General features: G+C 72.9%; 43 protein-coding genes (2 of these 43 cut by a window edge). 19 read left to right on the top strand and 24 right to left on the bottom strand.

The features are described from left to right. The 10 genes from ACZ7DY_RS12830 to ACZ7DY_RS12785 form a co-directional block, all read right to left on the bottom strand. A protein-coding gene (locus ACZ7DY_RS12830; RefSeq protein ID WP_471133718.1) for a hypothetical protein crosses the window boundary here: on the bottom strand, positions 1-647 show its 5' portion. It extends 673 nt beyond the left edge of the window; the window shows 647 of its 1,320 coding nt (coding positions 1-647); its start codon is at positions 645-647; the stop codon falls past the left edge of the window. A gap of 94 nt (positions 648-741) precedes the next feature. Then, positions 742-1,740, bottom strand: a complete 999-nt coding sequence (locus tag ACZ7DY_RS12825; protein ID WP_471133715.1) for a glutamate ABC transporter substrate-binding protein — start codon at positions 1,738-1,740, stop codon at positions 742-744. 32 nt (positions 1,741-1,772) lie between these two features. Further along, positions 1,773-3,182, bottom strand: a complete 1,410-nt coding sequence (locus tag ACZ7DY_RS12820) for a hypothetical protein (protein WP_471133713.1) — start codon at positions 3,180-3,182, stop codon at positions 1,773-1,775. A 303-nt stretch (positions 3,183-3,485) separates the two neighbouring features. Beyond that, entirely contained in the window at positions 3,486-4,481 is a 996-nt protein-coding gene (locus tag ACZ7DY_RS12815) for an N-acetylglucosamine kinase (RefSeq protein WP_471133710.1), read from the bottom strand. Next, entirely contained in the window at positions 4,472-5,737 is a 1,266-nt protein-coding gene (locus ACZ7DY_RS12810; protein ID WP_471133707.1) for a 6-phospho-beta-glucosidase, read from the bottom strand. The genes ACZ7DY_RS12815 and ACZ7DY_RS12810 overlap by 10 nt, the downstream gene beginning before the upstream one ends. Before the next feature lie 8 nt (positions 5,738-5,745). Continuing rightward, the gene (locus ACZ7DY_RS12805) at positions 5,746-6,660 is read right to left on the bottom strand and encodes a carbohydrate ABC transporter permease (RefSeq protein WP_471133704.1); all 915 of its coding nucleotides are present in this window, start codon (positions 6,658-6,660) and stop codon (positions 5,746-5,748) included. 9 nt (positions 6,661-6,669) lie between these two features. Then, positions 6,670-7,611, bottom strand: a complete 942-nt coding sequence (locus tag ACZ7DY_RS12800; protein WP_471133702.1) for a carbohydrate ABC transporter permease — start codon at positions 7,609-7,611, stop codon at positions 6,670-6,672. A gap of 13 nt (positions 7,612-7,624) precedes the next feature. Further along, positions 7,625-8,965: an ABC transporter substrate-binding protein gene (locus tag ACZ7DY_RS12795; RefSeq protein ID WP_471133700.1), complete on the bottom strand. Its 1,341-nt coding sequence runs from the start codon at positions 8,963-8,965 to the stop codon at positions 7,625-7,627. 76 nt (positions 8,966-9,041) lie between these two features. Then, a complete protein-coding gene (locus ACZ7DY_RS12790; protein WP_471133697.1) occupies positions 9,042-10,211 on the bottom strand; it encodes an ROK family transcriptional regulator in 1,170 nt (389 codons plus the stop codon). 3,258 nt (positions 10,212-13,469) lie between these two features. Next, positions 13,470-14,555: a mechanosensitive ion channel family protein gene (locus tag ACZ7DY_RS12785; protein ID WP_471133694.1), complete on the bottom strand. Its 1,086-nt coding sequence runs from the start codon at positions 14,553-14,555 to the stop codon at positions 13,470-13,472. Positions 14,556-14,865: 310 nt separating this feature from the next. On the opposite strand from ACZ7DY_RS12785, the gene ACZ7DY_RS12780 reads away from it, so the two are divergent. Continuing rightward, positions 14,866-15,402, top strand: coding sequence for an HNH endonuclease (locus tag ACZ7DY_RS12780; protein WP_150184145.1), 537 nt, complete (start codon positions 14,866-14,868; stop codon positions 15,400-15,402). 152 nt (positions 15,403-15,554) lie between these two features. Here the strand turns inward: ACZ7DY_RS12780 and ACZ7DY_RS12775 are convergent, their stop codons facing one another. Then, entirely contained in the window at positions 15,555-18,773 is a 3,219-nt protein-coding gene (locus tag ACZ7DY_RS12775; RefSeq protein WP_471133691.1) for a beta-N-acetylglucosaminidase domain-containing protein, read from the bottom strand. A 464-nt stretch (positions 18,774-19,237) separates the two neighbouring features. On the opposite strand from ACZ7DY_RS12775, the gene ACZ7DY_RS12770 reads away from it, so the two are divergent. From ACZ7DY_RS12770 to ACZ7DY_RS12760, 3 genes are read left to right on the top strand one after another with little or no spacing between them, the layout of a single operon-like run. Continuing rightward, positions 19,238-19,483: a hypothetical protein gene (locus tag ACZ7DY_RS12770; protein WP_471134540.1), complete on the top strand. Its 246-nt coding sequence runs from the start codon at positions 19,238-19,240 to the stop codon at positions 19,481-19,483. Beyond that, positions 19,483-21,696 carry a 4-alpha-glucanotransferase gene (gene malQ / locus ACZ7DY_RS12765; protein WP_471133688.1) on the top strand — a complete coding sequence of 738 codons (2,214 nt, stop codon included), beginning with the start codon at positions 19,483-19,485 and terminating at the stop codon, positions 21,694-21,696. Before ACZ7DY_RS12770 ends, malQ begins: the two co-directional genes overlap by 1 nt. 20 nt (positions 21,697-21,716) lie before the next feature. After that, positions 21,717-21,953, top strand: a complete 237-nt coding sequence (locus tag ACZ7DY_RS12760) for a hypothetical protein (RefSeq protein WP_471133685.1) — start codon at positions 21,717-21,719, stop codon at positions 21,951-21,953. 139 nt (positions 21,954-22,092) lie between these two features. Here ACZ7DY_RS12760 and ACZ7DY_RS12755 read toward each other — a convergent pair whose 3' ends face one another. Continuing rightward, a complete protein-coding gene (locus tag ACZ7DY_RS12755; protein WP_471133682.1) occupies positions 22,093-22,701 on the bottom strand; it encodes a TetR/AcrR family transcriptional regulator in 609 nt (202 codons plus the stop codon). A gap of 126 nt (positions 22,702-22,827) precedes the next feature. Between ACZ7DY_RS12755 and ACZ7DY_RS12750 the strand changes: the two genes are divergently transcribed. From ACZ7DY_RS12750 to ACZ7DY_RS12740, 3 genes are all read left to right on the top strand, one after another. Beyond that, positions 22,828-24,300: an FAD-dependent monooxygenase gene (locus ACZ7DY_RS12750; RefSeq protein ID WP_471133679.1), complete on the top strand. Its 1,473-nt coding sequence runs from the start codon at positions 22,828-22,830 to the stop codon at positions 24,298-24,300. A 178-nt stretch (positions 24,301-24,478) separates the two neighbouring features. Next, on the top strand, positions 24,479-25,405 hold the full coding sequence (locus ACZ7DY_RS12745) for a DMT family transporter (RefSeq protein WP_471133676.1): 927 nt from the start codon (positions 24,479-24,481) through the stop codon (positions 25,403-25,405). A 52-nt stretch (positions 25,406-25,457) separates the two neighbouring features. Further along, complete coding sequence (locus tag ACZ7DY_RS12740; protein ID WP_471133673.1) at positions 25,458-26,369, top strand: LysR family transcriptional regulator; 912 nt, start codon at positions 25,458-25,460, stop codon at positions 26,367-26,369. Between the two features lie 46 nt (positions 26,370-26,415). Here ACZ7DY_RS12740 and ACZ7DY_RS12735 read toward each other — a convergent pair whose 3' ends face one another. Then, positions 26,416-27,453, bottom strand: coding sequence for an NAD(P)/FAD-dependent oxidoreductase (locus ACZ7DY_RS12735; RefSeq protein WP_471133670.1), 1,038 nt, complete (start codon positions 27,451-27,453; stop codon positions 26,416-26,418). A 71-nt stretch (positions 27,454-27,524) separates the two neighbouring features. Between ACZ7DY_RS12735 and ACZ7DY_RS12730 the strand changes: the two genes are divergently transcribed. Together ACZ7DY_RS12730 and ACZ7DY_RS12725 are read left to right on the top strand one after the other, a co-directional pair. After that, a complete protein-coding gene (locus ACZ7DY_RS12730) occupies positions 27,525-28,112 on the top strand; it encodes a helix-turn-helix domain-containing protein (RefSeq protein WP_471133667.1) in 588 nt (195 codons plus the stop codon). Positions 28,113-28,217: 105 nt separating this feature from the next. After that, the gene (locus ACZ7DY_RS12725; RefSeq protein ID WP_471133664.1) at positions 28,218-29,111 is read left to right on the top strand and encodes a class I SAM-dependent methyltransferase; all 894 of its coding nucleotides are present in this window, start codon (positions 28,218-28,220) and stop codon (positions 29,109-29,111) included. Positions 29,112-29,193: 82 nt separating this feature from the next. Here the strand turns inward: ACZ7DY_RS12725 and pepN (ACZ7DY_RS12720) are convergent, their stop codons facing one another. Next, positions 29,194-31,761 carry an aminopeptidase N gene (gene pepN / locus ACZ7DY_RS12720; protein WP_471133661.1) on the bottom strand — a complete coding sequence of 856 codons (2,568 nt, stop codon included), beginning with the start codon at positions 31,759-31,761 and terminating at the stop codon, positions 29,194-29,196. A gap of 306 nt (positions 31,762-32,067) precedes the next feature. Between pepN (ACZ7DY_RS12720) and ACZ7DY_RS12715 the strand changes: the two genes are divergently transcribed. Further along, positions 32,068-33,345, top strand: coding sequence for a flavin-dependent oxidoreductase (locus tag ACZ7DY_RS12715; RefSeq protein ID WP_471133658.1), 1,278 nt, complete (start codon positions 32,068-32,070; stop codon positions 33,343-33,345). 61 nt (positions 33,346-33,406) lie between these two features. Next, positions 33,407-33,946: a DUF1203 domain-containing protein gene (locus ACZ7DY_RS12710; RefSeq protein ID WP_471133655.1), complete on the top strand. Its 540-nt coding sequence runs from the start codon at positions 33,407-33,409 to the stop codon at positions 33,944-33,946. Here ACZ7DY_RS12710 and ACZ7DY_RS12705 read toward each other — a convergent pair. Further along, complete coding sequence (locus ACZ7DY_RS12705; RefSeq protein ID WP_471133652.1) at positions 33,943-34,809, bottom strand: LysR family transcriptional regulator; 867 nt, start codon at positions 34,807-34,809, stop codon at positions 33,943-33,945. The genes ACZ7DY_RS12710 and ACZ7DY_RS12705 overlap by 4 nt on opposite strands. A 220-nt stretch (positions 34,810-35,029) precedes the next feature. Here ACZ7DY_RS12705 and ACZ7DY_RS12700 point away from each other — a divergent pair, with 220 nt between their 5' ends. Beyond that, complete coding sequence (locus ACZ7DY_RS12700) at positions 35,030-36,322, top strand: MFS transporter (protein WP_471133649.1); 1,293 nt, start codon at positions 35,030-35,032, stop codon at positions 36,320-36,322. 11 nt (positions 36,323-36,333) lie between these two features. Here the strand turns inward: ACZ7DY_RS12700 and ACZ7DY_RS12695 are convergent, their stop codons facing one another. Continuing rightward, entirely contained in the window at positions 36,334-37,350 is a 1,017-nt protein-coding gene (locus ACZ7DY_RS12695; protein ID WP_471133646.1) for an aspartate-semialdehyde dehydrogenase, read from the bottom strand. A 198-nt stretch (positions 37,351-37,548) separates the two neighbouring features. Here ACZ7DY_RS12695 and ACZ7DY_RS12690 point away from each other — a divergent pair, with 198 nt between their 5' ends. Further along, positions 37,549-38,079: a sigma-70 family RNA polymerase sigma factor gene (locus ACZ7DY_RS12690; RefSeq protein WP_471133643.1), complete on the top strand. Its 531-nt coding sequence runs from the start codon at positions 37,549-37,551 to the stop codon at positions 38,077-38,079. Then, positions 38,076-38,840 (top strand): hypothetical protein, encoded by a 765-nt coding sequence (locus ACZ7DY_RS12685; RefSeq protein ID WP_471133640.1) that lies wholly within the window; start codon positions 38,076-38,078, stop codon positions 38,838-38,840. Before ACZ7DY_RS12690 ends, ACZ7DY_RS12685 begins: the two co-directional genes overlap by 4 nt. 121 nt (positions 38,841-38,961) lie before the next feature. Here the strand turns inward: ACZ7DY_RS12685 and ACZ7DY_RS12680 are convergent, their stop codons facing one another. Continuing rightward, complete coding sequence (locus ACZ7DY_RS12680; RefSeq protein ID WP_471133638.1) at positions 38,962-42,252, bottom strand: S8 family serine peptidase; 3,291 nt, start codon at positions 42,250-42,252, stop codon at positions 38,962-38,964. A 338-nt stretch (positions 42,253-42,590) separates the two neighbouring features. Between ACZ7DY_RS12680 and ACZ7DY_RS12675 the strand changes: the two genes are divergently transcribed. From ACZ7DY_RS12675 to ACZ7DY_RS12665, 3 genes are all read left to right on the top strand, one after another. Then, a complete protein-coding gene (locus tag ACZ7DY_RS12675; RefSeq protein ID WP_471133635.1) occupies positions 42,591-43,055 on the top strand; it encodes an NUDIX hydrolase in 465 nt (154 codons plus the stop codon). Between the two features lie 256 nt (positions 43,056-43,311). Beyond that, positions 43,312-45,123 carry a TIGR03767 family metallophosphoesterase gene (locus ACZ7DY_RS12670; RefSeq protein WP_471133632.1) on the top strand — a complete coding sequence of 604 codons (1,812 nt, stop codon included), beginning with the start codon at positions 43,312-43,314 and terminating at the stop codon, positions 45,121-45,123. Positions 45,124-45,225: 102 nt separating this feature from the next. Then, the gene (locus ACZ7DY_RS12665) at positions 45,226-46,389 is read left to right on the top strand and encodes a serine hydrolase domain-containing protein (protein ID WP_471133630.1); all 1,164 of its coding nucleotides are present in this window, start codon (positions 45,226-45,228) and stop codon (positions 46,387-46,389) included. Positions 46,390-46,463: 74 nt separating this feature from the next. Here the strand turns inward: ACZ7DY_RS12665 and ACZ7DY_RS12660 are convergent, their stop codons facing one another. Together ACZ7DY_RS12660 and pepN (ACZ7DY_RS12655) are read right to left on the bottom strand one after the other, a co-directional pair. After that, positions 46,464-47,507 carry a hypothetical protein gene (locus tag ACZ7DY_RS12660; RefSeq protein ID WP_471133627.1) on the bottom strand — a complete coding sequence of 348 codons (1,044 nt, stop codon included), beginning with the start codon at positions 47,505-47,507 and terminating at the stop codon, positions 46,464-46,466. Between the two features lie 628 nt (positions 47,508-48,135). Then, positions 48,136-50,709 (bottom strand): aminopeptidase N, encoded by a 2,574-nt coding sequence (pepN, locus tag ACZ7DY_RS12655; protein ID WP_471133625.1) that lies wholly within the window; start codon positions 50,707-50,709, stop codon positions 48,136-48,138. Between the two features lie 159 nt (positions 50,710-50,868). Here pepN (ACZ7DY_RS12655) and ACZ7DY_RS12650 point away from each other — a divergent pair, with 159 nt between their 5' ends. Further along, positions 50,869-51,513 (top strand): mycothiol-dependent nitroreductase Rv2466c family protein, encoded by a 645-nt coding sequence (locus ACZ7DY_RS12650; RefSeq protein ID WP_471133622.1) that lies wholly within the window; start codon positions 50,869-50,871, stop codon positions 51,511-51,513. An 11-nt stretch (positions 51,514-51,524) separates the two neighbouring features. Here ACZ7DY_RS12650 and ACZ7DY_RS12645 read toward each other — a convergent pair whose 3' ends face one another. From ACZ7DY_RS12645 to ACZ7DY_RS12630, 4 genes are all read right to left on the bottom strand, one after another. Next, the gene (locus ACZ7DY_RS12645) at positions 51,525-51,731 is read right to left on the bottom strand and encodes a hypothetical protein (protein WP_471133619.1); all 207 of its coding nucleotides are present in this window, start codon (positions 51,729-51,731) and stop codon (positions 51,525-51,527) included. Between the two features lie 163 nt (positions 51,732-51,894). Beyond that, positions 51,895-52,545, bottom strand: a complete 651-nt coding sequence (locus tag ACZ7DY_RS12640; RefSeq protein WP_362339562.1) for a superoxide dismutase — start codon at positions 52,543-52,545, stop codon at positions 51,895-51,897. Between the two features lie 158 nt (positions 52,546-52,703). Then, positions 52,704-54,149 (bottom strand): amino acid permease, encoded by a 1,446-nt coding sequence (locus tag ACZ7DY_RS12635; protein ID WP_471133616.1) that lies wholly within the window; start codon positions 54,147-54,149, stop codon positions 52,704-52,706. A 176-nt stretch (positions 54,150-54,325) separates the two neighbouring features. After that, entirely contained in the window at positions 54,326-55,789 is a 1,464-nt protein-coding gene (locus ACZ7DY_RS12630; protein ID WP_471133614.1) for an amino acid permease, read from the bottom strand. A gap of 263 nt (positions 55,790-56,052) precedes the next feature. Here ACZ7DY_RS12630 and ACZ7DY_RS12625 point away from each other — a divergent pair, with 263 nt between their 5' ends. Then, on the top strand, positions 56,053-56,628 hold the full coding sequence (locus ACZ7DY_RS12625) for a biotin transporter BioY (protein ID WP_471133611.1): 576 nt from the start codon (positions 56,053-56,055) through the stop codon (positions 56,626-56,628). A gap of 18 nt (positions 56,629-56,646) precedes the next feature. Here ACZ7DY_RS12625 and ACZ7DY_RS12620 read toward each other — a convergent pair whose 3' ends face one another. Further along, on the bottom strand, positions 56,647-57,671 hold the 3' portion of the coding sequence (locus ACZ7DY_RS12620; RefSeq protein ID WP_471133608.1) for an FAD-binding oxidoreductase. 325 nt of this gene lie beyond the right edge of the window; only the last 1,025 of its 1,350 coding nucleotides appear in the window; its start codon lies beyond the right edge, outside the window; it ends in the stop codon at positions 56,647-56,649.

Genomic DNA, 57,671 nt, shown 5'->3' with positions numbered 1-57,671 from the left:
GGATCGGAGACGACCTGTTCGCGCAGCGCGGTCAGGGTGCGGGTGATGCGCTCCAGGTCGTCGCCGGCCGGATGCTCCCCGGGGCGCACCCCCACGGAGTGGGCGAGCTGGCGGGTGCGGGCCAGCTCGGCGGAGAGCAGGTCGATGCGGGCGGGCAGCGCGGACCAGACGGCGTCGGCGGCGACGACCATGTCCAGGGAGTGCGCGTACAGCTCGTTCATCCGGGTCACGAGCTCTTCGAGCGTGAACCGTTCGGTCAGCCTGGCGGGGCCGGTGATCGACGGGGAGGTGCCGGACGTGGTGGCGCCCGCGACGGTCACGGACTCGCCGCGCAGCAGCTCCGTCAGCTCCACGAGGTCGTCGCGGCTGGGCCAGCGTCTGCGCTCGCGCACCTCGCGGGCGGCGCGCAGGGCACCCGCATAGGCGTCGAAGTAGGCCCAGAGCAGCGTGATCCGGTCCTCGGTGGCCGTCCAGCGCTCCTCGGTGACGCCGGTGAGCCGGGCGCCTTCGAGGAGGCGCCGGCCCGCGTGGTCCTGGAGGGCGAGGAGCGAGGTCTCGATCGCCTCGTGCTCGGCGTCGAGGCGCGCCAGCGCACGGTCCACCTCGTCCCGGTCCATCACCGGACCGGGGGGTCCCGCGACGCTCATCGATCACCTCTCCGCTCTCTGTCGCCGCGAGTCCTCGGTGGTGAGTCCCCGGCCGTAACTCTCCAGTGGTACCAGGTCGGTTGTCGGATCCGGGTCAGTCGCGGTACTCGGGGGCCGGCGGGCGGGCCTCGCCGAGGCCCTCCTTCAGCCACTTGTCGTACGACTTCTGCCAGCCGTCGTTCTTCCGGTAGTCGTCGAGGACCTTGTTGACCCGGCGGACCAGGTCGTCCGAACCCTTCTTCATCGCCACGCCGTAGTGCTCCGTGGTGAACGGCTTCTCGCCCTTGAGCTCGACCGTCGGGTCCTGGGCGGCCTGGCCCGCCGCGAGCGCGCTGTCGGTCACCACGGCGTCCACCTCGCCGAGCTGGAGCCGTACCAGGCAGTCGAGTTGGTTGGGGACCGTGGTGGATATGTCGGCGCCGTAGTTCTTCTTCTTGAGCTCCTCCTCGGCGATGGAGCCGGAGGCGGAGCAGACCTTCTTGCCCGCCAGCGAGGAGTTGTAGCCGGTGATGTCCTTGTCCTTCTTCGGGGCGAGCACCTGCTGGCCCGTCTCGAAGTAGTCGGTGGAGAAGTCCACGTCGTCCAGGCGGGTGCAGTTGACCGTCATGGTGCGCACGACCATGTCGACCTGGCCGCTCTGGATCGCCGGGATGCGCTGGTTGGTGGGGATCGCGCGGAACACGATGGCGTCGCGGTCGCCGAAGATCTCCTCGGCCATCTCGCGGGCGAGGTCGATGTCGAAGCCCTCCAGCTTGCCGCCGGGCTTGTTCGGGTCGCGGTAGCCCCAGCGGTAGCTGTTCTGGTCGACGCCGACGATGAGCTTCTTGACCGCGCGGTTCTTGATCCTGTCGATCGCCGGGCCGTCCTTGGACGAGGGGCGCAGGCTGCGGTCGTTGCACTCGCCGCCGCCGGCCCGCGCGGGCACGGCCACCGTGGTGCCGGGACCCGCCCGGTCCGCGCCGGTGCCGCCGCCCCCGCTCCAGTGCGGCAGGGCCAGGACGAGTGTGCCCGTCAGGACACCGGCAAGGCCCAGCGCGCCGGCCGCGCCGCCCCAGCCGCGCAGCCCGCCGGCCGTGCCGCGTCGTGTCCGCATCGTCCGCGCGCCCCCTCTCACCTCTGACCCCATCACCGGTACTCCGAAAGCCTGCGGCCGATGCCGAGCACGGCGCCCGCCGCGGCGAGGACCGCGAGGACGGCCGCGCCGACCGCGAGGCCGCTCATGGCGCCCCTGCCGTCCTGTGCCGCCTGCCGGAACTCGTTCTGCTCGAACGCCAGGGCCCGGTCCAGGGCCGCGTCCACATTGTCGAAGCACTCGCCGGTCGGCTCGTCGTCCTTGGAGCCGATGACCTTGTCCAGCGCGTCCTTGTAGTCGCCGGAGTCGTCGCTGGCGCGCGCCACCTTGTGCCGGTCCTTCCACACGCCCACGTTCTTCGCGGCCTCGGCGACCGGGCCCGCGCCGCCGGTGTCGCGGGCGAGCCGCGCCGCCTCGCCGAGCAGGCCGCTGTCGTCGTCGCCGAGCTGCTTCATCTGCGTGCGGTAGGCGACGTCGAACTTGTCCTCGGGCTCGCCGCCCACCTCGGTGGTCTCGGCGCCCCGGCTGACCAGGGTGAGGTTCTCGTTGCCGCGGGCCTTCAGGGAGCTGATGCGGGCGTCGTTCAGGACGTTCAGCGAGCGCACCCCGTGGTCGTACGAATCGTTGAGGCCCGCGCGCGCGAAGGTGTGGCCGACCACCAGCCAGAGCAGCACGACGGTGGCGGCCGCGGTGGCGGCGAGCAGCCCGTGGTTGAACACGCGGTTCGTACGGCGGTAGTTGCGGCGCTGCGCCCAGGCGAGGGCGGCCAGCGCGAGGACGCCGAGCGCGATGGCGAACCAGGGGTACGGCTTGGCGTCGGCGTAGTCCGAACCGAGCCGTTCGTTCTCCGACGTGTAGAGCTTCTCGGCGGCCGGGAGCATCCGCGTCTGCATCGTGTCGTTCGCGTACCGCAGATAGGCGCCGCCCAGGGGCAGGCCCTGCCGGTTGTTGGCGCGGGCGCGCTCGATCAGGCCGGTGTACTGCGGCAGGAGCTTGTTCAGCTCGCCGACGGACGCCGCCGACGTGGAGTCCGAGCCCGCGTTCGACGCGGCCTTGGCCAGCTTCTCGGAGGCGCGGTCGATGTCGCGCTCGTACCGGGCGCGGACGGCGGCCGGCTCCTGGCCGCCCGCCAGGAAGCCGCTGGACGCCGCCGTGTTGGCGTCGGCCAGCGAGCGGTAGATGGCCGCGGCGTCGGCGCTCAGCGGCTGGCTGCGGTGCAGCACGTCGTCCGCGGCGGCCGAACGCTCCGTCATCTGCCAGGTGGTGACCGCCCCGAACGCGACGACGAGCAGGGCGAGGACGGCACCGATGATGCGGAGCCTGCCCGGCTCCGTGGTCGCGGCGGCGCGCAGCCGGTCCACGCCCTCGGACCAGGCGGTGCGGCGCCCGGCCGGGGCGGACGGCGGCGCCTGCCCCGGCGGGCCGGGCGGTGCGCCGGCCGCCTGCGGCGGGACGGCGGGCATCGCCGGCGCGGTCCCTCCCGGGCCCTGCCCGGGCACGGCCGGAGCCCGGCCGGGCGGACCGGGCGGCAACGCGCTGCCGTGCGGCGGATGTGTCACCTTGACCTCGACCTCCCCCTCGGGTCTCCGGACGGCGGCTTCCACCCGGCGCGCGGCGCCGGAAGAAGTCCCCGGCCGCAAGTATTGCCGCAGGGACTGACATCCGGACAGGCCTTGACTCGATCTTGTTCGGATCCCTGCCCTTGTACACGAGATCGAGGGGGGTTCGGTTCCCGCCCGCGCCCCCCCGGCGCGGGCGGGTGCCCGTCAGCGGACGTCCGCGCCGCTCTCGTACTGCTCCCGCACGCGCGCGTGCACCCGCGTCGGCGCACCCACCCGGTCGAGGCCCAGCAGGGCCGCGCCGAGCACCGGACGCGCGACGACCACCTGCGGCACCGCCTTCGGCGCCCGCTCGGCGAGCAAGAACCGCACGCGGTCGTCGAGTTGAGGGTGCCGGGCGGCGAGTACGCTGCCGCCGAGCAGCACCGGCGCCTCCTCGTCCAGCAGGGAGAGGCGCTCCAGGGCCACCGTCGCCATCGCCACCACCTCGTCGGCCATCCGGTCCACCAGCGACCGCGCCACCGCGTCGCCGGCCGCCGCCGTGGCGAACAGGACCGGCGTCAGCTCGTGCCGCCGCACCGGCGCGACATGCCCCAGGTGCAGCGCCTCGATCAGCGCGTACATGGACGCGAGACCGAAGTGCGCGGGCAGCGCCTCGCGCAGCGCCGTCGCGGGCCCGCGACCGTCCTCGGCGCGCGCCGCGTGCCACAGCGCCTCCTCGGCGAGGCCGCCGCCCCCGCCCCAGTCCCCCGAGATGCGGCCGATGGCGGGGAAGCGGGCGGTGCGCCCGTCCGGCAGCATGCCGACGCAGTTGATGCCCGCCCCGCACACCACGGCGACGCCGCGCGGCTCGGCGTCCTCCAGGAGCCCGGCGCGCAGGATGGCGAAGGTGTCGTTGCGCACCTCCACCGAAGGACCCCAGGCGCGCCGCCGCAGCGCCAGCGCCAACTCCCGCTCCTCCACCGGCAGATCGGCGTTGGCCAGACACGCGGAGACATGGCCCACGGAGGCGACACCGGCCTCGGCGAACGCCCGCGCCACCGGCTCCGCGAGCCCGTCCATCGCCGCCTCGACCCCCACCAGCGGCGGCTGGAACCCGCCGCCGCGGGCCGCGCCGACCACCTGGCCGTCGGCCGCGACCACCGCGACGTCGGTCTTGCTGTTGCCCGCGTCGATCGCGAGCACGCTCGTGCCTACGCCCACGCCAGGTGCTCCCGGTTGTGCGCGATGAGGCGGTCGGTGAGGGCTTCCGCCTGCGCGTACTGGCCCACCAGCGGGTGGGCGAGCAGCGCCTTGAACACGCGCTCGCGGCCACCGTGCAGCGCCGCCCGCAGCGCCAGCTCCTCGTAGGCGGTGACGTGGGCGATGAGCCCCGCGTAGAGCGGGTCGAGCTCCGGCACGGCGAGCGGCCTCGCGCCCTTGCCGTCGACCGTGGCCTGCACCTCGATGACCGCGTCGTCCGGCAGGAACGGCAGCGTGCCGTTGTTGACGGTGTTCACCACCTGGTACGGGCTGCCCCCGTTGCCGAGCAGCGACGCCGCGAGGTCGACGGCCGCCTCCGAGTAGAAGGCGCCGCCGCGCCGGGCGAGCAGCTCCGGCTTCTCGTCGAGCGCCGGGTCGCCGTACATCTTCAGCAACTCGGCCTCCATCTGCGCGACTTCGGCGGCGCGCGACGGCTTGGTGCCGAGCTCCTCGACCACGGCGTCGTGCTGGTAGTAGTAGCGCAGGTAGTACGAGGGGACGACGCCGAGCCGGTCGACGATCTCGCGCGGCATGCGCAGGTCCGCGGCGACCGCGTCCCCGTGCTCGGCGATGAGCCGCGGCAGGACGTCCTCGCCGCCGGGCCCGCCGAGTCGTACACCCGTCTCCCAGGTGAGGTGGTTCAGGCCCACGTGATCGAGGTGGACCTCGCCCGGCGTGACGTCGAGCAGCGCGGCGAACTTGCGCTGGAAGCCGATCGCCACGTTGCACAGGCCGACGGCCTTGTGGCCGGCCTGGAGCAGCGCGCGGGTGACGATGCCGACCGGGTTGGTGAAGTCGATGATCCAGGCGTTCGGGTTGGTGCGCCGGACCCGTTCGGCGATGTCGAGGACGACGGGCACGGTGCGCAGCGCCTTCGCGAGGCCGCCCGCGCCGGTGGTCTCCTGACCGACGCAGCCGCACTCCAGGGGCCAGGTCTCGTCCTGCTGACGGGCCGCCTGGCCGCCGACGCGCAGCTGGAGCAGGACGGCGTCGGCGTCCGCGACCCCGGCGTCCACGTCGGAGGTGGTGCGGATGACGCCCGGGTGGCCCTGCTTGGCGAAGATGCGCCGCGCGAGGCCCCCGACGAGTTCGAGCCGGTCGGCGGCGGGGTCGACGAGGACGAGCTCCTCGATCGGCAGGGTGTCCCTCAACCGCGCGAATCCGTCGATGAGTTCGGGTGTGTAGGTCGACCCTCCGCCGACCACTGCGAGCTTCATACCGTTTCTCAGCCCTTTACTCCGGTGAGGGTGACGCCTTCGACGAAGGCCTTCTGTGCGAAGAAGAAGATGACGATGACGGGCGCCATGACGAGCAGCGTCGCGGCCATGGTCATGTTCCAGTTGACGCTGTGGGCGCTCTTGAACGACTCGAGGCCGTAACTGAGCGTCCAGGCGCCGGGGTTCTGGGCGGCGTAGATCTGCGGCCCGAAGTAGTCGTTCCAGCAGTAGAAGAACTGGAAGAGCGCGATGGCGGCGATGCCCGGCTTCGCCATCGGCACCACGATTCTGACCAGTGTGCGGAACTCCCCGCAGCCGTCGACCTTCGCCGACTCGATGTACTCCTTGGGGATGGTCAGGAGGAACTGCCGCAGCAGGAAGATCGAGTACGCGTCACCGAACGCCATCGGGATGATCAGCGGCCACAGCGTGCCCGACAGGTGGAACTGCTGGGCCCACACCAGGTACATGGGGATCACGATGACCTGCGGCGGCAGCATCATCGTCGAGATGACGAGCAGCATCGCGGTACGCCGGCCGCGGAAGCGGAACTTGGCCAGCGCGTACGCCACGGGGATCGCCGAGCAGACCGTGAAGAGGGTGCCGAGCCCCGCGTACATGAGCGAGTTGCGCCACCAGTCGAGGAACCCCGGCGTCTCGAACACGGCCTTGTAGTTGGACCAGTGCCACGAGTCGGGCCACAGGTCGCCGCTCATCGCCTGCGCGTCGCTCATCACCGACGTCAGGAAGACGAAGACGAACGGCAGGATGAACAGGAGCGCGACGGCGATCGCCACGCTGTGCACGGCGATCCAGTGCAGGATGCGCTTGCGGCGGGCGCGGGCCGCGGCGGGGCCCCGGTTCGGTGCGGTCCGTTCGGACGCCGACGCCGGTGTGGGCGCGCTGAGAGTCGTGGAAGTCATCGAAAGTCCTCAGTCCTCCGCCGCGAGCAGCCCGGAACGCTTGCGCATCAGGAGCATGGTCACGGCCATGGCGATGGCGAAGAGCACGAGCGAGAGAACGCACGCCGCACCGGTGTTGAAGTTCTGGAAGCCCATCTGGTAGACGAGCTGGGGGACCGTGAGGGTCGAGTGGTCCGGATAGCCGGGCTGGATCACCGAACCGGGTCCGATGTTGACCCCGGAGGCGACCTTTCCTGCGACCAGGGCCTGCGTGTAGTACTGCATGGTCTGGACGACACCGGTGACCACCGCGAACATCACGATCGGCGTGATGGCCGGCCAGGTCACGTACCGGAACTTGGCGAAGGCGCCCGCGCCGTCGAGATCGGCCGCCTCGTACTGCTCCTTCGGTACGTCGAGCAGCGCGGCCATGAAGATCACCATCAGGTCGCCGATGCCCCACAGGGAGAGCAGCACCAGGGAGGGCTTGGCGGTGTCCGGGTCGTTGAACCAGTTGGGCCCGGATATCCCGACCGCGTCGAGGATCTCGTTGACCGGACCCGTCCCCGGGTTGAGCAGGAAGACGAAGGCGACGGTGGCGGCCACCGGCGGGGCGAGATACGGGATGTAGAAGGCGGTGCGGAAGAAGCCGACCCCCGTCTTGATCTTCGTGATCAGCAGTCCGAGCGAGAGCCCGAAGACCACCCGCAGGGCCACCATGATCACGACCAGCCACAGCGTGTTCCACAGGGCCGGACCGAACAGGGGCATCTGCTCGAACACGTACTTCCAGTTCCTGAGGCCCACGAAGGTGGGCTCCTTGATCTGGTTGTAGTGCATGAACGAGAAGTAGACCGTCGCGATCAGCGGATACGCGAAGAAGACGCTGAAGCCGACCAGCCAGGGGGAGAGGAAGCCCAGCGTGCGCAGCCTGCGGCGCGCGGGAGGGGAGAGGTGCAGTGCTCGTGCCATGGCTCAGGGGTCCTCAGCTCTTCGACTGGAGGGTGTCGGCGTCGATCTGGTCGTCGAGCTTCTTCAGGCCCTCGCGCAGATCGGAGACGCGCCCGGCCTCCACGGAGTACGCGAAGTCCTGCAGCGAGACGACATAGGCGCCGCCGTTGACGGAGGGCGGCAGGGCCTTGCTGTGCTTGTTCGCCAGGATGTCGAAGAAGGCCCGGAAGGTCGGATCGGAGTCCAGATCGGGCGACTTGAGCGCCGCGAAGGTGGAGGGCACGTTGTGGATCGCGTTCGCGAACCTCACCACCTGCCCGGTGTCCGCCGTCAGGAACCGCACCAGCTCCCATGCGGCGTTCTGGTGCTTGCTGCTGTGCGCGATGCCGGCGACGGTGCCGGTGATGAAACCGCGCCCGTACGTGTCGGCCTGGTCGTCCGGCACCGGCAGCGGGGCCACGCCCCAGTCGAAGTCCGCCTTGGCCTCGTTCAGCATCAGGCCGCGCCACTCGCCGTCCAGATGCATCGCGACCTTGCCGGTCAGGAAGGCGTTCTGGCTGGACATCTCGTCCCCGAAGGTCAGCCGGAACCGCTCCAGATCACCGAAGCCGCCCTGCGCGTCGGCGAGTTGCTTGGCCGTCTTGAAGAACTTGTACGTCGACGGCTCGTCGGCCAGCCGCGCGTTCCCCTTGGCGTCGAAGTACCGCGGCCCCCACTGCGCGAAGAGCCGGTCCGGACTGTTCTGGTAGAAGCGGAAGTTGGGCAGGAACCCGACCCGCTTGTAGGAGTGCTCGCCCTTGCGCACGGTCAGCTTCTTGGCGGCCTTCGCCAACTCGGACATCGTGTGCGGCGGACGCGTGATGCCCGCCTCCTCGAAGGCGTCCTTGTTGTAGTACATGCCGTAGGCATCCGCGAGAAGCGGCAGCGCGCACTGGTTGCCCCGGTAACTGGTGTAGTCGAGCAGCGTCTTGGGGAAGGTCTTCCGCTTGTCGAGCCCGTTCTTCTCCATGAACGGGTCGAGGTCCGCCCACATCCCCGAGTCGCAGTACTGGCCCACGTTGTTGGTGGTGAACGACGAGACCACGTCCGGCGCCTTGTCGCCGCCCGCGCGCAGGGCCTGGTTGACGGTCTCGTCGGAGACGTTCCCGGTGGCCTGCACGTCGATGTTCGGGTGCAGCTTCTCGAACCGTTCGATGCTCTCGTCGACGGCCTTCACCTCGCCGGGCGTCGACCAGCCGTGCCAGAACTTCAGGGTGACCGGCTTGGTCGGGTCGTCGTTCGCGCTGCCGACGCTCGGATTGGCGCAGCCGGAGAGCAACAGACCGGCTGCGGCGAGCGCCGCTGACGCGCAGGTGGGCATGCGCCATCGCGGCATGGCGGGGTCCTTTTCGGGGAGGGAGGGAGGGGAGGGGAGTGCAGGGGTGGGGGATACCTGGGCGGGGCGGCTCGGCTCAGGCCGTGTCGAAGACCTGGTCGCGGGCCTGGGTGAGGGCCGAGCGGAGTGCCCCGGTGAGGATCGGGTCGCCGGAGAGTTCGCTGATGCGGATCTGCGGGCGGGGGAGCGCCAGCCCGGTGAGCTCCTCCTCGACGCGGGCCCGCAGCTTGTCGCCGCCGGCCTGGGCCACCGAGCCCGACAGCACGACGAGTTCGGGGTCGACGACGGCGACGACCGCGGCGATGCCGGTGGCGATGCGCCGCGCGACTTCGTCGAGGGCGGTGTCGTCGGCCATGACCTCGGCCAACGTCGCGCCGCCGCCGGTGAGTTCACGTACGACGTACGCGGAGACGAGGCTCTCGAAGCCGCCGCCCTCCCACGAGCCGCCGCGCGCGAGGGGGGCGCCAGGCAGGGGCATGTAGCCGATCTCGCCCGCGCCGCCGGTCGCGCCGCGCAGCAGGTTCCCGCCGAGCACGATGGCCGCGCCCACGCCTTCGTCGAGCCAGGTCAGCACGTAGTTGTCGTGGTCCTGGGCGGCGCCCTCGTACTGCTCGGCGACGGCGGCGAGGTTCACGTCGTTCTCGATGTCGACGGGGGTGCCGAGGACGGCGGCGAGATCGTCGCGCAACGTGCGGGAGTGCCAGCCCGGCAGGTGCGGGGCGTACCGCAGCTCACCGGTGTGCGGGTCGATGGCGCCCGGGGTGCCGATCACGGCGGCGCGCAGATCGTCGTGGCCGAGCCCGGCCTGGCGCAGCGCCCCGTCGACGGCCTCCGCGACGAGCTGGGCGGTGCGGTGCCGCACGTCCTCGGCGACGGCTTCGGCCTCGACGCGCCGGCGGCCGAGAACGGTGCCGGTGATGTCGGCGACGAGGGCGGTGATCCCGGTCGGGTCGGCGGACAGCGCGGCGACGTGCCCGGCGCCGGGATCGATCTCGTACAGCAGGGCGTTGGGACCGGGGCGCCCGCTGAGGCTGCCGGTGGTGTGGACGAGCCCGGCCGCTTCGAGCCGCCCGAGGAGCTGCGAGGTGGTGGGCTTCGACAGCCCGGTCAGCTCGCCGATACGGGTACGGGTGAGGGGCCCGTGCGCGACGAGCAGATCGAGCACGGCCCGGTCGTTCATGGCCCGCAGGACACTCGGCGTGCCGGGGGTACCCGGAGTCCCCGGGGTGCTGCCCGCTGCTGCCATGACGACACCTGCTCTTCCGTGGGTCTTCCGTGGGCGGCTAACTGTTAGGAAACTTTCCAATTCGTGAGGACGGTACGGCTGGCGCGAAGAGCCAGTCAAGAGAAGACACCGGTCCGGCAACCAAGTCGTTACCTGGGGGTGGGGTGGGGTTTTCGTTGCTGGGTGCGGACCGGTCCATCGTGGGTGGCCGCCCGGGTCGAGGCGGGGGAGGGCGGGGACTTCGGCGGGCCGGGATCTTCGAGGGTGACCGGGGCCGCCCGGGCGGGGGGCGAGAGTGTGGCGGCTCCGGCCCGGAAGTAAAGGGCGCCCTACGGGCGTCGGCTCCGCCGATTCCGCTGCGCTCCACCCTTGACTCCCGCCCCTCCACCGCAGCTTGATCTTCGGCCCGGACGGCCAGGGATGAGGCGGCGGGCTTGGCTGGTGGGGTCATCGGCTTTCGTGGCCGGGTGCGGACAGGCCCATCGTGGGCGAGGGCCACGGTGCGAGCTCGGCCAGCCAGGCGGCTTGGCTGCTCGGGCCATCAGCTTTCGTCGCCGGGTGCGGAACGGCTCATCGTGTGCGGCTGCCACGGTGCGGGCTCGGCCAACCGGGAGGCCGCTCGGGCCATCGGCTTTCGTCGCCGGGCGCGGACCGGTCCATCGTGGGCGGGCGGCATGGTCGGAGCTCGGCCAGCCATCCGACCACGCCGCCCGGGCCATCACCTCTCGTCGCCGGGTGCGACCCGGCCCATCGTGGGTGGCCGCCACGGTCAGCGCGAGGGGAAGCCAGCGACTTCGGCGGGCCGGGGTCTTCGATGGTCACCGGGGCCGCCCGGGTTTTGCGTGAGTGTGGCGGTTCCGGGCCGGGAGTAAAGGGCGCTTCGCGTCGGCTCCGCCGATTCCGCTCCGCTCCACCCTTGACTCCCGCCCCTCCACCGCAGCTTGATCTTCGACCCGGACGGCCAGGAATGAGGCGGCGGGCTTGGCTGAGTGGGGTCATCACCTTTCGCTGCCGGGTGCGGACCGGCCCATCGTGGGCGGATGCCACGGTGCGAGCGCGGCCAGCTAGGCGGCTTGGCTGCTCGGATCATCACCTTTCATCGCCGGGTGCGGTCCGGCTCATCGTGTGCGGTTGCCACGGTGCGGGCTCAGCCAGCGGGGAGGCCTGGCGTGCCGGGTCATCGGCTCTCGCCGCCGGGTGCGGACCGGTCCATCGTGCGTCGCCGCCATGGTCGGGCGGGCTGGGCCTCGCGGGTCGCTGCGGTGGTCGGTCGGGTGGCTGGGGTGGTGTGGGGTGAGGGTGTGACGGGTGGTGCGTCCTGAGGCGCCATCCCCGCCCCCCCCATTTCGGTCATTTGGGTCTTGCGAGGGGTGGAGTGCAGGGAAGTCTCAGGGGGAGGGCCTGATTGGTGGGGTGTGGGGGAGACTTTCCTGCGATCGGTCCCGGAAGCGGCCTCGCGGACCTGGGCCAGCGCGCCGCGAAGGCTCCCGGCGTGCGATGCCCGGAAGGCTTCCCGCCCCAGTGCCGCGATCGACCCGAGGCACCCCGCTGACCGAGCCCCCGGCCCTGCACCCGGCGACGAGACCCCACAAGCTGAACGCTGACCGGGGCTCGCCCGCGACCGACCAGACCGCGCCCGGCACCGAAAGATGCACGGCCCGAGCGGTCAGCCGCATCGCGCGCGACGACGCAAGCTCGCCCGACCACGCGGCCTCGCGCTCGGGCCACCAGCTTTCATCGCCGGGTGCGGACCGGTCCATCGTGGGCGGGGGTCAGGGTGAGGTGCTCAGTCAGTCGGGCGGCTTCGCTGCGTGGGCCATCGCCATTCGTCGCCGGGCGCGGTCCGGGCCATCGTGTGCGGGCGCCACGGTGCGGGCTCGGCCGGCGGACCGGCCTGGCCACTCGGGTCATCACCTTTCATCGCCGGGTGCGGACCGGCTCATTGTTGGCCGCTGCCCCGGTGCGGGCTCGGTTGACCGGGCGGCTTGGCGTGCCGGGTCATCGGCTCTCGCCGCCGAGTGCGACGCGGCTCACCGCGCGACCGACCGCTCGGGGCCGTGCGCCATTCGGTGCCGGGTGCGGTCGGGTCTGTCGTGGGCGAGCCCCGGTCGGCGCTCAGCTTCTGGGGTCTCATCGCCGGGTGCGCGCCTGCCCGTGGCGGGGCAGGTCAGCGACGCAGGACGCTCGCGGCGCTGGGACCTTCCCTGCACCGCACCCAGAAGGCCACGGGGAGCCCACTGGACCAAGCCCGCCAAGCCGCTCCCGGACCCGATCGCAGGAAAGTCTCCCCCACACCCCACTAATCAGGCCCTCCCACCGAGACTTCCCTGCACCCCACCCCTCGCAAGACCCAAATGCCCGAAATGCGGGCCAGGGATGGTCGTCTCAGAACGCACCACCAGTCACACCGTCACCCCACACCACCAGCACCACTGGCCATGGCCACCGACCCGCGAGGCCCCGCGCGCCCGACCATGGCGGCGACGCACGATGTACCAATCCGCACCCGGCCACGAGAGCCAATGACCCGGCACGCCAAGCCGCCCGGCTAGCCGAGCCCGCACCGTGGCGCCCGCACACGATGAGCCGGACCGCATCCGGCGACGAAAGGTGATGACCCGAGCAGCCAAGCCGCCCGGCTGGCCGAGCCCGCACCGTGGCAGCCGCCAACGATGAGCCGGTCCGCACCCGGCGATGACAGGTGATGACCCGCACAGCGAAGCCGGGTTGATGGCCGAGCCCGCACCGTGGCAGCCGCACACGATGAGCCGGTCGGCACCCGGCATCGAAAGGTGATGACCCGACCAGCTAGACCCGCCGCCTCATCCCTGGCCGTCCGGGTCGAAGGTGAAGCTGCGGTGGAGGGGTGGGAGTCAAGGGTGGAGCGGAGCGGAATCGGCGGAGCCGACGCCCGTAGGGCGCCCTTTACTCCCGGCCCGGAACCGCCACACTCAGGACCCCACCCGGGCGGCCCCGGTGACCTTCGAAGATCCCGCCCGCCGAAGGTGCTGCCTTCCCTCGCCCTGACGGTGGCGGACACCCACGGTGGGCCGGGCCGCACTCGGCGATGAAAGGTGATGGCCCGAGCGGCGGGGCCGCCCAGCTGGCTAAGCCCGCACCGTGGCCTTCGCCCACGATGGACCGGTCCGCACCCGGCACCGAAAGCCGATGACCCGAACCTAACCGCCCGCCGTCCCCCCCCCTCGTGGCAAAAGTCGACGTATCGACGTGCCGTGCCGGGGCGGGAGTCACCCGCCGGGGGGATCCCCCTGCTTCGGTCTACTTCGACATGTTCGGTGGCGTAGGCGGTATCGGGGATGCCGCCAGTGACTGGGGGGACGTCGTCGAGGCGTATGCCGACGGGGCCGCCACCGTGGCCGATGGGTCCGGGGTGGGGTCGTCCGTCGGGTGGGGCGGGAGGCCGCCCACGATGCGGATGCCCGCCTCGTCGAACGCCCGCTTGATGCGCCAGCGCAGCTCCCGTTCGACGCCCAGGGACTTGCCCGGCATCGTCTTGGCCGAGACGCGGACGACCATGGAGTCCAGCAGGACGCTGTCCAGGCCGAGGACCTCCACCGGGCCCCAGAGGCGTTCGTTCCACGGCTCGTCCTTGGCCATGGTCTCGCCGACCTCCGCCAGCGTCGCCTTCACCTTCTCCAGGTCCTCGTCCGGGCGGACGGTCACGTCGACGCCGGCCGTGGACCAGCCCTGGGAGAGGTTGCCGATGCGCTTGACCTCGCCGTTGCGGACGTACCAGATCTCGCCGTTGTCGCCGCGCAGCTTGGTGACGCGCAGGCCGACCTCGATCACCTCGCCGGAGGCGACCCCCGCGTCGATGGAGTCGCCGACGCCGTACTGGTCCTCGAGGATCATGAAGACGCCGGAGAGGAAGTCCGTGACGAGGTTGCGCGCGCCGAAGCCGATCGCGACGCCCGCCACACCCGCCGAGGCGAGCAGCGGCGCCAGGTTGATGTCGAAGGTGCCGAGGATCATGAGCCCGGCCGTGCCGAGGATCAGGAACGACGCCACCGAGCGCAGCACCGAACCGATCGCCTGCGAGCGCTGGCGGCGGCGCTCCACGTTCACCAGCAGGCCGCCGAGCGCGGTGCCGTCCACGGCCTGTGCCGTGCGGTTCATGCGGTCGATCAGCTTGGTTATGGCGCGCCGTACCAGCACGCGCAGGACGAGGGCCGTCGCGACGATGAGCACGATGCGCAGGCCGATGCCGAGCCACGTGGACCAGTTCTGCTCGACCCAGCTCGCCGCGTTCGTGGCGCCTTCCTGAGCGTCCTCAAGGGTGGGGGGCTTGGATGTCGGCTTGTCGTCCGGGTCCGTTCCGGCTGCCGACAGGACGGACAAGAACACTGCGGGTACCTCCAGGTATCGCGACCTGCCCGGAGAGGAAAACGACTCGACGGAGACGAACCGGGGGGACCGGGCAGACCCACCACACTAACGGGGCATCGTGTGTGGATCGTTGTCATGTTCGAGGGAGAGACGGTGCTCACCTGGGGAAGAACCAAGTGACGTCCCCGTCTCGCGCCCGCTGTGGTCGAAAACACTTCAAGGCCGTTACGGGGACATGCTGGCGCTACGACCAGGCATGAGGGGAGACTGACAGCCAGATCGTCCCGGCGCGAGCCACGCGCCGCCGGCGTACAAGGAGGCATCCGCCGTGCCGCATGTCTTGGTCCTCAACGCGTCGTACGAGCCCCTCGGCGTCGTACCGCTCCGCCGCGCGCTCGTCCTCGTCCTGGAGAACAAGGCTCTCTGCCTCGAGGAATCCGGCGCCTTCATGCACAGCGCAACACGCACCGTCCCCGCACCCAGCGTGGTCCGCCTCAAGCGGTTCGTCCGGGTCCCTTACCGGGGTCCTGTCCCGCTCACCCGGCGGGCGCTGTTCGCCCGCGACGGCGGTCGGTGCATGTACTGCGGTGGCGTCGCAACCAGCGTCGACCACGTCATTCCGAAGAGCCGGGGCGGCCAGCACGCCTGGGACAACGTGGTGGCTTCCTGCCGCCGCTGCAATCACGTCAAGGCCGACCGGCATCTGATGGAGCTGGGCTGGCGGCTGCGGCACAAGCCCGCGCCGCCCTCGGGCCTCGCCTGGCGCATCATTGGGACCGGCCACCGGGATCCGCGCTGGCTGCCGTACCTGCAACCGTTCGGCGCGGACGACGCGATGGCCCGGATCGACGGCATTTCCGCCTAGCTCTCGATCCGGGCCTTCGTCGTATCCGGGGGAAAACCTTCGTCGTATCCGGGAGGGGAAAAGAGCGCGCGGTAGTCCGGGGGGGAAAAGAGCACGCGGGCTCGGGCCCGTCCCGTACGCGACGGGCCCCGTGCCCATCCTGTACGCGGTCGCTACCGCCCCGCGACCGCGTACGCCTCCACCGACCAGAGCGAGTAGCCGAAGCGCGTGGCCCGCCTGTCCCCCTGGACGCGGATGTAGCGGGTGTCGCGCGCGTCCATGCGGACCGTCTCGCGGCCGCCCCTGCCGTCCCGCACGGTGGCCGCCGTGCGCCAGGTCCTGCCGTCGGCCGATGTCTGGACGCGGTACCGGGCGGCGTACGCATCCTGCCAGTGCAGCACCACCTGGCCGAGCCTGACCGGCCGCGCGAGTTCCACCTGCCACCACGCGCCGTCCTCGGCCGGGGAGGACCAGCGGGTTCCGGGGTCGCCGTCGACGGCGGCCGGTGCGGGGAAGTCCTTGGTCTCGTCGGCCGACGACGACGCCTTCGCGCCGCGCGCCAGGTCGGGCCCCGCGGTGCGGGGGAAGGCGCGCACGGACAGCGTGCGGGTCGCGTCGCCGAAGGTCATCTGGATGTCGTACGTGCCCGCGCGCGTGCCCTTGGGGACGGTGATCTCGACGGGTACGTCGACCTCGGTGCCGCGCGGCAGCGTCGACTCGCCGGGCACCTTCACCTCGATGCCCGCCGGTGCCTTCACGCGGAGCTTTCCGCTGACGTCGCCGGGGCGCAGCGACCGCAGCCTCGCGGTGACCCGGCGCGGCCCGCCGCCGATCTCCGCGTCGGCCTCGGCGCGGGCCAGCGACAGCCGGGCGGCCGGGGAGTCGGCGAACCAGGGCACGAGGTGGCGGACGGCGCCTTCGATGGCGGTGGTGCGGACCGCGTCGGCCCGCAGGGGCGCGGCGTCGCCCCTGTGGCCGGCGCGCGGCGGCCGGAGCTCCGTGAAGCCACTCGGCGAAAGGACGCCCACGCGCCGCCAGCCCTTGCCGGGGACGTGGGCCTCGACGTGCCCGGCGCGGGGCGGTCGGAGTTCCGTGAAGCCGCTCGGCGAGAGGGTGCCGATGTGCTGCCAGCTCGTGCCGGGGGCGTGGGCCTTGACGTGCCCGGCGCGGGGCGGTCGGAGTTCCGTGAAGCCGCTCGGCGAAAGGGCGCCCACGCGCCGCCAGCCCTTGCCGGGTACGTGGGCCTCGACGTGGCCCTTGGTGCCGGGGTCGGTCAGGATCGTCACCGCGGTCAGCGCGCGGTCGCGGCCGAAGCGGGCGGTCCCGCGGTCGACGGCCCGCTCGGTGTCGGTGCCCGCCCACGCCGCGTACGCCCGCTGCGCCCGCGCCAGGAACGGGTCGAGCACGCCCTTGCCGACGCTGACGCCACCCTTCGCCAGCTCCTCGCGGAACCCGGTCAGGGCGCGTGCGCCGCGCCAGGCGGCCGCGCCGTCGCCCGCGGTCTGCGCGGTCAGCAGGTCGACCGCGGTCTCGCCCGCCGCGCCGTACCGCGCGAGCTGCTCGATCCAGGGGCGCACCTCGTCGTGGAGCGCGCTGCCGGCCAGGCGGCGCGGTGCCCCGCGCATCACGGTGAAGGCGGCGCGCAGGTCCCGCGCGGCGCGGTCGGTCCTCGCCCGGTCTGGCGTCGTGCGGGCGCGCCAGAACTCGCGCAGGAGCGGCCGCAGGTACGCCGATTCGGGGGCGCCGAGCACGGACGAGGCGTCGTTGCCGGCGAGGGCCCGCAGCGCGCCCCGCGCCCCCGCGTCCCCGCCCGCGAGGTCGTCGATGGCGGCGAGCCAGGAGGCGTGAGGGCGGTAGGCGCGGGGGTTCCAGGCGTAGTCGGCGGCGGTGAAGAGGGGGATGCGGGAGGCGGTGGGCTGCTCCATGGCGTTGCCGAGGAGGGCGGCCGAGCCGGTGGCGACGGCGGGCTGGCGGCCGGTGTAGGGGCCGAGGAAGATGCGGTCCTGCGCGAAGTCGTTGACGGGGTAGTTGTCCATCGTGACCAGCGGGTGGGGGCCGAACGCGGCGCGGGCGCCCGCCAGCTCGCGTCCGGTGATGGTCCTGGGGACCACGCCGACGCCCGTCCAGGCCACCTCGACGCGGTGGTCGAGGTCGCGCGTGAGGGCCGCGCGGTACTCGGTCGTCCCGTCCTGGAAGTACTCGGTGGGCATCAGGGAGAGCGGCGGCGCGCCCGGGTGGTGCTCGGCGAGCCACGCGGCGACCGCGTCGACCACCCGGGCCTGGGCCTTGGCGGCGGCCTTCGGCCCCGACCCGAACGTCTCGGCGTCCCGCTCGCAGTGCCACTCGCTGTAGCTGACGTCCTGGAACTGCAGCTGGAACGCGCGTACGCCCAGCGCCCACATGGCGTCGAGCTTGCGGACGAGGTCCCTGACGTCGTGGTCGGACGACATGCACATGGCCTGGCCGGGGGAGACCGCCCAGGCGAGCGTGACGTGGTTGGCCCGCGCGCGTGCCGCGAGGGCGCGGAACCCGGCGCGCTGGTCCGCCGGGTAGGGCTCGCGCCAGCGGGCCTGGCGGTAGAGGTCGTCGCCCGGGGCGTAGAGGTAGCGGTTCTGTTTGGTGCGCCCCATGAAGTCGAGCTGGGCCAGCCGCTGCTCGCGCGTCCAGGGGGTGCCGTAGAAGCCCTCGGTCATGCCGCGCACGGCGGTTCCCGGCCAGTCCCTGATCCGTACGCCGGGGACCAGGCGGGTGCCGGTCGTCGCGCGGGTGAGGCGGCGCAGGGTCTGCACGCCGTGGAAGAGGCCGTCCTCGCCGGTGCCCGCGAGCGCGATGGTGTCCCGGCCGCCGCTGCGGCCGACGGCCAGGCGGTAGCCGCCCGCGGGCAGGTCGCCGGTGTCGCGGGCGCCGAGCGAGCGCAGCGCCCGGTCGGCGCCGGTGCCTCCGGCGCGGACGACGAGGGCGGCGCCCGCGGGCAGGGGGTCGCCGTCGCGCACCTCGGTGATCCGGCGGGCGCCCGCGTCGCGGAGGAGGGCGCGCAGGGATTTCAGGGCGTACGGGTCGGTGTCATCGCCGGAGCGTGTGGTGCCGCCGTCGTGGCCGGTGGTGGTGACGAGGACGACGTCGTCGCCCACGGTGACGGCGCTTCCCGCGGCCTCCATCGACTGGGGGCGCGGCCAGACGGAGGGCAGCCCGGAGGAGTCGTTCGTACGACCGCTCCCTGCGTCGTCGGCCCTGCCCTCCTCGTCCGGGGAGGCAGCGGGGGAGGCGGCGGGGGCCGTCGGTCCGCCGGGGCTGCCCGGGGCGGCCGCGAGGGCGCCCGGCGCGCCGCCCAGTGCGCCGGCGATCACGGCGACCGCGATGGCGACCGCGCCCTTCCTGCGCCGCAGTTGCACGGCCCTCGCCCCTGTCCTCGTTCCCGGGGGTCCCTTGCGGTCCCTTGCGTCACGTGTGGCAGTGAGCCCACCACTGAGTCGGCGGGGGTGTCAACGGGGGCGGGTGGCGGCCGGGTGATTCTCCACGGAACCTGTGCGCCTCCCTGGCGTGGAGGGGTAACGGTGGGCTGGATGGCGGTGCGCGCGTGGCCAGGGGGCCCGGCCGGAGGCGGGGATTCCGTGGTCCTCGGCGGCATGGAGATCTTCCCGGCGGCGGCGGGATCGGAGCCTGTTCTTCCGGGTGCGGACGGGACCCGGGGAAACAACTCCCGCGAGGGGAACCGGATGTGACCCAGGACACGTTGAGGCAACGTATACGTCTGCGGCCCCGTTCATTGGGTAGGGCTGCCGAGACCTGCCCCCTGACAAGGAGCTCACACGTGGCCGCTTCCGCCAATCTCCTCCTCTCCGCCCTCTCCAAACAGGTGTCCTACCCCGAACAGGTGTCCTACCCCGGCCCGGGCGCCTTCCCCCAGCAGGTGTCCCACCCCGACTCGGGCCTCGACGGCTCCTGCTCCTGCGGCTGCATCGAGCCGCCCCTCACCAGCGAGCCCCCGCTCGCCGACGCCGCGCCGCTGACCAGCGAGCCGCCCCTTGCCGACGCCGCGCCGCTGACCAGCGAGCCGACCGCCACCGGCATGGCATCGGGCCTGGACTACATGGGGGTCTGATGGCCCTTTCCCGGCTGGCCGCCTCGTACGGCGTGGCCACCTCCTACTCCCCGTCCCCGGACCGCACCGTCCGGGCCGCCGACGCCGCGGTGATCGCGGCGCTCGCCGCGCTGGACGTGGACGCGAGCACCCCGGAAGCGGCCGGCTCCGCCCTGGCCGCGCGTGAGGCGGAGCTGTCCGCACGCCTGCTGCCGCCGACCGTGGTGGCCTGGACGGACGACGCCCCCTCGGCCACGAAGGACCGGCCGGCCCGCCCCGCCACCTCCGCACCGCTCGCCGGACTGCCGCCGGGGACCCGGGTGCGGGTGGAGCTGGAGGACGGCGGGAGCGAGGAGTGGCGCGTGGCGCCGGCCGGAGAGGACGGCGAGGAAGGCGAGGAGAGCGACCCGCGGTTGCCCGTACCGCTGCCGCCCGGCGTGCACCGGCTGCGTGCGCGGGGCCCCGACGGCCGCGAGGCGCGGGCCCATCTCGTCACCGCCCCCCGCCGGGTCAAGACGCCCGGGCGGCGCGCGCACGGCCTGATGGTCCAGCTCTACTCCCTGCTCTCCCGCCACTCCTGGGGCATGGGCGACCTCGGTGACCTCGCCGAGCTCGCCGCCTGGTCAGGCCGCGACCTGGGCACCGGCTTCATCCAGGTCAACCCCCTCCACGCGGCCGTCCCGAACCCGCCGCACGGCCCGGGCAGCGACCCCTCGCCGTACCGCCCCTCCTCCCGCCGCTTCCCGGACCCCGTGCACCTGCGCGTCGAGGCGGTCCCGGAATTCGCCCACCTGCGCGGCGCGGCCCGCGACCGGGTCGACGCCCTCGGCCGCCAGGCCGAGCGGCTGCGCGAAGGGGTGCTGCACGACGGCGAGTTGATCGACCGGGACGCTGTCTGGACGCTCAAGCGCGAGGCGCTCGAACTGCTCCACGAGGTCCCTCTCGGCCCCGGCCGCCGCGCCGCCTACAGCGCCTTCCTCGCCGAGCAGGGCGCCGCCCTGGAGGACCACGCCACCTGGTCCGCCCTCGCCGAGGCCTACGGCCCCGACTGGCACTCCTGGCCCGCCGCACTGCGCGACCCGGCCTCGCCGGAGACGGCCCGCGCTCGGCGCGAGCTGATGGACCGCGTCGACTTCCACAGCCGGCTCGCCTGGCTCACCGACACCCAGCTGGCCGCCGCCCAGCGTGCCGCGCGCGAGGCGGGCATGGACATCGGCCTCGTGCACGACCTCGCGGTCGGCGTGCACCCCGGCGGCGCCGACGCCTGGGCGCAGCGGCGGCACTTCGCCCCGGGCATGACGGTCGGCGCCCCGCCCGACGCCTTCAACGCGCGCGGCCAGGACTGGGGGCTGCCGCCCTGGCGCCCCGACCGCCTCGCCGAGTCCGGCTACGCCCCCTACCGCGCGCTCCTGCGCGGCCTGCTGCGGCACGCGGGCGCCCTGCGCATCGACCACGTCATGGGCCTGTTCCGGCTGTGGTGGGTCCCCGAGGGCCGCGAGCCCACCGAGGGGACGTACGTCCAATACGACGCCGAGGCGATGCTCGCCGTCCTCGCCCTGGAGGCGCGGCGCGCCGACGCCCTCGTCATCGGCGAGGACCTCGGCACCGTCGAACCCGGCGTCCGCGAGGCCCTGCGTGAGCACGGCGTGCTCGGCACCTCGGTGCTCTGGTTCGAGCGGGACTGGGCGAAGGAGGACGGGAGCGCGGGCACCGGCCGCCCGCTGCCCGCCGCCGCGTGGCGCGCCGACTGCGTGGCCACCGCCACCACGCACGACCTGCCCCCGACGGCCGCCCGCCTCACCGGCGAGCACGTCCGACTCCGCCACGACCTGGGCCTGTTGACCCGCCCCCTCGCCGAGGAACGGGCCGAGGCCGCCGCCGACGTGAGGGAGTGGCTCGCGCTGCTCTCCCGGCTCGGCATGCTGCCCGGCGGCATGGGCTGCGAGGAGGACGAGATCCGCGCCGTGCACCGTTTCCTGCTGGCCACCCCGGCCCGCATGATCGGCATCTGGCTGCCGGACGCGGTCGGCGACCGCCGCCCGCAGAACCTGCCCGGCACATGGGACCAGTACCCCAACTGGCGCCTGCCCGTTACCGACGCCTCCGGACGCCCCGTCACCCTGGAGGAACTCGCCGCGTCACCGCGCCTGCACGCCCTCATGGCGGTGTTCCGCGAGGGGACGGGACCGGTGGAGACTCCCCGTACGGCACCCCCGGGCGCGCAGCCCGTTTAGGAGTTCGCTACGTTGGCACCGTGGACAAGAAGAACGCACTGCGCGCCGGCGCCCTGGCCTCCGGCACGACGCTGATGATGCTGCTCATGTCGTCCCCCGCCTTCGCGGCGCGCGACGACGGTGACGACCCGGGCCCGCGCCTGAGCGTCATCGACACGCTCGGCCTCTATGTCGCCGCGCCCATCGTGCTGTTCCTGGTGATCGCGGGCCTCGTGATCATCGGCGACAAGTCCCGCAAGCAGCAGAAGCAGGGCTGACCCGCCGCGGCGGTACCGCGTCCCGGGCACCCGCTCCGAGGACGCCGTCCGCCCGCGCCGCACCGTACGCCGAGGGCGCCCTCCGGCGACGTACACCCGTATCCCGTACGGACGTCGCCGGAGGGCGCCCTCGGCGTGCTCACGGCCGCTCGGCCGTCAGATACCGCTGGAGCGTGGGCGCCAGCCACTTGGTGACCTCCTCGCGCGTCAGCGCGACCGAGGGTGGAAAGCGGAGCACGTACCGCGTCAGGGCCAGACCCAGCACCTGGGCCGCACAGAGCGCCGCCCGCTCCGGTGCCTCGGCGGGGTCGGGGCAGACCGCGCGCGCCACCGGCAGCAGCTGTTCCTCGAAGATGTCCCGCATGCGCTCGGCCCCCGCCTGATTGGTGATGCCCACCCGGAGCAGGGCGGTGAGCACCTCCGCGTCCTCCCAGACGGTGAGGAAGTGCGTCACGAGCACCCGTCCGACCTCCGCGCGGGGCACCTCGGCGAAGTCCGGGATGCGCAGGTCGACCGAGGTGGCCGCGGCGAAGAGCCCCTCCTTGTTGCCGTAGTAGCGCATCACCATCGACGGGTCGATGCGGGCGTCCCTTGCGATGGCGCGGATCGTCGCGCGCTCGTACCCGTCCGCGGCGAACCGTTCGCGGGCCGCGGCGAGGATGCCGGCGCGGGTGGCGTCGGAGCGGCGGGGCGCCGGCCCGTCCGCGGGGGTGTCGGCGGGGGGCGCGGCGGGGGCTCTTTCGGTCATGCCAACAAATGTAGGCCAACAAGCGTTGACAGTCCACGGCCGCGGTCCTACCTTTGCCAACAAGCGTTGACCAACAGGTGTTGACGAGCAGGCGTCGAGATCCGGTGCGGGCATCAGGAGGCGGCCATGAACGGTACGACCGGAACCACGGAGACCACTCACCGCGCGGGCAAGGAGTCCGACCCCGTCGTGGTCGTCGGCGCTGGCCCCACCGGGCTGCTGCTCGCCGGGGACCTCGCCGCCGCCGGCATCCCCGTGACGCTCGTGGAGAAGCGCGGGCGCGGCATCAGCAACCTCTCGCGCGCCATGGTCGTGCACGCCCGCACCCTGGAGCAGCTGGATGCGCGCGGCCTCGCCGACGAGCTGGAGGCCAAGGGCGAGCCGCTCGACAGGCTCCGTCTCTTCGAGCGGCTCGCCCTCGACCTCACGGAGCTGCCCTCGCGGTTCCGGCACGTCCTCGTCCTGCCCCAGTACGAGGTCGAGCGCGTCCTCGAACGGCGCGCGGTCGAGGCCGGGGTGCGCTTCGTGTACGAGGCCGAGGTGGCCGGGCTCGTCCAGGACGACGACGGCGTCACGCTCCGGCTCCGCGGCCCCGGCGGCGAACCGGACACCCTGCGGGCCGCCTACGCCGTCGGCGCCGACGGGCTCCGCAGCGGGGTGCGCGAGGCGGTCGGCCTGCCCTTCCCCGGGCGGTCCGTCATCCGCTCGCTCGTCCTCGCCGACGTGCGGCTCGCCGAACCGCCGGAGACGCTGCTCGCCGTCAACGCCTCCGGGGACGCCTTCGCCTTCATCGCGCCCTTCGCCGACGGCTACCACCGGGTCATCGGCTGGGACCGCCGCCGCGACGTCCCCGACAGCGAGCCGCTCGACCTCGCCGAGGTCAAGGACATCGTCCGGCGGGCGCTCGGCCGGGACTTCGGCATGCATGACGCCCGCTGGATGTCCCGCTTCCACAGCGACGAGCGGCAGGCCCCCGCCTACCGGGTGGGCCGCGTCTTCCTCGCCGGGGACGCCGCGCACATCCACTCCCCGGCCGGCGGCCAGGGCATGAACACCGGATTGCAGGACGCCGCGAACCTCAGCTGGAAACTGGCCGCCGCCTACAACGGCCGTGCCCCGCAAGGCCTGTTGGACACGTACGAGGCCGAGCGGCACCCGGTGGGCAAGACGGTGCTCCACAGCAGCGGCGGGCTCGTCCGGCTCGCGATGGCCAAGCGCCCCTGGACGCGAGCGGCGCGCGCCGCGGTCGCCGCCCTCGTGAACCGCCTGCCCGCGGTGCGCGCCAAGGCGGTCGGCCAGGTCACCGGCGTCGGCATCGCCTACCCGGCGCCGAAGGGCGCCCACCGCTTCGTCGGGCGCCGCGCCCCCGACGTCGCGCTCAAGGAGGGCAGGCTCCACGAGGCGCTGCGCGCGGGCGAGTTCGTGCTGATCGCGCCGGTGGGCGAGGCGTTCGCGGCGGGCCGCGCCGTACCGGCCCACTGGTCGAGCGGGCGCCGCACGACCGTCCTGGTGCGCCCCGACGGGTATGTGGCGTGGGCGGCGGAGGACGCGGACGGCGACGCGGTGGGCGCGGCGCTGGGGGAGTGGGGCCTCGCCTGAGCCCGCGAAGGAGAGGCCCCATCGTTCACTTACCCTTAAAAGAACAAGCGGAAAGATTCGATGGACCTGACAGGTGCCGGGGTGTCACGGTGGTTCCGCGACCCACACCGCGACGCCCCCGCCCCACGGGGGTGACAAGACGCCCCCGCCCCCGGGGGAGAGAGACAAGGGATACCCCGTGGCACTCCTCGACCGGACCCCCGCTCACACCGCGCCGACCGCTCACCCGGCCGCGCGCCCCATCGGCCTCGGCCTCGCTCTCGCGGCCCTCGCCACGGTCGTCTGGTCGGGCAGCTTCGTCACCTCCCGGGCCCTGCACGACTCCGTGCCCCCCGTCCAGCACGCGTTCTGGCGATGGATCATCGCCATCGCCGCGGTCGCGCCGTTCGCGGCCCGGCAGACCTGGCGGCAGCGCCAACTGCTCCGCGCCCACCTCAAGTTCCTGCTGCTCGCCGCGCTGCTGGGCGTCACCGTCTACAACACCCTCGTCAACCAGGCCGGCATGACGACCACCGCGGGCAACATGGGCATGATCATGGCGGCGTCACCCGTCCTGATGGCCCTCTACGAACGCCTCGGCGGCACCCGGCTCGGCGCCCGCCGCGTGACCGGCATGCTCGTCGCCTGCGCCGGAGTCCTGCTCCTGGTCAGCAAGGGCTCCCTCGCCATGGACTTCGCCGTCGGCGACCTGTGGGTGATCGCGGGCGCGCTCTCCTTCGGCTCGTACAGCGCGCTGCTCAAGCGCAGGCCCGCGGAGATCGGCGGACTCCCCTTCCTCTTCTCGACGTTCGTGCTCGGCGCGCTCATGCTGCTCCCGGTCTACGTGGTCAGCTACATGGTCCAGGGCGGCTTCGAGCCCACCGCCGGCACGGTCTCGCCGCTCCTGTACGTCGGCGTGGTCTCATCGGCCGTCGCCTTCTTCGCCTGGAACAAGGCCATCTCGATCATCGGTGCCGCCCGCGCCGGCGTCGTCTACTACCTCCAGCCGGTCTGCGTCGCCCTGCTCTCCTTCGCGCTCCTCGGCGAGGCGATGGGATGGCTCCAGGTGCTGTGCATGGGTCTGATCCTGGGCGGGGTCGTGCTCGGCACGACCCGCGCCAGGTGACGGGGCACGACCGGTGGGCTCTCTCCTCCTGACCAGTCGGTACGTTGGCCTCATGAGCGAGTGGGACATCAAGAAGCTGCAGATCCTGCGCACGTTGAGCGAACGGGGCACCGTGACGGCGACGGCGCAGGCCCTGCGGATGACGCCGTCGGCCGTCTCCCAGCAGCTCTCCAACCTCGCCAAACAGCTGGGCGTGCCGCTCCTGGAGGCGCACGGGCGGCGGGTCCGCCTCACCGACGCGGCGCATCTGGTGCTCCGGCACGCCGAGGCGGTCTTCGCCCAACTGGAGCGTGCCGACGCAGAACTGACCGCGTACGCGCAGGGCGAGGCGGGGGAGGTGCGGGTCGGCGCCTTCTCGACGGCGGTGCCCGCGCTCGTCGTGCCGGCCGTCCGGGCGCTGCGGGAGGCGGCGCCCGGCATCTCCGTACGGGTGCGGGAGACCGAGGCGGCCCAGGCGTACGAACTCCTCGCGGCCGGCGAGGTGGACATCGCCCTCTCCCTGGCCGTCCAGGCGCCCGCGGCGGCCGACGCGGACACGCGCTTCACCCGCGAGTCGCTCCTCGCCGACCCGCTCGACGTGGCGCTGCCCGGGGACCATCCACTGGCGTCGGCCGAGGGGCTGCGGCTCGCCGATCTCGCCGCCGAGCCGTGGATCTTCGGCGGCAGCGGCCCCTGGTCCGAGATCACCCGGGCGGCGTGCGAGAACGCCGGCTTCGCGCCGGAGCAGGCGCATTCGGCGTCCGGCTGGACGGCGATCCTCGCGATGGTGGAGGCGGGCATGGGAGTGGCCCTGGTGCCGCGCCTCGCGGCGGCGCGGCGCGACGGGGTGGTGATGCGGGAGCTCGCGGCGGACCGGCCGCGCCGCCACGTGATCGCGGCGGTCCGGCGCGGCGCGGCCTCCGGCGCGGCGGTCTCCCGCGTCCTCGCGTCCCTGCGCGAAGCGGTGCCGAACCGGACCCGGTAGACCGGGAGTTGGGAGCGGCGGCCCGGGGGGGTGAGACAGCGCGTCCTCAGGGTGTGGCGTCGGCGTGGGTCGCGGTGAGCGCCGCCTCCGTGTCGGCCGTGGCCAGGTCCGCGTTCATCTGGGCGCCCGCCAGGGCACCGGACGCGGCGGAGGCGCCGACCTGGGCGGTGGGGTCGGTGGCGTTGCCGGCCACCCAGACGCCCGGCACGTCGGTGACGCCCGCCGTGCCCGCGACGAACCGGTTGCCCATGCCGTCGGGCAGCTCCTCCATCGGCAGCCCGAGACCATCGAGGCCGTCGTTCCGCGCCAGCATCGTCGTCAGGACCGCGAGGACGCTCCGCTCGACCAGCCGGCCGTCCGCCAGGAGCACGCCCTTGATGCCGTCCTCCCCGTCGGGGACGACGCGCTCGACGGGGGTGTCGATGACGTCGATGCCGCGGGCGGCGAACCGGGCGCGGGTCTCGTCGTCGAGCTCGGTGCCGCGGGTGAAGTAGACGAGGTCGTCCGTCAGTTGGCGGAAGAGCAGCGCATGGTGAACGGAGATCGGACCCACCGCCAGGACACCGATGGGCTCGTCGCGCACCTCCCAGCCGTGGCAGTACGGGCAGTGCACCACCCCGCGGCCCCAGTGCCCGGCGAGCCCGGGCACGTCGGGGAGTACGTCCCGCAAACCGGTGGCGACCAGCAGGCGGCGGGCCACCAGGGTGCGGCCGTCGGACAGCGTGACGGTGAAGCGCGGGTCGGCGCCGGGCGACGGATCGGCCGGAGCCGTGTGCGTCACCTCGCCGGAGACGATGAGCCCGCCGTAGCGGCGCACCTCCGCGCGACCGCGTGCGAGCAGCTCGGCGGGGGGCGTGCCGTCCAGGCCGAGCAGGCCGTGCACGCCCTCCGCGGGCGCGTTGCGCGGCGTGCCGCTGTCGATGACGACGACCGAGCGGCGGGAGCGGGCCAGCATCAGCGCGCCGTTCAGGCCCGCGGCGCCGCCGCCGATGACGACGGCGTCGACGCTTCCGCGCGGCAGCTCGTCCCCCGCGGGTCCGTCGCCGGTGTGGTCGTCCTGGGTGGGGGCGGTGGTGGGAGGCATGGGAGGCACTCTTCCTCGTCGGTGGCGGGGTCTGCACCGACCGTATGCCCACCTTGCGACGCGGGCATACGATGTTGCTCATGACGCAAGAAGACAGGGATCTGGACAGCCTGGTACGCAAACGGATCCGCGCCCTGCGGGTGGCGCAGGGCTGGTCGCTGGAGGAGCTGGCCGGCCGCGCCAAGGTCAGCCAGTCCACGCTCAGCCGCATCGAGAACGGCCGGCGCAGGCTCGCCCTCGACCAGCTGGTCACCCTCGCCCGCGCCCTGGACACCACGCTCGACCAGCTGGTCGAGACGGCCGCGGACGACGTCGTCTCCAGCCCCGTCATCGAGGCGGCCCACGCCCGGATGCGCTGGTCCGTCCGGGCCGACCCCGGGGTGAGCGTCATGCGGCAGCGCGTCACCGAGCCACCGCCGGAGAACCCCGCGCGGATGCGGGCCCACCCGGGCCGGGAGTGGTTCGTGGTCCTCTCCGGCACCGCGACCCTGCTCCTGGGCAACCGCCGCTTCCGCGTCGAGACCAATCAGGCCGCGGAGTTCCCCACGATGCTGCCGCACGCCATCGGCGCCGAGGGCGGACCGTGCGAACTCCTCGGCATCTTCGACCGCGACGCCCGGCGCGGCCACCAGCGCGCCGAGGACGGCCCCAGGGAGTAGGTCCCGCGGGTGCGGCTTGCGTCTCCGGCAGCACGGCGAACCATTGTCTTGCGCGTTCCGGAACGCGACGCGGCGGTGGCCCCCCGTCCGCTTACCGTCGGACGCATGACCCACGCCACCCCGCCCCAGCACCACGACCACCACGGCCATCCGGACCACGGCCACCGGCACGAGCGCGCCGACGACCAGGCGGAGATCCTCGACCTGGACGCGGAAGTCCTCGCCGACCAGCTCGCGTCCATCGTCCGGTGGCTGCCCGTCGCGGACGGTCCGCGGCACGTCGTCGACCTCGGATGCGGGACCGGGGCGGGCACCCTCGCCCTCCTGGACCGCTTCCCCGACACGTACGTCACCGCCATCGACGCCTCGGAGCCGCACCTCGACCGCCTGCGGGAGAAGGCCGCCGAGCGGGGCGTGGCCGACCGCGTGCTGACCGTCCGGGCCGACCTGGACGCCGAGTGGCCCCGGTTCGGCACGGTCCGGCCGGGGGCCGGCGCGCCCGACCTCGTCTGGGCGTCGGCGTCGCTGCACCACATGGCCGACCCCGCGCGCACCCTGCGCCAGGTCCACGAAACCCTGGCGCCCGGCGGGCTGTTCGCCGTCGTCGAGCTCGCGGGCTTCCCGCGGTTCCTGCCCGCTGACGCCCCGGCGGAGGCCCCCGGGCTCGAAGAGCGCTGCCACGCCGCGAGCGAGCGCCACCACGCCGACCACGTGCCGCACCGCGGCGCCGACTGGGGCCCCCGGCTCACCGCCGCCGGATTCACCGTCGAGGACGGCCGCACGGTCACCGTCGACATCGACGGCTCACGCTCCCCTGCGGTGGGCCGCTACGCCCTGGAGAGCCTGCGGCGGCTGCGCGGCACGGTCGCCGACACCCTCTCGCCGGGCGACCTCGCCGCGCTCGACCGGCTGCTCGACACCGGGAGCCCGCACGGCGTCCTGCGCCGCGACGACCTCGTGGTCCGCACCGAACGCACGGTCTGGGCGGCCCGCCGCTGACCGACGCGGCGGGCCGGGTCCTCGCGCACCACGGCGCCCCCGGGCGGGGGGACGGGAAGACTTCCCCCCGCCCGGCCGAGGGCTACGCGTCCGCGGCCTGCGCCCGCAGCGCCCGCTCCACGCCCGCGCGGGACTCCGTGATCAGGCGGCGCAGCGCCGCCGACGGCTCGGCCGACGCCAGCCAGGCGTCGGTGGCGTCCAGCGTGGTCCGGGAGATCTGGAGCGAGGGGTAGAGGCCCGTGGCGATCTGCTGGGCCATCTCGTGGGAGCGGGAGTCCCAGGCGTCCTTGACCGCCGCGAAGAACTTCTCCGCGTACGGCGCGAGGAGCTCGCGCTGGTCGGTCTGGACGAAGCCGTCGATCACCGCCTCCTGGATCGCGTTCGGCAGGGTGTCGGACTCGACGACCGACGCCCAGGCCGCGGCCTTCGCCTCCGCGGTCGGCAGCGCGGCCCGCGCGGACGCCGCGTGCCGCTCGCCCGCCGCCGTCCTGTCCCGCTCCAGCTCCGCCGCGATGCCCGCCTCGCCGAGGCGGCCCGTCGCCGCGAGCCGCGCCACGAACGCCCAGCGCAGCTCGGTGTCGACCGCGAGACCCTCCACCGACTCCGAGCCGTCGAGCAGCCGCTCCAGGAGCGAGAGGTCGGCGTCCGTGCGGGCCGTCGCGGCGAAGGCGCGGGCCCAGGCCAGCTGGTGGTCGCTGCCGGGCTCGGCCGCCCGCAGGTGCTCCAGGGTCGCCTCGGTCCAGCGGGTCAGCGCCGCCTCGCGGCCCGCCGGCGCCGCGTACAGGTCGAGCGACAGCTTCACCTGGCGGTGCAGCGACTGCACGACGCCGATGTCCGACTCCTTGCCGATGCCGGAGAGGACGAGGTTCAGGTACTCCCGCGTCGGCAGCTCAGCGTCACGCGTCATGTCCCACGCCGACGCCCAGCACAGGGCGCGCGGCAGCGACGCGTCGAAGTCGCCGATGTGGTCCGTGACGAAGGCCAGCGACTCGGTGTCCAGGCGGACCTTCGCGTACGAGAGGTCGTCGTCGTTGAGGAGGATCACCGCAGGGCGGCGCTTGCCCACCAGGGCGTCCACGGCGGTCAGTTCACCGTCGACGTCCAGTTCCACGCGGTCCGTGCGCAGCAGCTTGCCGGAGGCCTCGTCCAGGTCGTACAGGCCGATCGCGATGCGGTGCGGGCGCAGCGTGGACTCGCCCTTCGCGCCCTCGGGGAGCGCGGGGGCCTCCTGCTTGACCGCGAAGGACGTGATGACGCCCTGCGTGTCGACGTCCACGACCGGCCGCAGCACGTTGATGCCGGCCGTCTCCAGCCACTTCTTCGACCAGGTCTTCAGGTCGCGGCCGCTGGTCTCCTCCAGGGCGCCGAGGAGGTCGGACAGGCGCGTGTTGCCGAACGCGTGACGCTTGAAGTACGCCTGGACGCCCTGGAAGAACTCGTCCTCACCGACGTACGCGACGAGCTGCTTGAGCACCGAGGCGCCCTTGGCGTACGTGATGCCGTCGAAGTTGACCAGGACGTCGTCCAGGTCACGGATGTCGGCCATGATCGGGTGCGTGGAGGGCAGCTGGTCCTGGCGGTACGCCCACGTCTTCATGGAGTTGGCGAACGTCGTCCAGGAGTGCGGCCACTTCGAGCCCGGCGCGTACGCCTGGCAGGCGGCCTCGGCGTAGGTGGCGAACGACTCGTTCAGCCACAGGTCGTTCCACCACTCCATGGTGACGAGGTCGCCGAACCACATGTGGGCCAGCTCGTGCAGGATCGTGGCGGCGCGCACCTCGTAGGCGGCGTCGGTCACCTTCGAGCGGAACACGTACTGGTCGCGGATGGTCACCGCGCCCGCGTTCTCCATCGCGCCCGCGTTGAACTCCGGCACGAAGAGCTGGTCGTACTTGGCGAAGGGGTACTTGTAGTCGAACTTCTCCTGGAACCAGTCGAAGCCCTGCCGGGTGACCTCGAAGATCGCGTCCGAGTCGAGGTACTCGGCGAGCGAGGGGCGGCAGTAGATGCCGAGCGGCACCGACTGGCCGTCCGGGCCCTCGTACGACGAGTGCACCGAGTGGTACGGGCCCACGATCAGCGCCGTGACATACGTCGACATGCGCGGCGTCGGCTCGAAGGACCAGACGTCGTCCTTCGGCTCGGGCGTCGGGGAGTTCGAGATGACGCTCCAGCCGCTCGGCGCCTTCACCGTGAACGTGAACGTCGCCTTCAGGTCCGGCTGTTCGAACGAGGCGAAGACGCGGCGGGCGTCCGGCACCTCGAACTGCGTGTAGAGGTACGCCTGCTGGTCGACCGGGTCGACGAAGCGGTGCAGGCCCTCACCGGTGTTGGTGTACTCGCAGTCGGCGACGACCCGCAGCTCGTTCCGGCCGGCGACGAGGTGCTTGAGCGCGATCCGCGAGTCACGGAAGACCGAGGCCACGTCCAGCGCGTGGCCGTTCAGGACGGCCTCGTGGACCGCGGGGGCCACCAGGTCGATGAAGGTCTCGGCGCCCGCCTCCGCGCAGTCGAAGCGCACCGTGGTCACGGACCGGTAGGTGCCGCCCTCCTGCGCGCCGGAGAGGTCGAGCTCGACCTCGTACGAGTCAACGGTGAGCAGCTTCGCCCGCTGCTGCGCCTCTTCGCGGGTCAGATTGGTGCCGGGCACGCGGTCATCTCCTCGGGTACGACGTGTGTCTTCGTGGGTACGACGTCTTGATCTTCGGGGGGTGTGACTTGTGGTGTTTCCGGCCATCCTTCCATGCGCACCCCGTTGGCCGCCCGGGCCATTGTCCTCAGGCTGCCGTGCGGTTACGCTCCGCGCGTTCGCACCCGTCCGTACCGGCCGCAGACCACGGTCCCGGGGGCGGTCAGGAACCACAGGGGGATGCCGGATGGCGGAGACCGAGAGACCGGAGACCGAGGGACCCACGACCGGGGGACCGGCCGCCGCCCGGCCGCCCGCGCGACGGCCATGACCGACGTACTGGTGGCCGGCGCGGGCATCGGCGGGCTCACCGCCGCGCTCAGCCTGCACGCCGCCGGCATCGACGTCCGCGTGGTGGACGCCACCGACCAGCTGCGCCCCGTCGGCGTCGGCATCAACCTCCTGCCGCACGCCGTACGGGAGTTGACCGAGCTGGGCCTCGGCGACGAACTAGCCGCGACCGCCGTCGCCCCCGACGCGATGGTCCACTTCGACCGGCACGGCAACCGCATCTGGGCCGAGCCGCGCGGCCTCGCCCTCGGCTACCACTGGCCGCAGTACTCCCTGCACCGCGGCGCCCTCCAGCTGCTCCTTCTCGACGCCGTCCGTGACCGGCTCGGCGACCACGCGGTCCGCACCGGCACCGCCTTCGTGCGCCTCGCCGAGCGCGAGGGTGGCGCCCTGCGGGTGATCCTGCGGGACATGGCGCGCGCCCGCGAGTACGCCGTACGGGTGCGGGCCCTGGTCGGGGCGGACGGGCTGCACTCGGCGGTGCGGGCCATGCTGCACCCGGGCGAGGGGCCGCCGCTGTGGAACGGCGTACGGATGTGGCGCGGCACCGTCGAATGGCACCCGGTGCTCGGCGGGCGCACCGTCGCGGTGGCGGGCAGCAACGCCACCGCGAAACTCGTCGTCTACCCGATCTCCCGGCGGGCCGACGAGCGGGGCAGGGCGCTGCTCAACTGGGCGGCGGAGGTGCGGTTCCCGCCGGCGCACCACCACGGGGTGGCGGGGCCCGCCGACTGGAACCGCTCCGGGCGGCTCTCCGACGTCCTGCCGCACTTCGCGGGCTGGCGCATCGGCGACCTCGACGTGCCGGCGATGCTCGCCGCGACCCGGCACATCCTGGAGTACCCGATGGTGGACCGGGACCCGCTCGCCCGGTGGGGCCGCGGCCCGGTCACCCTGCTCGGCGACGCGGCCCACCCGATGTACCCGGTGGGGTCGAACGGCGGCTCCCAGGCGATCCTCGACGCCCGCGTCCTCGCGCGCTGCCTCGCCCACACCGCGCCGGACCGGGAGGCGGGACTTCGGGCTTATGAGGAGGTGCGCCGCGAGCCGGCCAACGCGCTCGTCCTCGCCAACCGCGACATGCCGGCGGACCGCATCCTCCACACGGTCGCCCTGCGCGCCCCCGACGGCTTCGACCGGATCGAGGACGTCCTGACGCCGGACGAACTGGCCGAGATCGACGCGGCGTACCGCAGGACGACCGGCGTGGACGTGGCGGAGCTGAACGGGCGGGGGTCCTGGGGGGTGGGGTGAGGGCCGACTCCCCGTCCGAAAACCGCCAGCCCGTGGCTCTCGCGCGCGCGAGGCTCGGACCATGACCACACACGCCCGGGCGCACACGCCCACCACGTACACGCCCCTGCCCATCCCCCCGGAGACCTTGCGGCAGCTGCGGGAGATCGATGACGCGGGACGGCCCTGCGTGCCGTACGTCGACGACGAGGGCGGCGACCCGCTCCGCTGCTGTCTGCGGCCCGTCGCCCCCGGCGATCGCGTCGCCCTCGTCTCGTACGCGCCGCTGCGCCGCTGGGCCGCCGAGACCGGCGCCGCCCCCGGCGCCTACGACGAGCAGGGGCCCGTCTTCATCCACGCCGACCCCTGCGAAGGGCCGGCGCGGGAGCCGGAGGGCTACCCGTTCTCGCGGGCCGGGGCGCTGCGCACGCTGCGCCGCTACGACGCGCGGGGGCACATCGTCGGGGGCCGCCTGCTGGAGATCCCCGAGGACGCGGAGCGCGGCTTCGACGCCGCGTTCGCCGAGGCCTTCGCCGACCCGCGGGTCGCCCTCGTGCACGTCCGCGCCGTGGAGTACGGCTGCTTCCACTACGAGGTGCGCAGGCCGGGCAGAGCGGGCTAGCCTTCCGCCGCGGCCGGCTCCACGGCCCGCGCGAACTCCCGTACCCGCGCCGTCTCCCCGTCCCGGCGCCACACCATCCCGAGCACCGAGTCGGGCACCCCATCGACCGGTACGAAGGCCACGTCCCCGCGGCCCTGGTACTCCGCCGTCGGGCGGCACAGCAGCATCGCCCCGCGGTCCGCCGCGACCAGCGACAGGCCTTCCTGGAGGGTGCGGACCGCCGGGGCGGGGACGGTCGACGGGGCGTGCGCCGCGCGCCAGTAGCCGGGCGCCGGGCCGGCCGCCGCGATCAGCGGCGTCCCGGCCAGCTCCGCCGCCGTGAGCGAGGCCCGGCCCGCGAAGGGGTGCCGCACCGACACGGCGACGGTCTGCGGCTCGCCGCGGAAGACGGGACCGAGCACCAGGTCCGGCTCGTCGACGGGGAGCAGCACGATCGCGGTGTCCACGCCGCCGTCGCGGACCGCGCCGAACGGGTCGGACAAGGGCAGCTCCAGGATCTCCGTGGCGCAGGCCGGATGCCGCTCCTGGAAGGTCTCGACGGCACCCAGCAGCCGGGCGTCGGCGGTGCCCTGGAAACCGATCCGCAGCGTGTCACCGACCCCGCGTGTCGCCGCCTTCGCCCGCTCCACCACGGCCGCCAACTCCCGGTACGACGGCCGCAGTTCGGCGAGAAATCGCTCCCCGAGTGTGGTCAGGGCCACCCGGCGGCTCGTACGCTCCACCAGACGCGCGCCGATCCGCCGCTCCAGGGCGGCGAGCAACTGGCTGACGCGGCTCTGCGAGACGTACAGCCGTTCGCCGGTCCGCCCGAAGTGCAGCTCGTCGGCGAGCACCAGGAAGCACTCCAGCTCCCGGATCTCCACTCCGTTCCCCGGCCCCTTCCCCGCTCCCTCGCCCCCACCGAACCCCACTCCGACCCCCGGCCCGAACCCCGGTCCGCCCATGGCGCGCCGTCTCTCCTCCCCGCGTTCCCGCCCGTGCGCCGAACGCCCGGCGATCGCTCGTCGATCGATGAATCCGGCTCATACAAGGATGAGATCTTCGGCGTTGTTCCCGTGCGGACGCCCCCACAGGGTGGATGCCATGTCACAGCGCACTCGTATCCCCGCACGACCCGGTGCGACACCACGCCCGCCGCGGTCCCCCGCCGTCCTCGTGGTCGCCGCCGCCACCTTCTCCGTCGTCACCACGGAGATGCTCCCCGTCGGACTCCTCACCTCCATCGGCGCCGGCCTGGGCGTCTCGGACGGCACCGCGGGACTCGCCGTCACCCTGCCCGGCGTCGTCGCCGCCCTCGCCGCCCCGCTGCTGCCCGTCGCGGTGCGCCGCGCCGACCGGCGCACCGTCCTCGCCCTGCTGATGGCGCTGCTCGCCGCCGCCAACGTGGTCTCCGCGCTCGCCCCCGGCTTCGGCGTCCTGCTCGCCGCGCGGCTCCTGGTCGGCGTGTGCATCGGCGGCGTCTGGGCCATCGCGGCCGGCCTCGGCGTGCGGCTGGTCCGCGAGGACGGCGCGGGACGGGCCACCGCCGTGATCTTCAGCGGCATCGCGGTGGCGTCCGTCCTCGGCGTGCCCGCAGGTACCCTCCTTGGCGAACTGGCGGGCTGGCGCTGGGGGTTCGCGGCCCTCGCCGCCCTCTCCCTCGCCGTCGCCGCCCTGCTCGCCACGGCCCTGCCCCCGCTGCCCGCCGGGGAGGGGATGGGGTTCGGCGCCTTCCCCGCCCTGCTGCGCATCGGCCGCCTGCGGGCCGCCCTCCTCACCGTCACCCTCCTGGTCACCGGCCACTTCGCCGCGTACACCTACATACGTCCCGTCCTCGAGCGGGTGCCCGGCATCGGCGCGGGCCTGATCAGCGTGCTGCTCCTGGCCTACGGCACGGCGGGGATCGCGGGCAACTTCGCGGGCGGCGCCGTCGCGGCCCGCGATCCGCGCAGGGCGCTGCTCGTCATCTGCGCGGGGCTCGCCGCCGTCGTGCCGCTCATGGTGCCCGCGGGCGGCTCGCTCGCCGCGTCGGTGGCACTGCTCGTGGCGTGGGGCCTGGCGTACGGCGGGGTGTCGGTCTCCGCGCAGAACTGGGTGATGGCCGCGGCCCCGCACGCCCGCGAGGCGGCCTCCGCGCTCTTCGCGGGCGTCTTCAACACGGCGATCGCCCTCGGCGCCTTCGCCGGCGGCCGGGTCGCGGACGGCCACGGGGCCGGTGCCGCGCTCTGGCTGGGCGGCGCCTTCGCCGGACTCGCGCTGGTGGCGGTGGCGTGCGCGGGGCCGCGGCGCGGTCGGGCCGCGGGCACGCGGAAGGGGCGGCCACCGGTCGACGGTGACCGCCCCTCATCGGCGTACGGCGGCTGCCCGGACCCCGAGCGGCCCCCGGTCAGCCGGTGATCAGCCGGTGATCAGCCCTTGAGCTCCGCGGCGACCAGCTCCGCGATCTGGACGGCGTTCAGCGCGGCGCCCTTGCGGAGGTTGTCGTCGGAGATGAAGAACGCCAGGCCATTCTCGACTGTCTCGTCCTTGCGGATGCGGCCCACGAACGCGTCGTCCTTGCCCGCGGCGACCAGCGGCGTGGGCACCTCCGTGACGACGACGCCCTCGGCCTTCTCCAGGATCTCGGTGGCCCGCTCGGGGCTCAGCGGCCGCGCGAAGCGGGCGTTGACCTGGAGGGAGTGGCCGGTGAAGACGGGGACGCGCACACAGGTGCCGGAGACCTTGAGCTCCGGGATCTCCAGGATCTTGCGGGACTCGTGGCGGAGCTTCTGCTCCTCGTCGGTCTCGTTCAGGCCGTCGTCGACGACGGAGCCCGCCATCGGCAGGACGTTGTACGCGATCGGCGCGACGTACTTGTCCGGCTGGGGGAAGTCGACCGACGAACCGTCGTGGGTGAGCTTGGGTGCGTCCTCGCCGACCTTCTTGACCTGCTCGAAGAGCTCGTCCACGCCGGCCAGGCCGGAGCCCGACACCGCCTGGTAGGTGGCGACGACCAGCGCTTCGAGGCCCGCCTCGGCGTGCAGCGGCTTCAGGACCGGCATCGCGGCCATCGTCGTGCAGTTCGGGTTGGCGATGATGCCCTTGGGGCGGTCCTTGACCGCGTGCGGGTTCACCTCGGAGACCACGAGGGGGACCTCGGGGTGGCGGCGCCAGGCCGAGGAGTTGTCGATCACGACGGCGCCCTGCGAGGCGACCTTCTCGGCGAGGGCCTTGGAGGTGGCCCCGCCGGCCGAGAACAGCACGATGTCCAGGCCCGTGTAGTCGGCCGTGGAGGCGTCCTCGACGGTCACGCCGTCGATCACCGTGCCGGCGCTGCGGGCCGAGGCGAACAGGCGCAGCTCCTGGGCCGGGAACTTCCGCTCGGCGAGGATCTTGCGCATGACCGTGCCGACCTGACCGGTGGCTCCGACGATTCCGACCTTCACAGGGACTTCCTCCGTATGTGCGTGCGGCCTCGTGACCTCGGCCGGTCTGTGCGGGGTGGCTCCATGATGCGTCTCTCCAGTGCCGCGTTGTCCAATCCATTGTCCGAGGTGCGGGACGCCACATTCGGCGGGACCCGGACCGAACGTTTCCGGCGCCCCGCGCGTCATAGGGGAAACGCGGGGGAGGGGAGGGGCACATTGCTGCGCGGAAAGGGGCGCCGTGCGTCGCGGGCGCAGGGCGCGGACCCGCTCGGTCCGGCGCAGGAGGACCGGGTGCGGGCCGTGCTCGCGCTGGGCGGGGTGCCGCACGCCGATCTGCCGGACGGGGTGCAGCAGGTCAGGCTGAAGCTCCTGGAGCGGGCCGCGGACGGGCGTGCGGCGCCGCGCGACGTCTCGGCGTGGGCGGCCGTCGTCGCCTCCAACCTGGCCATGGACTGGCACCGGGCCCGGCGCAGGCAGGAGCGGCTCGGCGAGCGGCTCGCGGTGCTCTGGCGGGAGGCGACCGACGAGGACGGCGCGGAGACGCGGGCCACCTCGCTGGCCGTCGCGCAGGGCCTCGGCGAGCTGCCCGACACGCAGCGGCAGGTGGTGGTCCTGCGCTTCTACGCCGACCTGCCGGTCCGGGCGATCGCCGATGAGCTGGGCATCCCGGAGGGCACGGTCAAGAGCAGACTGCACACGGCGGTACGGCACCTGCGGGCGCGGCTGCACGAAGGGGAGGTGGTGTGACCGTGCCGGAGGAGGAGAAGGACCTCGGCCTCGATCCCGACGACGCGCTGATGCTCGCGATCACCGGCGAGTCCGTGCCGGACGGGGCGCTGGGCGACCCGGAGTTCGCCGCCGCCCACGCGGCGGCCGTGGCCGACGTCGCGCTGCTGCGCGAGCGGCTCGGCGCGGTCGGCAGCGCCCTGGCGGCGCCCCCCGCGCCGCGCGTGCGCGCCGTCCCGGCGGGCCCCTCGCGTACGGCGTCCCGGCGCGGCCTCACCGTCGCCCTCGGCGCCGTGGCGGCGACCGTGGCCGCGGCGATGGTCGGCGGACTCGCCTGGCTCGCCGTCGACGCGGTGCAGGGGGCGGCGGACGAGAGCGGGGGCCAGGGCATGTCCGCCGGCGGGAAGCGGCGCGGCCACGCCCCGGCCGACGCGGACCTCTCCCCGGAGGGCTTCGTCGCCTGCTCGCGGCTGATCGTGGAGGGCACGGTCACCGCGGTCGAGCCGGTCCCCGGCGGGCTCCAGGACCGCGTCACGCTCGACGTGAGCCGGTATCTGAAGCCGGCGTCCGGGCGGGACACGGTGCGGTTCCCCATGGACCGTGACGTGGACCCGCGCCTGAAGGAGGGCGACCGGGTCCTGGTCACCGTTCCGCGGGGTTCGGCCGAGCCGGACGCGTGGAGCACGGGCCGGGACCGCGAGCGCCTGCGCACGATGATCCTCAAGGCGCTGCCGGGCTCGAAGAAGATCCGGTGCGACGGGGGCGGGGGCCCCGCGGACTGAGCGCGCGGGTGCCCGGATGCCCGGTGCCTGGATGTCCGGATTGCGGGAAAGTCCCGCCGGAAGGCCGCGTGGCGCGGCTTCCGGCGGGACTTTCCCGTCATGCGGTGCGAGCGGGTGAGAACTACGGCGTGACCTTCTCGACCTTCACGCTGCCGCTGCCCGCGACCGTGCCGGCCGCGTTCAGGAGGGACACCTCGCCGAACAGCTCGCGGCCCGCGGCGGCCGGGGCCTTCGCCTCGACCTTGGCGGCGACCTGCGCCGACGCGCCGTTGGCGAGCTTGATCCGCTGCGACTCGTCGACGGTGACGCTGCCGAGCGCGCCGGAGAAGAAGACGTCCCGGTAGTCGTACGCGGTCGAGCCGGACGGCACCGAGTAGCCCGCCACCTCGATCGTGTAGGTGCCGGCGGCCGGCTTCGTCAGGGTGACCGACTCCTCCGAGTCGCCCTCAGCCGACGAACCGACGACGACGCCGTCCTTCTTGACGGCCAGGTCGAGGTCGGCGGCGATGTCCGCGGGCGAGCCGATGGCGACGTCGAGACGCTCGGCACCCTCGGGCACGACGACCTCGGTGGTCTGCGTCTCACCCTGCTTGATGGTGGGGCGCGCCGACTTGGCCGACCCGAGCGGGCCGCCCTTCAGCTTGCCGTCGACGGCCGCGAAGTTGTTCGTCACCTTCCAGGAGACGGGCGCCGGCGTGCCGACCTTCGCCTCGGGAAGCGTCTGCACGGCCGGGTCGAAGGCGACCCCGAGCGCGGCGACGTTCAGCTTGTACGGGTTGTCGAGCATCGGCGACGTACGGCGCGACTCGACCTCGATCTCCCAGACGCCCGCCTGCGGGTCCGCGTAGGCGCGCAGGTCCGGGCGGCAGGTGTTCGCCGGGTTCTCGTAGTTCGGGTAGCAGACGATCGACGAGGTGGAGTCGACCGGGACGCCGTACGGGTGGATCGCGATGAAGCGGGTCTGGCTCTTGTCCTTCAGGCCGCCGAGGGAGACCTCGAGGGACTTGGCGCCCTTGGGGACCGTGACGAAGTAGGACTTGGTGCTGTTGCGCTGCGTCGAGCCCTTCGCGGAGAAGGTGTACGACGGCTTGGCGAGCGGCGCCGAGACGACGACCGTCGACATGATCTGCTGGTCGATCCCCTTGGTGCGCGGGTCGTCGACGGTGAGGATCGCGCTGTGCACCCCGGCGGAGCGGGCCTCGGCCCGGACCTTGACGGTGACCGGCTCGTTCAGCGGCAGCGTCACGTCGCTCTTGCCGAGCAGCTTGAAGGTCTTCTCGTGGTTGTCGGCAAGCCCGAGGTGGTGACGGACGGGACGGTCGGGGCCCGAGGTGCGGGTGATCGTCACGTCGTACGTCCGCTTCTGGCCGGTCTTCAGGCCGCCCTCACGGTCGTAGATGCCGGTGCCGGGCTTCTTCAGCTCCTGCTCGAGCGCGGTGTCGACCGGGGCCTTCACGGTGTAGGTGTGGGCCTTCGCGCCGGCCTCGATCGCCTTCCAGGCGTCGACGACGTCGATGAGGCCGGTGCCCTGCGCGTACGCCTGCTCGCCGCGGATGTGGCCCGCGGTGGAGGTCAGCGCGGTGCGCAGCTTGGCGGGGGTGAGCTTGATGTGCTCGCGCTCGGCGGCCGAGAGCAGCAGCGCCGAGGCGCCGGCGGCCTGCGGGGACGCCATCGAGGTGCCCTGCAGCATCGAGTAGCCGGCGGGCAGCTTGTACCCGGCCTCGGCGACCGGGGAGCCCGGCAGCCAGGTCTGGGTGGTGTTGATCGCCGAACCGGGCGCCGAGATGATCGGCGCGAAGCCGCCGTCCTCACGCGGGCCGCGCGAGGAGAACGGCATCATCGCGTACTTCTTCTCCACCGTGGAGCCGTAGTTGGCGGCCCAGGTCTCCTTGGAGATGGCGGCGCCCACCGAGATGACCTTGTCGGCGAGGCCGGGGTCGCCGATGGTGTTGGCGCCGGGGCCCGAGTTGCCCGCGGAGATCACCAGCTGCACGCCGTAGGTGTCGATGAGGCGCGTGTAGAGCTCGGCGCGCGCGTTGTTGCCGTCGTTGAGGGCGGGCAGGCCGCCGATCGACATGTTGACGATGTCGACGCCGCGCTTGGTGACGAGGTCGATCATGCCCTCGGTGAGCGCGACGTTGGTGCAGCCGCCGGACCAGGTGCAGGCGCGCGAGGAGACCAGCTTGGCGCCGGGGGCGGCGCCGTTCATCTTGCCGCCGAACAGGCCGTTGGCCGCGGTGATGCCCGCGACGTGCGTGCCGTGCTCGGACTCGATGACGCCGATGTTGACGAAGTCGGCCTTCTTGCCGACCCAGTCGCCGCCGTACGGGTCGGTCGGCACGTCCTTGCGGATCTCGACGACGAAGGGGACGCGCTCGGCGACGTCGGTCGCCGGGTCGTCCTTTCCGAAGTAGGCGACCTGGTGGCCGTCCTTGTACGGCTTCATCGGCTTGTCGTCGGTGAAGTCGTTGTTGTCGTTCAGGTCGACGCGGACCGTGCCGGCCGCCGCGTCGTACAGGACGCCCCAGCTGTCGGTGGTGTCGCCGTCGCGGTTGAGGTCGCCCTTGGCGTCGCCGCCGGTGGTGGCCGACTCGCGGAACCGGTTGACCTGGAAGGAGCCCGCCGGGGCCTTCCACGTCTCGCCGTCCCACGTGAAGACGGGGCCGGTGACGGGGTTGGTCATGCGGCGCCAGGTGCCGTCCGCGTCCACGATCGGGTCGGTCGCCGTCACCCAGTCGGTGATCTTGCGCTCGCCGGTGGTGGTCTTCTTCAGCGCCGGGTGACCCAGGTCGATGCCGGAGTCGAGGATGCCGATGGTGATGCCGCGGCCGTCGGCCTTGCGGTGCTTCTTCACGAAGTCGACGGCGCCGGTCTCGGCGGACGGGTTGTACGGGTTGGCCGCCGGGGTGTTCTTATCCGGGCCCGGGTACGTGCCGCGGGCGGCCCTCTTCGCGCCCTTGGCGTGGTCGGCGGCGGGCGTCGGGTCGTCCAGCTCGATCTCGTGGCGCAGGTCGATGGCGTGCACCGACGACAGCTTCGCGGCCGACTTGATCGCGGCGTCCGCCTCGGCGGTCGGCACGGTGGCGCGGACGTAGCCGAGCTTGTCGTAGGTGCGGCCCACCGAGCCGCCCTTGACGGCGTCGAGCCGGTCGGCGACCTGCTCGGTGGCGCCGGGCGCGGTGGCGACCATCATCGTGACGGTCTTCTCGCCGGCCGCCTCGGCGGCGGCGAGCAGTTCGGCGTCGGCCGGGCCGAGCTTGCCGGCCGCGGACTTGGGCGCGGGCACGGGGGCGGGCGTCTCGTCCGCGGCGAAGGCGAGGGGTGCGGCCCCGGTCGCGCAGAGCGCGGCGGTGAGACCGGCGGCTATCGCGAGGCGGGGCGCGCGTCTCGCGCTGGAACTGGATCTGGGCATCGGCATCCCTGTACGTGAAGGTCGGGAGGAGGGTCGATACGGGCCCGGATTCCGCATGGGTCCGGAATTCGGGACCGGATGACCGCTCACCCTTACGTAAGTGACAGCTGTTTGGGGAGAGTTGTCCGAGCTGTGATCAGGGCGTGACGCAATTCCGCCATACGTCATCGGGAGCAAAGCCAGGCATACGGGGGCATGGCGGGAGCGGTCGCACCCCTGGCACGGGCGAGGGAGCGGGCGACGGGCCGCGACGAACGGGCCGGCGAATGTCCCGGCGAATGCCCGGACGAATGCCCCGACGAGGAGCGGACCCGCGGCAAACCGCTTAGCGTCAACCCGTGCAGAGAGAACTCCGGGTGGCGGCCTACGCCGTATGCGTCCGCGACGGCCATGTCCTGCTGGCCCGCTGGGTCGCCGGCGACGGCAGCAGACGCTGGACGCTGCCCGGCGGCGGCATGGACCACGGCGAGGATCCCTACGACACCGTGATCCGGGAGGCCGACGAGGAGACCGGCTACGTCGTCGAACCCGTCGCGCTGCTCGGCGTCGACTCCCTGCGCCGCCGCTACCCGCGCAGGCTCGGCGCCGTCGCCGACTTCCACGGGGTGCGGATCGTCTACGAGGCGCGGATCACCGGCGGCGCGCTGCGCAACGAGACCGACGGCTCCACGGACCTCGCCGCCTGGCACCCCCTGGAGGCCGTGCCGGAACTCGACCGCGTCGGCCTCGTCGACATCGGCCTGACCCTGTGGCGCACCCGTCCCGCCGACGGGCACGTCCCCGCCGCGGACCCGGCGGGCTGACCCCGCCCGGCGCCTCTCCTTCCCCGCGAGGTGAACACGGAGTGACGGCCTCCTCTCCGGCCGAAGAGGGGTGCGTGACCGCGCAGGGTGCCCGGTGATCCACGTACGGTGATCGGCGCCGCGCGTTGCGGCCTCGTTCACGCGCAGGCCACCCCCGATGCCAACGATCCAGTACGAGCGGGCAGTCCACCGGCCGCACCCCGGCCAGGACCGTCCGCGACCACTGCCGACGCGTTCGCACCCGGGGAGACCGCGCATGCCGCGCATACGCTCTGTCGCCACCGCAACCGACCAAGCCGCCCCCGACACGGCCGCGGCCCGCGCCGCTTCCCGCCCGGCCCGGCCCGACCGCCGCGCGTTCCTCGCCGCCGCCGGAGCCGTCACCCTCTCCGTCGGCCTCGGCCACGCGCTGGGTCCGGGCGCGGGCTCCGGGAACGCCGCGCCCGCGGGCCACGCCGCCGTGCCGCGCTCCCGGCAGGCGCCCGCCGCACCCCTCGCCCCGTACAAGCACGGCACCACCCTGCTCACCGCCGCCGCCCCGCGCGGCACCACCGGCTACCGGCGGCTCGGCGACGGGCCCGCCTGGCCGCGCGTCGTCCGCGGTGACCTGGCGGCCGCGCGGGCCGGGCGCGAGGGGCGGCGGACCGCGCTCGCCGCCTTCGTGCAATTCACCGACCTGCACCTCGTCGACGTACAACACCCGCTGCGCTACGAGTATCTGCGCGCCCAGACCGCGAGCGCCTGGCGGCCGCACGAGTCCCTGTCGGTGGCGGGCGCCGTCGCCCTCGTCGAACGGGTCAACGCCCTGCGCGGCGCACCCGCCACCGGCGCCCCCCTGCACTGCGTCGTGACGACCGGCGACAACACCGACAACAACTCCCGTGCCGAACTGGACTGGTTCCTCAAGGTGATGAGCGGCGGCCGCATCACCCCCAACACCGGCGACCCGCGCCACTACGAAGGCGTACAGGCCAGCGGCCTGCCCCTGTACTGGCACCCGGACGACGCCCTGCGCGACGCCGACAAACGGCTCGGATTCCCGCGCCTGCACGGCTTCCTCGACGCCGCGATCCGCGAGGTCCACAGCCCCGGGCTCGGCCTGCCCTGGTACTCCACGGTCGGCAACCACGACGCGCTGCCCGGCGGCTGCTGGGCGCCCCGCGACCCGTACTTCACCGAATTCGCCACCGGCGGGCGCAAGTTGATGTCTCTCGACGAGCAGCGCGGAGCCGCCCTCTGGAAGGCGGTCAAGAAGGGCCATGACCCCAAGGGTGAGCGGTTCAAGGAGCTCCTCAAGGGCGAGAGGCGGCGCATGCGGACCGTCACCCCCGACGCGTCACGGGCGCCCTTCACCCCCGCCGAGTACCTCCGGGCCCATCTCGACCCCGCCCACCGGGGCCACGGCCCCGTCGGCCACGGCTACACCCAGGAGAACCTCGCCGCCGCCACGCAGTACTACTCCTTCCGCATCAGCGACGACGTCCTCGGCATCAGCCTCGACACCACCGACCCCGGCGGCCACTACGAGGGCTCGCTCGGCACCACCCAACTGCGCTGGCTGGAGCGCGAACTGAAGGCCAACGAACGGCGCGCCGGCGGCCCGTCGTACGTCGTCGTCCTCAGCCACCACACCAGCAGGACCATGCGCAACCTCCGCCACGACCCGGCCCGCCCCGGCGAGGCCCGGCACGGCGGCGACGAGATCGTCTCTCTGCTCGGCCGGTTCCCCTCCGTCCTCGCCTGGGTCAACGGCCACAGCCACAAGAACGCCATCACCGCGCACCGCACCCCGCGCGGCTCCTTCTGGGAGGTCTCCACCGCCTCGCACATCGACTTCCCCCAGCTCGCCCGGGTGGTGGAGCTCACCGACAACCACGACGGCACGGTCTCCGTCTTCACCACCCTCATCGAATCCGCGGCACCCCACCGCACGGATTTCGCCGATCTCTCGCAGACGGGTCTCGCCGCGCTCTACCGCGAACTGTCCTTCAACGCCCCTGGCGCCAAGCCCGCGTTGGCCGGTGAAGCGGGCGACCGGAACACCGAACTGATCCTGCGAAAGGGCTGATTCCGGCCCCACCCCACACCGTCTCCTCAACCCTCCGCCCCGCCCCCGGGTCCCCACGGCCGACAGCAGTCGTGACCGGAAAAGGGCAGGAAGGGGCAGCACATGACAGGTCTCAGGGGACGGACAGGGGTGGCCGCGGCGGTGGTTCTCGCGGTGGCGGCGAGCACGTTCGCGGCCCCCGCTCTCGCCGCCGCCCCGGGAGGGGCGGGACACGGGGAGCGGCACCGCGCGACCCAGCGGGCGATGGAGGCCGCGGTGAACGAGGACGCCCCCGGCGTGACCGTCCGGGTGCAGGACGGCCACGGCCCCTGGAGCTCCGCCGCGGGCATCGGCGACCTGGCCCGGCAGACCCCGCGCGGCGCCCACGACCGCTACCGCGTCGGCAGCATCACCAAGACCTTCGTCGCGACCGTCCTCCTCCAGCTGGAGGCCGAGGGCCGGCTCTCGCTCGACGACACGGTCGGGCAGTGGCTGCCGGGCGTGATCGAGGGCCACGGCCACGACGGGGACCGCGTCACGGTGCGGCAACTCCTCAACCACACCAGCGGAATCGCCAACGTGACCGAGGACGAGGAGTTCCGGCGCAAGGTGTTCAGCGAGGAGTTCCTCGTCCACCGCTACGACACCTGGACCCCCGGCCAACTGGTCGCGCTGGCCATGCGCCACGAGCCGGACTTCCCGCCGGGCACCGCGTGGAAGTACTCCAACACCAACTACGTCGTCGCCGGCATGATCATCGAGAAGGTCACCGGAGCGCCCTACGCGCGGGCGGTCCAGAAGCGCATCATCGAACCGCTCGCCCTGCGCGCCACCACCGTGCCGGGCACCGACCCGGCCATGCCCCGCCCGAGCTCCCGGGCCTACACCAGACTCACCGACGCACCCGGGGCACGGCTCCACGACGTGACCGAGCTCAACCCGTCCGTCGGCGGCGCGGCCGGCGAGATGATCTCCGACTCGGCCGACCTCAACCGCTTCTACACGGCCCTGCTGCGCGGCCGCCTCCTGCCCCGGAAGCAGCTCGCCGAGATGAAGACGACCGTGCCCAAGGGCGAGGACAGGCCCGGCCAGCGGTACGGACTCGGCCTCGAACCCTTCAGGACCGGCTGCGGCACGGTCCTGTGGGGCCACGGCGGCGACATCCACGGCTCCCAGTCCGCGGCGGGCGCCACGGCGGACGGCCGCCGCGCGATGGCCCTCAACTTCAACGGCCCCGGCGGCGACGCACCGGCGGTGATCGAGGCGGAGTTCTGCGCGAAGAGGTGAGTGGCGAGTACGGAGTACGGGGGAGCGCGGGACCCCGCCACCGGGTTCCGCCCCCCCGGTGCTTCGCCCTCCCGCTACCTGGGCAGCACGACCACATACGCGGCCGGATCACGGTCGATCGACGCCATCAGCGCGGTGCGCACCACGGTGGCCTGCTGCTCCAGGGAATCCCTGAGCTTCTTCGGGGTGATGTGTACGACGGTGATGCCGAGCCGCTCCAAATGCTCGCGCTTGCGCACGTACTCGGACCACAGGGCGTCCTCGTCCTGGCGCGGGGCCCGCGTGTCCAGCTCCACGGCGACGGCCTGGTCCGGCCAGTAGGCGTCGACGCCGCCCAGGTGCGGGCCGCCGGGCAGGCGCAGGTCGACGTTCCACAGCGGGTCGGGCAGGGCGTGCTCGGCGACCATGCGGTACAGCCGGTCCTCGGCGATGGCCCGCCCCTCGGCGAGCAGCGAGTCGACGGCGTCCACGACGTGCGGGCGGGTGAGCAGCCGGGCACTGTTCAACTCCCGGACCAGCGCGGCCGGTTCGCAGTGCCCGCCGCTCACCGCCTCGGTGAGCAGCCGACGGACCGCACCCGCCTCGGTGAGCTGCGCCACGGCGTCGGCGAGGGCGCGCGGCACCGGTGCCACCGGAACGCCCGTGATCTGCTGGGGAGTCGGCATCTGCGGGCTGCGCACCAGCCGCGCGAACCCCACGGAACGCAGCCGCCGGGTGCGGGGCACCAGGACGTCGATGCGGTCCAGGGAGAGCAGCGGGGGAGCGGACGAGAAACGGTGCAGGGCCAGCGCGGCGAGCCCCGTGATCATCGCGTCCGCGTACGGGGCGTGCGGTTCGCCCGCGCGGGGCTGGGCGGGCACGGCCCTGGCCTCACGGGCCGGCGGGCGGCCCGCGTAGAGCAGGGCACCGTGCAGGCGCTCCTCGCTGGTCGGCGGCCCCGGGTGCAACAGGCAGACGCCCGGCAGCAGTTGCTGCCAGGACCCGCCGGGGCGGCAGTGGGCGCCGGCCTCCGCCGCGGAGACGCCGTGCTCGCCGAGCTGGGCGGTGCTCATGACGCGGAGGCGGGCGGTGGCGAGGTGCTGGAGGGGGCGGGGCGAGAGCGGGGTGTCGTGGTTCATGCCCCGGTCGTTCCCGCGCCCGCCCGCTCCGCTAACCGCTGTTACACGTCCGTCGACAAACCCGGACAAGCTCGCCCTAAAGCACGGGCGTTCGACTGCCGATGAGCAGGGGCCTCCTTCGGGGGGCGGGGGGGCTCGTTCTCCCGCTGAGGCCGGGGGGCGGGCCCTACCCCGCCGCTTCGCGGCGGATGCCTCCCACCCACCCACCCGTTTACCCCGCACCGCCAGGTGGACGAAGGGCCGGCCGAACCGCCCCTACCCAGCCGTGCGTCGCCGGGTAAACGGGTGGGTGGGTGGGGACGATCCGCCGCGAAGCGGCGGCTTGGCCTGCCGCCGAGGGCGGACCTGTGCTCCTACCCCGCGGGACGTTGCGGGGTAAACGGGTGGGTGGGGGTGATCGGGCGCGAAGCGGCGGCTTGGTCTGTGGGCGAGGGCGGGCCTGTGCTCCTACCCCGCGGGACGTTGCGGGGTAAACGGGTGGGCGGGTGGGGACATTCGCCGCGAAGCGGCGGCGTAGTCCTGGGACGGCCGGCAGCCGGAGAGCCCCGCTCACCCGCACCGAGCCCCGCAGGGGCAGGGCGCGCCAACGACGACCAGCCCCCCACCCCCGCCCCCCGGAGGGCTACCGCTACCGTGTGGCGGCCGCGTCGCACGCCTGGGCGTGGAGGGCGCGGGCGAGGTCGTCCCGGGCCTCCAGGACGAGGCGGCGCAGGGCCGGCGCGCTCGCCTCGTGCGCGGAGAGCCACGCGTCCGCCGCCGCCAGCGTCGCCTCGTCGCCCTGGAGGTGGGGGAAGAGGCCCTTCACCACGTCCATGCCGATCTGGATGGAGCGGTCGGCCCAGACCCGCTCGATGGCGGCGAAGTACTTCGCGGCGTACGGAGCGGTCAGCTCACGCTGCGAGGACTGGGCGAAACCCGAGATCGTCGCCTCGACCAGCGCGTTCGACAGGGCGTCGGACTCCACGACGGAGGCCCACGCCTGGGCCTTGACCGCCGCGGAGGGCCGCGCGGCCAGGCACCGCACCTGGTGGCGCTTGCCGGATGCCGTGTCGTCCCGGGCCAGCTCCGCGGCGAGGACGTCCTCGCCGGCGACGCCGTGCGCGGCCAGCGGGCCGAGGAACGCCCAGCGCAGTTCCTGGTCGATCTCCAGGCCGTCGATCTTGGCGTTGCCCGCAAGGAGGCCCTGCAGCAGCTGCAGGTCGGCGGCGGACGACGCGACGGAGGCGAAGAAGCGTGCCCACGTCAGCTGGTGCTGGCTGCCCGGCGCCGCGATGCGCAGCTCCCGCAGGGCACCTTCGGCGAGCGCCCGGCCGCCCTCCTCGCGCCAGTCGGGCGCGGCGTAGTGCGTGACGGCGGAGTTGGCCCAGGCGTGCAGCATCTGCAGGACGCCGATGTCGCTCTCCTGTCCGGCGAAGCGGAGGACCAGGCCGACGAAGTCACGGGCGGGCATGAGGCCGTCCCGCGTGAGGTTCCACAGGGCCGACCAGCACAGGGCGCGCGCCAGCGGGTCGGTGAGGTCGCCGAGGTGGTCCCGGAGGGTCGCGAGGGAGTTCTCGTCGAAGCGGATCTTGCAGTACGTCAGGTCGTCGTCGTTGACCAGGACCAGCTCGGGCGCGGCCTCGCCGGCCAGTTCGGCCACGACCGTGCGGGGCCCGTCGACGTCGACCTCGGCGCGGGCGTACCGCTCCAGGTCGCCGCCGGAGGTGCGGTGGTACAGGCCGACGGCCACGCGGTGGGGCCGCAGTTCGGGGTGGGACTCGGCGGCCTCCTGGAGGACGGAGAGCTCGGTGATCCGGCCCTCCGCGTTCAGGATGACCTGCGGGGTCAGGGAGTTGACGCCCGCCGTCTGGAGCCAGGAGCGGGACCAGGACGCCATGTCGCGTCCGGACGTCTCCTCCAGGACCGAGAGGAGGTCGCCGAGGACGGTGTTGCCGTACGCGTGCCGCTTGAAGTAGCGGCGGGCGCCCTCCAGGAACGCCTCACGGCCGACGTAGGCGACGAGCTGCTTGAGGACGCTCGCGCCCTTGGCGTAGGTGATGCCGTCGAAGTTGAGCTTGGCGTCCTCCAGGTCGCGGATGTCGGCCGTGACCGGGTGGGTGGAGGGCAGCTGGTCGGCGCGGTAGGCCCACGCCTTGCGGTTGTTGGCGAAGGTGATCCAGCCGTTGGTGAAGCGGGTGGCTTCGACCATCGAGAAGGAGCCCATGAAGTCGGCGAAGGACTCCTTGAGCCACAGGTCGTCCCACCACCGCATGGTGACGAGGTCGCCGAACCACATGTGGGCCATCTCGTGGAGGATCACGTTGGCCCGGCGCTCGTACGACGCCTGGGTCACCTTGCCGCGGAAGATGAACTCCTCGCGGAAGGTCACCAGGCCCGGGTTCTCCATCGCGCCGAGGTTGTACTCGGGCACGAACGCCTGGTCGTACTTGCCGAAGGGGTACGGGCAGTCGAAGTTGTCGTGGAAGAAGTCCAGGCCCTGCTTGGTGACGAGGAAGACGTCGTCGGCGTCGAAGTGCGGGGCGAGGCCCTTGCGGCACATGGCGCCGAGGGGGATCTCCAGGCGGGTGCCGTCCGCGAGGACGCGCTCGTAGGTGTCGGTCACATAGTGGTAGGGGCCGGCCACGACCGCCGTGATGTACGTCGAGATCGGCTTCGTCTCGGCGAACGTCCATACGCCGTCGGCCAGTTCGCCCACGCCGTTGGACCAGGCGGTCCAGCCCTCGGGTGCCTGGACCTGGAAGCGGTAGGGCGCCTTCAGGTCGGGCTGTTCGAAGGTGGCGAAGACGCGGCGGGCGTCCGCCGGCTCGTACTGCGTGTAGAGGTAGACCTCGCCGTCCTCGGGGTCGACGAAGCGGTGCATGCCCTCACCGGTGCGGCTGTAGGCGCACTGGGCGTCCACCACCAGTTCGTTCTCCTCGGCCAGCTCCTCCAGGGCGATCCTGGTGCCGTCGAAGACTTCGGAGGGGTCCAGGTCCTTGCCGTTGAGCGAGACGGCCGTGACGCTCGGCGCGATCAGGTCCGCGAAGGTCGCGGCGCCCGGCTCGCCGCGGAAGCGGATGGTCGTCACCGAACGGAACGTGCGCGGCTCCTGACCGCTCTCGCCCACCGCCGAACGCAGGTCGAGGAAGACCTCGTACCCGTCGACGGAGAGCAGCGCGGCCCTCTCGTGGGCCTCGTCGCGGGACAGATTCTCACCGGGCACGGGCGGCACTCCCTTGTGACTCGCATGACTGTGATTCGCCTGACTCGTACGAATGTCTACGATCCTCGCATGGGCCGTCTCCGGCCGGCATCCGGGAATGCCCCGGTGCGCCACTGACGTTTCCCCGGGCAGATGCGAACGGATTCCCTAGGGAGAGACATGTCCGAGAACGACAGCAAGACCCCCGTCGACTTCTGGTTCGACCCGCTCTGCCCGTGGGCCTGGATGACGTCGCGCTGGATGCTCGAGGTCGAGAAGGTCCGTGACGTGCGGGTCCGCTGGCACGTGATGAGTCTTGCCGTCCTGAACGAGGACAAGCTCGACCAGCTCCCCGAGGAGTACCGCGAGTGGCTGGAGACGAAGGCCTGGGGCCCGGTCCGCGTGGTGATCGCCGCCCAGCAGGAGCACGGCGACGAGGTCCTCGGAAAGCTCTACACCGCGCTCGGCACCCGCTTCCACAACCGGGGCGAGAGCGACGACGTCCGGCAGGCGATCATCGGCGCCCTGGAGGACGTCGGTCTCCCCGCCGCCCTCGTCGACCACATGGACTCCGACGTGTACGACAAGGAGCTGCGCGCCTCCCACAAGGAGGGCATCGACAAGGTCGGCCAGGAGGTCGGCACGCCCGTCATCGCCGTCCCCGGCGCCGACGGCGACCAGATCGCCTTCTTCGGTCCCGTGGTGACCCCGGCCCCCAAGGGCGAGGCCGCGGCGAAGCTCTGGGACGGCACGCTGCTCGTGGCGTCGACGCCGGGCTTCTACGAGATCAAGCGGACGCGGACGCAGGGTCCGATCTTCGACTGACCGGGCGCCCGTCAGCCGAAGAGCTCGGCGGGCAGCCGGAACCCCTTGCTCTGCACGTGGTACGGCTGCACCCACAGGCAGCCGGGGTTGGTGCAGCGCCAGTAGCCGCGGGCGTGCGCGCGCCCCGTGGTCCGGGCGATGAAATCCTCCTCGGCCGGCTCGACGGGCCGGAAGAGGTGCAGTTCGCGGCATGTGGGGCAGTGCTTCTCGTCCACCATGACGGCCACCGTGCCCCGGAATCCGGCGTACCGAAAGGCCCCCGTGAGTCACGTCCTCACGGGGGCCTTTCCTCTCTCCGCCCGCCCCGGCGAAAGTTGAGAAGACGATCACGAGGCAGGGTGTTCGGCGGCTGTCACCGGGGGAGCCGGTGACAGCCGTGTCTCACGGGGCCAGCAGCAGGCTGTTGACCCGCTCCTTGGCGGCCGCGTAGCGCTTGGCCACGTCCTGCCAGTTGACGACCTGCCACATGGCCTCGATGAAGTCGACCTTCTGGTTCTTGTACTGCAGGTAGAAGGCGTGCTCCCAGGCGTCGAAGACCAGGATCGGCGTCGAGCCCTGGCCGACGTTGCCCTGGTGGTCGTAGACCTGCTCGACGATGAGGCGCCCGCTGAGCGGCTCGTAGGCGAGCACGCCCCAGCCCGAACCCTGCGTCGTCGCCGAGGCCTTGGTCAGCTGGGCCTTGAACTTGGCGAAGGAGCCGAAGGACTCGGTGATGGCGTCCGCAAGGTCACCGACGCCGTCGGCGGCCAGCGGCTCGCCGCCGCCACCGTCCTTGGGGCTGTTCATGTTGTGCCAGTAGATGCTGTGCAGGATGTGGCCGGAGAGGTGGAAGGCGAGGTTCTTCTCCAGGCCGTTGATGGCGCCCCAGGTCTCCTTGTCGCGCGCCTCCTCCAGCTGCTCAAGGGTGTCGTTCGCGCCCTTCACGTACGCCGCGTGGTGCTTGTCGTGGTGCAGCTCGATGATCTGCGGGTTGATGACCGGTTCGAGCGCCGCGTAGTCGTACGGAAGTTCAGGAAGCGTGTAAATGGCCATGAGTCCGAGCCCTCCGACTGCTGCTTATTGCAATTCATGCGCAAGTGCAGGCTAGCAGCAGGAAGCCCGCGAAGTTGATCAGCCCTTCGTCCTAGGACCACGGACATGGCAAAGGGCCCCGGGTCGTCGACCCGGGGCCCTTCCGCGTGCGGAAACGTTTACTCAGAAGTGGGGGCGGAGGCGGAGGCTCCCACCGTCGCCCGCTCCGCCAGCTTCTGCCGCACAACGCCGATCACGGCGAGCGCCAGCGTCAGCGCGCCGGTGGCGAGGAGCTGCTTGCGGGTGTCCGGCTGATCGGTCATCAGGTAGAACACGTACGCCATCGCGGCCAGCGCCACCCAGGTCAGGAACGGGAACGCCCACATGCGCACGACCAGCTTCTCCGGCGCCTCGCGCTCGGTCCTGCGGCGCAGGATCAGCTGCGAGACGGCGATGAAGATCCAGACGACCAGGATCATCGCGCCGATCATGTTGAGCAGCCAGGGGAAGACGTCGTCGGGGCGCCAGTAGCTGAGCAGGACGCAGACGAAGCCGAAGACCGAGGAGGCGAGGACGGCGAGGCGCGGCACGCCGCTGTACACGCGGCCCAGCGCCTTCGGGCCCTGGCCCCGCTCGATCAGCGAGTACGACATGCGCGAGGCGCCGTAGATGTTGGCGTTCATCGCGGAGAGCAGGGCGACCAGGACGATGACGTTCATGATCTCGCCGGCGCCGGGGATGCCCAGGTGGTCGAGGGTGGCGACGTAGGGGCCCTTGGCGACGACTTCCTTGTTGTCCCACGGCAGCAGCGTGACGACGACGAGCATCGAGCCGACGTAGAAGACGGCGATGCGCCACATCGCGGTGCGCACGGCCTTGGCGACGCTCTTGACCGGGTTCTCGGACTCGGCGGCGGCGATCGTGACGGTCTCCAGACCGCCGTACGCGAAGACGGAGGCGAGCAGGCCGATGATCAGGCCGTCCGTGCCGTTCGGCATGAAGCCGCCCTCGCCGGTGAGGTTCTCGAGGCCGGGGGCCGAGGTGTCCGAGCCGGGCAGGATGCCGAGGATCGCGAGGACGCCGATGCCGAGGAAGAGCGTGATGGCGCCGACCTTGAGGGCGGCGAACCAGAACTCGAACTCGCCGAAGTTCTTCACGGCCGTCAGGTTCGAGCCGCAGAAGACCAGCATGAACAGGGCGACCCAGGCCCACTCCGGGCTGTCGGGGAACCAGCCGACCATGATCTTCGCCGCGCCGATGCCCTCCAGGCCGACGGCGACGCAGAGCAGGAACCAGAAGCCCCAGCCCGCGGTGAAGCCCGCCCAGGGCCCGATGGCCCGCTCGGCGTGGACGGAGAAGGAGCCCGACGCCGGGTTCGCCGCCGACATCTCGCCCAGCATGCGCATCACGAGCATGACGAGCGCGCCGGAGACCGCGTAGGCGAGGACGATCGAGGGGCCTGCCGCGGCGATGCCCGCGCCGGAGCCCACGAAGAGGCCGGCGCCGATCACGCCACCGAGCGCGATCATGGAGAGATGCCGCTGCTTGAGGCCGTGGACGAGCGGGGAGTCGGCCTTGGGTGGTGCGTCAGGTGCTGCGTCCTGCGGGGTGGACGTCCGAGACATGGGCGTGCCCTGTTCACTAGCCGAGACGGGGAGAGTGCGAGACGGGAGTGCGTGAGACGGGGAGAGAGCGGCCCACAGTCTGAGCCGCGGTACCGCTGACAGGGAACAGTTGACCGCTATACGGACACGACGCTCACACGTTGTGAAGACTTGCGCACAACATGTTCATCTGCCGTTCACTCGCGCCCCGTGCGGCTCCCGCGCCACTCCCGCACCCCCGCGATCACCAGGACGAGCCCCGTCGCCCCCGCCGACCACAGCAGCTGCGGCCGCGCCCCGTCGTCCGTCAGCATCAGCACGAGCACCGCGGCCATCGCCGCGAGCGCCGCCCACGTCAGATACGGGAACGCCCACATCCGCAGCACCAGCCGCTCCGGCGCCTCCCGCTCGACGCGCCGGCGCAGCCGCAGCTGCGAGACCGCGATCAGCGCCCAGACGAAGAGGAGCACCGCGCCGACGGAGTTGAGCATGTAGAGGAAGACCGAGTCGGGCCACTTCAGATTGAGCACGACCGAGACGAACCCGAAGGCGACGGAGGCGAGGACCGCGCGGCGCGGCACCCCGCCGCCCGACACCGTCAGCAGCGCCTTGGGCGCCTCGCCGCGCTCCGCCAGCGAGAAGACCATCCGGGACGAGCCGTAGAGATTGGCGTTGAGCGCCGAGAGGAGCGCCACGAACACCACGATGTTCATGATCGTCCCGGCCGACGGCACGCCGATCGAGTCGAGGACCGTGACGTACGGACTGGCCCCGGCCTTCTGCGCCGTCCACGGCAGCACGGTCACGATGACCAGCATCGACCCGACGTAGAAGAAGAGGATCCGGTAGACCGCGCTGCGCACCGCGCGGGCGACCGAGCGCACCGGGTCGTCGGACTCGGCCGCGGCGATCGTGACGACCTCCAGGCCGCCGAAGGCGAAGACGACGGCGAGCACGCCGGAGACGACGCCCTCCCAGCCGTTCGGCAGGAAGCCGCCCCGCCCGGTGAGGTTGGTCAGGCCCACCGGGTCGGTGTCCGGGAGCACCCCGAAGACCGCGAGCAGGCCGAGGACGAGGAACGCGACGATCGCGAAGACCTTCAGCGCCGCGAACCAGAACTCGAACTCGCCGAAGTTCTTCACCGAGGCGAGGTTGGCGGCGGTGAACACCACCATGAAGACCAGCACCCAGGCCCACTGCGGCACCCCGGGCGCCCAGCCGTTGGCGATCTGAGCGGCCCCGGTCGCCTCCACGGCGAGCACGACCACCAGCAGGAACCAGTAGAGCCAGCCGACGCTGAAGCCCGCCCAACGCCCCAGCGCGCGCTCCGCGTGCACGGAGAAGGAGCCCGACGCGGGCATCGCGGCCGACATCTCGCCGAGCATCCGCATCACGCACATCGCCAGGGCGCCCGCGATCAGATACGAGACGACGATGCCGGGCCCCGCGACGGAGATCCCCGCGCCCGACCCCACGAAGAGGCCGGCGCCGATGACGCCGCCGAGGCCGAGCATGGTGAGGTGGCGCTGCTTGAGCCCGCCGGAGAGCGGCTCGCTCCCCTCGCCGGGCAGCGGGGCGGCCGTCGCCGGCGCGGGCGGGCCGGCCTTCCCCCTCGTACCCCCGGTACCGGGCGCCGGTCCTTCGGGCGGTGCGTCGTGCATGTGCTCAGGCTGCTCTCGGGGGTCACAAGGCTTTGGCGGGACTCCACAGTCTCCCCGGGGAGCGGCCCCTCGCGCAAAATGAGGCGCCCACCCGCTCACCTCCGTGACGAGCGTCACGCCGTCCGAGGTGTACACGCGGCCCTTTGTCCGGAGCCCACCAAGGCCCCGCCCCTCGGTTGTCACCCGGAGACCGTGTGGCCGCGGCGGCGCCTGGGATAGCGTCGACGCGTCCCAACCTGCCCACGTCCCCCGCGGAGTCCCCGATGAGCATCGCCGCCACCACCCGCCCCGGTCTGGTCCTCGCCGACCTGCTGCCCGCGTCCCGCGTGAAGGACGCGGTGCTCGTGCTCGGCGGCGCCGCGCTCACCGGGATCGCCGCCCAGATCGCGGTGCCCGTGCCGGGCTCCCCGGTGCCGGTGACCGGCCAGACCTTCGCCGCGCTGCTCGTCGGCACCTCGCTGGGCGCCCGCCGCGGCTTCCTCTCGCTCGCCCTGTACGCCCTCGTGGGCATGGCCGGCATGCCGTGGTTCGCGCAGGCGGGCTCCGGCACCGCCGCGCCCTCCCTCGGCTACGTCTTCGGCATGCTGCTCGCCGCCACCGCGGTGGGCGCCCTCGCCCGCCGCGGCGGCGACCGGTCCGTGCTGCGCACCGCGGGCACGATGGTCCTCGGCTCCGCGATCATCTACGCGGTCGGCGTCCCGTACCTGGCCGCCGCCACCGGCATGTCGCTGACCCAGGCCGTCGCCGCCGGCCTCACGCCCTTCCTGATCGGCGACGCCCTGAAGGCCGCGCTCGCGATGGGCGCGCTGCCGACGGCGTGGAAGTTCCTCGACCGCTGACGGTCGCCGTCCGTCGGTTCAGCCGACGGTGTAGTTCCGCCTGAAGAGGCTCGCCGGGTCATACGTGGCCTTCAACGCGGCGAGCCTCTTCCGCGTTTCCGTGTCGTACAGCCCCTCCGTGCGGTCGTTGCCGCCGAAGACGAAGTTGAGGGACCGCCCCAGGGTCTGCGGCGCCACCAGGCCGAACGCCTGCGCGTGCACGGCCCGCAGCGCCTCGACGTCCGTGCCGTCCGTGCCGTCCAGCGGCGACACGATCCGGACCAGCCAGTCCGCGTCGCGGTACGGCACCGCGTTGGGCGCGGGCCGGGCCAGGGCGCCGCCCAGGTGGTTGACCTGGAGGATGTGCATCGAGGCCGCCCCGGGCCCGGTCAGCGCGAGGATCTCGCCGGCCGCGGCGACGTCGAGGCCGCTCAGGAGCACGTTGTCGCCGTAGTAGGCGTGCGGGAAGTCCGGGTCGCCGTGGATGGTGGGGCTCTCCGCGTACGGCATCTCCCGCAGCGTGTCCGACACGGTGGGCCCGAGCTCGCGCAGCGGCGCCACCAGCCGCTCGCCCTCGGCCTCCGGGCCGGTGAACGCGACCCGGATCACGACGAGGTAGCGGCCCCGCAGGTGCGGCGGGAGCTGTGGCAGGTCCGGGTAGACGAGCGCGGCGAGCGACGAGGTCACCTCGTCGGGCAGGGTCCGCGTCCACCGCTCGTAGCCGGCGAACACCGCGGCGGGCTCCACCTCGGTGCCGTCGAACGAGAGGGCGCCGCCGTACAGCCGGGCCACCGGCACCAGGCCGATCTCCAGCTCCGTGACGACGCCGAGGTTGGCGCCGCCGCCGAGCAGCCCCCAGAACAGCTCCGGGTCGCTCTCCGCCGTGACGTGGCGCAGGACGCCGTCCGCGGTGACGACGTCGAGCGCGCGGACGTGGTCGGCCGCGTACCCGAACTCCCGGCCCAGGATGCCGAGCCCGCCGCCGAGCGTGTACGAGACGACGCCGACGGTCGGCGCGGTGCCGTTCAGCGGGGCGAGGCCGTGCGGTGCCGCGGCCTCGGCGA

It is taken from the genome of Streptomyces sp. NPDC037013 (genome assembly GCF_055607265.1).
Note: the sequence above shows the minus strand (reverse complement) of the source record. Positions and strands in the feature narration are given on the sequence as shown.

Bases quoted from the DNA above. Each gene is read 5' to 3' on its own strand.
- ACZ7DY_RS12825 (WP_471133715.1), bottom strand. From the start codon at position 1,740: ATGCGGACACGACGCGGCACGGCCGGCGGGCTGCGCGGCTGGGGCGGC.
- ACZ7DY_RS12820 (WP_471133713.1), bottom strand. From the start codon at position 3,182: ATGCCCGCCGTCCCGCCGCAGGCGGCCGGCGCACCGCCCGGCCCGCCG.
- ACZ7DY_RS12810 (WP_471133707.1), bottom strand. From the start codon at position 5,737: ATGAAGCTCGCAGTGGTCGGCGGAGGGTCGACCTACACACCCGAACTC.
- ACZ7DY_RS12805 (WP_471133704.1), bottom strand. From the start codon at position 6,660: ATGACTTCCACGACTCTCAGCGCGCCCACACCGGCGTCGGCGTCCGAA.
- ACZ7DY_RS12800 (WP_471133702.1), bottom strand. From the start codon at position 7,611: ATGGCACGAGCACTGCACCTCTCCCCTCCCGCGCGCCGCAGGCTGCGC.
- ACZ7DY_RS12795 (WP_471133700.1), bottom strand. From the start codon at position 8,965: ATGCCGCGATGGCGCATGCCCACCTGCGCGTCAGCGGCGCTCGCCGCA.
- ACZ7DY_RS12790 (WP_471133697.1), bottom strand. From the start codon at position 10,211: ATGGCAGCAGCGGGCAGCACCCCGGGGACTCCGGGTACCCCCGGCACG.
- malQ (WP_471133688.1), top strand. From the start codon at position 19,483: ATGGCCCTTTCCCGGCTGGCCGCCTCGTACGGCGTGGCCACCTCCTAC.
- ACZ7DY_RS12755 (WP_471133682.1), bottom strand. From the start codon at position 22,701: ATGACCGAAAGAGCCCCCGCCGCGCCCCCCGCCGACACCCCCGCGGAC.
- ACZ7DY_RS12750 (WP_471133679.1), top strand. From the start codon at position 22,828: ATGAACGGTACGACCGGAACCACGGAGACCACTCACCGCGCGGGCAAG.
- ACZ7DY_RS12740 (WP_471133673.1), top strand. From the start codon at position 25,458: ATGAGCGAGTGGGACATCAAGAAGCTGCAGATCCTGCGCACGTTGAGC.
- ACZ7DY_RS12735 (WP_471133670.1), bottom strand. From the start codon at position 27,453: ATGCCTCCCACCACCGCCCCCACCCAGGACGACCACACCGGCGACGGA.
- ACZ7DY_RS12730 (WP_471133667.1), top strand. From the start codon at position 27,525: ATGTTGCTCATGACGCAAGAAGACAGGGATCTGGACAGCCTGGTACGC.
- ACZ7DY_RS12725 (WP_471133664.1), top strand. From the start codon at position 28,218: ATGACCCACGCCACCCCGCCCCAGCACCACGACCACCACGGCCATCCG.
- ACZ7DY_RS12715 (WP_471133658.1), top strand. From the start codon at position 32,068: ATGACCGACGTACTGGTGGCCGGCGCGGGCATCGGCGGGCTCACCGCC.
- ACZ7DY_RS12710 (WP_471133655.1), top strand. From the start codon at position 33,407: ATGACCACACACGCCCGGGCGCACACGCCCACCACGTACACGCCCCTG.
- ACZ7DY_RS12700 (WP_471133649.1), top strand. From the start codon at position 35,030: ATGTCACAGCGCACTCGTATCCCCGCACGACCCGGTGCGACACCACGC.
- ACZ7DY_RS12680 (WP_471133638.1), bottom strand. From the start codon at position 42,252: ATGCCCAGATCCAGTTCCAGCGCGAGACGCGCGCCCCGCCTCGCGATA.
- ACZ7DY_RS12670 (WP_471133632.1), top strand. From the start codon at position 43,312: ATGCCGCGCATACGCTCTGTCGCCACCGCAACCGACCAAGCCGCCCCC.
- ACZ7DY_RS12665 (WP_471133630.1), top strand. From the start codon at position 45,226: ATGACAGGTCTCAGGGGACGGACAGGGGTGGCCGCGGCGGTGGTTCTC.
- ACZ7DY_RS12660 (WP_471133627.1), bottom strand. From the start codon at position 47,507: ATGAACCACGACACCCCGCTCTCGCCCCGCCCCCTCCAGCACCTCGCC.
- ACZ7DY_RS12650 (WP_471133622.1), top strand. From the start codon at position 50,869: ATGTCCGAGAACGACAGCAAGACCCCCGTCGACTTCTGGTTCGACCCG.
- ACZ7DY_RS12645 (WP_471133619.1), bottom strand. From the start codon at position 51,731: ATGGTGGACGAGAAGCACTGCCCCACATGCCGCGAACTGCACCTCTTC.
- ACZ7DY_RS12640 (WP_362339562.1), bottom strand. From the start codon at position 52,545: ATGGCCATTTACACGCTTCCTGAACTTCCGTACGACTACGCGGCGCTC.
- ACZ7DY_RS12635 (WP_471133616.1), bottom strand. From the start codon at position 54,149: ATGTCTCGGACGTCCACCCCGCAGGACGCAGCACCTGACGCACCACCC.
- ACZ7DY_RS12630 (WP_471133614.1), bottom strand. From the start codon at position 55,789: ATGCACGACGCACCGCCCGAAGGACCGGCGCCCGGTACCGGGGGTACG.
- ACZ7DY_RS12625 (WP_471133611.1), top strand. From the start codon at position 56,053: ATGAGCATCGCCGCCACCACCCGCCCCGGTCTGGTCCTCGCCGACCTG.